At 60.4% G+C, this 56,234-nt stretch carries 54 protein-coding genes (2 of these 54 cut by a window edge); 26 read left to right on the top strand and 28 right to left on the bottom strand.

Annotated features, from left to right (window positions below; all coding sequences use genetic code 11):
- Nucleotides 1-2,377, top strand: partial view of a vitamin B12-dependent ribonucleotide reductase gene (locus tag ACMU_RS15670; RefSeq protein ID WP_035261358.1) — the 3' portion only. 1,298 nt of this gene lie to the left of the window's left edge; 2,377 of the gene's 3,675 nt are visible here — the last part of the coding sequence; the start codon falls outside the window, past its left edge; it ends in the stop codon at nt 2,375-2,377.
- 131 nt (nt 2,378-2,508) lie between these two features.
- Here ACMU_RS15670 and ACMU_RS18900 read toward each other — a convergent pair whose 3' ends face one another.
- The 3 genes from ACMU_RS18900 to ACMU_RS18905 all read right to left on the bottom strand — a co-directional run bounded on the left by ACMU_RS18900 (nt 2,509) and on the right by ACMU_RS18905 (nt 6,149).
- Nucleotides 2,509-2,853, bottom strand: a complete 345-nt coding sequence (locus ACMU_RS18900) for a hypothetical protein (protein ID WP_051588385.1) — start codon at nt 2,851-2,853, stop codon at nt 2,509-2,511.
- Between the two features lie 129 nt (nt 2,854-2,982).
- The gene (locus tag ACMU_RS15680; protein ID WP_152544646.1) at nt 2,983-5,031 is read right to left on the bottom strand and encodes a hypothetical protein; all 2,049 of its coding nucleotides are present in this window, start codon (nt 5,029-5,031) and stop codon (nt 2,983-2,985) included.
- Entirely contained in the window at nt 5,031-6,149 is a 1,119-nt protein-coding gene (locus tag ACMU_RS18905) for a phosphatase PAP2 family protein (RefSeq protein ID WP_051588386.1), read from the bottom strand. The genes ACMU_RS15680 and ACMU_RS18905 overlap by 1 nt, the downstream gene beginning before the upstream one ends.
- Before the next feature lie 152 nt (nt 6,150-6,301).
- Here ACMU_RS18905 and ACMU_RS15690 point away from each other — a divergent pair, with 152 nt between their 5' ends.
- The gene (locus ACMU_RS15690; RefSeq protein ID WP_152544647.1) at nt 6,302-7,912 is read left to right on the top strand and encodes a hypothetical protein; all 1,611 of its coding nucleotides are present in this window, start codon (nt 6,302-6,304) and stop codon (nt 7,910-7,912) included.
- Nucleotides 7,913-8,313: 401 nt separating this feature from the next.
- Here ACMU_RS15690 and ACMU_RS15695 read toward each other — a convergent pair whose 3' ends face one another.
- A complete protein-coding gene (locus ACMU_RS15695) occupies nt 8,314-8,805 on the bottom strand; it encodes an AAA family ATPase (protein ID WP_035261366.1) in 492 nt (163 codons plus the stop codon).
- 201 nt (nt 8,806-9,006) lie between these two features.
- On the opposite strand from ACMU_RS15695, the gene ACMU_RS15700 reads away from it, so the two are divergent.
- The gene (locus ACMU_RS15700; protein ID WP_035261368.1) at nt 9,007-9,477 is read left to right on the top strand and encodes a hypothetical protein; all 471 of its coding nucleotides are present in this window, start codon (nt 9,007-9,009) and stop codon (nt 9,475-9,477) included.
- A gap of 14 nt (nt 9,478-9,491) precedes the next feature.
- Here the strand turns inward: ACMU_RS15700 and ilvN are convergent, their stop codons facing one another.
- The 5 genes from ilvN to ACMU_RS15725 all read right to left on the bottom strand — a co-directional run bounded on the left by ilvN (nt 9,492) and on the right by ACMU_RS15725 (nt 14,655).
- The gene (ilvN, locus tag ACMU_RS15705) at nt 9,492-10,055 is read right to left on the bottom strand and encodes an acetolactate synthase small subunit (RefSeq protein ID WP_035261371.1); all 564 of its coding nucleotides are present in this window, start codon (nt 10,053-10,055) and stop codon (nt 9,492-9,494) included.
- Between the two features lie 13 nt (nt 10,056-10,068).
- Nucleotides 10,069-11,823, bottom strand: a complete 1,755-nt coding sequence (locus tag ACMU_RS15710) for an acetolactate synthase 3 large subunit (RefSeq protein WP_035261374.1) — start codon at nt 11,821-11,823, stop codon at nt 10,069-10,071.
- 379 nt (nt 11,824-12,202) lie between these two features.
- The gene (locus ACMU_RS18910; RefSeq protein ID WP_161635693.1) at nt 12,203-13,729 is read right to left on the bottom strand and encodes an SGNH/GDSL hydrolase family protein; all 1,527 of its coding nucleotides are present in this window, start codon (nt 13,727-13,729) and stop codon (nt 12,203-12,205) included.
- Between the two features lie 264 nt (nt 13,730-13,993).
- A complete protein-coding gene (locus ACMU_RS15720) occupies nt 13,994-14,341 on the bottom strand; it encodes an antibiotic biosynthesis monooxygenase family protein (RefSeq protein ID WP_035261377.1) in 348 nt (115 codons plus the stop codon).
- Nucleotides 14,338-14,655: an NIPSNAP family protein gene (locus ACMU_RS15725; protein ID WP_035261379.1), complete on the bottom strand. Its 318-nt coding sequence runs from the start codon at nt 14,653-14,655 to the stop codon at nt 14,338-14,340. Before ACMU_RS15725 ends, ACMU_RS15720 begins: the two co-directional genes overlap by 4 nt.
- A gap of 53 nt (nt 14,656-14,708) precedes the next feature.
- Between ACMU_RS15725 and ACMU_RS15730 the strand changes: the two genes are divergently transcribed.
- Nucleotides 14,709-15,449 (top strand): ArsR/SmtB family transcription factor, encoded by a 741-nt coding sequence (locus ACMU_RS15730; protein WP_328286662.1) that lies wholly within the window; start codon nt 14,709-14,711, stop codon nt 15,447-15,449.
- On the opposite strand, the gene ACMU_RS15735 is transcribed toward ACMU_RS15730, so the two are convergent.
- On the bottom strand, nt 15,446-16,090 hold the full coding sequence (locus ACMU_RS15735) for a response regulator (RefSeq protein ID WP_035261381.1): 645 nt from the start codon (nt 16,088-16,090) through the stop codon (nt 15,446-15,448). The genes ACMU_RS15730 and ACMU_RS15735 overlap by 4 nt on opposite strands.
- Complete coding sequence (locus ACMU_RS15740; protein WP_035261383.1) at nt 16,087-17,508, bottom strand: cache domain-containing protein; 1,422 nt, start codon at nt 17,506-17,508, stop codon at nt 16,087-16,089. The genes ACMU_RS15735 and ACMU_RS15740 overlap by 4 nt, the downstream gene beginning before the upstream one ends.
- Nucleotides 17,509-17,759: 251 nt before the next feature.
- Between ACMU_RS15740 and ACMU_RS15745 the strand changes: the two genes are divergently transcribed.
- The 3 genes from ACMU_RS15745 (at nt 17,760) to ACMU_RS15755 (ending at nt 22,246) form a co-directional block, all read left to right on the top strand.
- The gene (locus ACMU_RS15745) at nt 17,760-18,842 is read left to right on the top strand and encodes a TRAP transporter substrate-binding protein (RefSeq protein WP_035261385.1); all 1,083 of its coding nucleotides are present in this window, start codon (nt 17,760-17,762) and stop codon (nt 18,840-18,842) included.
- A gap of 105 nt (nt 18,843-18,947) precedes the next feature.
- Nucleotides 18,948-19,874 carry a TRAP transporter small permease subunit gene (locus ACMU_RS15750; protein WP_035261387.1) on the top strand — a complete coding sequence of 309 codons (927 nt, stop codon included), beginning with the start codon at nt 18,948-18,950 and terminating at the stop codon, nt 19,872-19,874.
- Between the two features lie 17 nt (nt 19,875-19,891).
- Nucleotides 19,892-22,246, top strand: a complete 2,355-nt coding sequence (locus ACMU_RS15755) for a TRAP transporter large permease (RefSeq protein ID WP_035261389.1) — start codon at nt 19,892-19,894, stop codon at nt 22,244-22,246.
- Between the two features lie 89 nt (nt 22,247-22,335).
- Here ACMU_RS15755 and ACMU_RS15760 read toward each other — a convergent pair whose 3' ends face one another.
- From ACMU_RS15760 to ACMU_RS15780, 5 genes are all read right to left on the bottom strand, one after another.
- Nucleotides 22,336-22,725, bottom strand: a complete 390-nt coding sequence (locus tag ACMU_RS15760) for a VOC family protein (RefSeq protein WP_035261390.1) — start codon at nt 22,723-22,725, stop codon at nt 22,336-22,338.
- A gap of 3 nt (nt 22,726-22,728) precedes the next feature.
- Nucleotides 22,729-23,562 (bottom strand): arginyltransferase, encoded by an 834-nt coding sequence (locus tag ACMU_RS15765; protein WP_035261392.1) that lies wholly within the window; start codon nt 23,560-23,562, stop codon nt 22,729-22,731.
- A gap of 66 nt (nt 23,563-23,628) precedes the next feature.
- The gene (locus tag ACMU_RS15770) at nt 23,629-24,072 is read right to left on the bottom strand and encodes an RDD family protein (RefSeq protein ID WP_035261395.1); all 444 of its coding nucleotides are present in this window, start codon (nt 24,070-24,072) and stop codon (nt 23,629-23,631) included.
- Between the two features lie 71 nt (nt 24,073-24,143).
- Entirely contained in the window at nt 24,144-24,542 is a 399-nt protein-coding gene (locus ACMU_RS15775; RefSeq protein WP_035261397.1) for a DUF2852 domain-containing protein, read from the bottom strand.
- Nucleotides 24,543-24,639: 97 nt separating this feature from the next.
- Nucleotides 24,640-25,119, bottom strand: a complete 480-nt coding sequence (locus ACMU_RS15780) for a YbaK/EbsC family protein (protein ID WP_035261398.1) — start codon at nt 25,117-25,119, stop codon at nt 24,640-24,642.
- 75 nt (nt 25,120-25,194) lie between these two features.
- Between ACMU_RS15780 and ACMU_RS15785 the strand changes: the two genes are divergently transcribed.
- Nucleotides 25,195-27,984, top strand: a complete 2,790-nt coding sequence (locus ACMU_RS15785; RefSeq protein ID WP_035261401.1) for a [protein-PII] uridylyltransferase family protein — start codon at nt 25,195-25,197, stop codon at nt 27,982-27,984.
- Entirely contained in the window at nt 27,977-28,228 is a 252-nt protein-coding gene (locus tag ACMU_RS15790; protein WP_035261541.1) for a hypothetical protein, read from the top strand. The genes ACMU_RS15785 and ACMU_RS15790 overlap by 8 nt, the downstream gene beginning before the upstream one ends.
- On the opposite strand, the gene eda is transcribed toward ACMU_RS15790, so the two are convergent.
- From eda to ACMU_RS15805, 3 genes are all read right to left on the bottom strand, one after another.
- Nucleotides 28,229-28,870, bottom strand: coding sequence for a bifunctional 4-hydroxy-2-oxoglutarate aldolase/2-dehydro-3-deoxy-phosphogluconate aldolase (gene eda / locus ACMU_RS15795; RefSeq protein WP_035261403.1), 642 nt, complete (start codon nt 28,868-28,870; stop codon nt 28,229-28,231).
- A gap of 73 nt (nt 28,871-28,943) precedes the next feature.
- Nucleotides 28,944-30,236 carry a serine--tRNA ligase gene (serS, locus tag ACMU_RS15800; RefSeq protein WP_035261405.1) on the bottom strand — a complete coding sequence of 431 codons (1,293 nt, stop codon included), beginning with the start codon at nt 30,234-30,236 and terminating at the stop codon, nt 28,944-28,946.
- A gap of 21 nt (nt 30,237-30,257) precedes the next feature.
- Entirely contained in the window at nt 30,258-31,697 is a 1,440-nt protein-coding gene (locus ACMU_RS15805; RefSeq protein ID WP_081805556.1) for a pentapeptide repeat-containing protein, read from the bottom strand.
- Between the two features lie 199 nt (nt 31,698-31,896).
- Here ACMU_RS15805 and yajC point away from each other — a divergent pair, with 199 nt between their 5' ends.
- The 10 genes from yajC to ACMU_RS15850 are packed head-to-tail and all read left to right on the top strand — an operon-like array spanning nt 31,897 to nt 38,722.
- A complete protein-coding gene (gene yajC, locus ACMU_RS15810; RefSeq protein WP_051588388.1) occupies nt 31,897-32,223 on the top strand; it encodes a preprotein translocase subunit YajC in 327 nt (108 codons plus the stop codon).
- A gap of 4 nt (nt 32,224-32,227) precedes the next feature.
- Nucleotides 32,228-33,889, top strand: coding sequence for a protein translocase subunit SecD (gene secD / locus ACMU_RS15815; RefSeq protein ID WP_035261409.1), 1,662 nt, complete (start codon nt 32,228-32,230; stop codon nt 33,887-33,889).
- A 10-nt stretch (nt 33,890-33,899) separates the two neighbouring features.
- Nucleotides 33,900-34,868, top strand: coding sequence for a protein translocase subunit SecF (gene secF, locus ACMU_RS15820; protein WP_035261411.1), 969 nt, complete (start codon nt 33,900-33,902; stop codon nt 34,866-34,868).
- Complete coding sequence (locus ACMU_RS15825; protein WP_035261414.1) at nt 34,861-35,613, top strand: sulfite exporter TauE/SafE family protein; 753 nt, start codon at nt 34,861-34,863, stop codon at nt 35,611-35,613. The genes secF and ACMU_RS15825 overlap by 8 nt, the downstream gene beginning before the upstream one ends.
- A gap of 9 nt (nt 35,614-35,622) precedes the next feature.
- A complete protein-coding gene (locus ACMU_RS15830) occupies nt 35,623-35,982 on the top strand; it encodes an Mth938-like domain-containing protein (protein ID WP_035261416.1) in 360 nt (119 codons plus the stop codon).
- Entirely contained in the window at nt 35,979-36,593 is a 615-nt protein-coding gene (ccmA, locus tag ACMU_RS15835) for a heme ABC exporter ATP-binding protein CcmA (RefSeq protein ID WP_035261417.1), read from the top strand. The genes ACMU_RS15830 and ccmA overlap by 4 nt, the downstream gene beginning before the upstream one ends.
- Nucleotides 36,590-37,246, top strand: coding sequence for a heme exporter protein CcmB (ccmB, locus tag ACMU_RS15840; protein WP_035261418.1), 657 nt, complete (start codon nt 36,590-36,592; stop codon nt 37,244-37,246). The genes ccmA and ccmB overlap by 4 nt, the downstream gene beginning before the upstream one ends.
- 48 nt (nt 37,247-37,294) lie before the next feature.
- Nucleotides 37,295-38,038 (top strand): heme ABC transporter permease CcmC, encoded by a 744-nt coding sequence (gene ccmC, locus ACMU_RS15845; protein ID WP_035261420.1) that lies wholly within the window; start codon nt 37,295-37,297, stop codon nt 38,036-38,038.
- The gene (gene ccmD, locus ACMU_RS19125) at nt 38,031-38,183 is read left to right on the top strand and encodes a heme exporter protein CcmD (protein WP_081805557.1); all 153 of its coding nucleotides are present in this window, start codon (nt 38,031-38,033) and stop codon (nt 38,181-38,183) included. Before ccmC ends, ccmD begins: the two co-directional genes overlap by 8 nt.
- Nucleotides 38,180-38,722 (top strand): DsbE family thiol:disulfide interchange protein, encoded by a 543-nt coding sequence (locus tag ACMU_RS15850; RefSeq protein WP_035261423.1) that lies wholly within the window; start codon nt 38,180-38,182, stop codon nt 38,720-38,722. Before ccmD ends, ACMU_RS15850 begins: the two co-directional genes overlap by 4 nt.
- Nucleotides 38,723-39,065: 343 nt before the next feature.
- On the opposite strand, the gene acnA is transcribed toward ACMU_RS15850, so the two are convergent.
- Complete coding sequence (gene acnA / locus ACMU_RS15855) at nt 39,066-41,753, bottom strand: aconitate hydratase AcnA (RefSeq protein ID WP_035261425.1); 2,688 nt, start codon at nt 41,751-41,753, stop codon at nt 39,066-39,068.
- A 188-nt stretch (nt 41,754-41,941) separates the two neighbouring features.
- On the opposite strand from acnA, the gene ACMU_RS15860 reads away from it, so the two are divergent.
- Complete coding sequence (locus tag ACMU_RS15860; RefSeq protein WP_035261428.1) at nt 41,942-42,637, top strand: DUF1223 domain-containing protein; 696 nt, start codon at nt 41,942-41,944, stop codon at nt 42,635-42,637.
- Here ACMU_RS15860 and ACMU_RS15865 read toward each other — a convergent pair.
- The 3 genes from ACMU_RS15865 to ACMU_RS15875 form a co-directional block, all read right to left on the bottom strand.
- Complete coding sequence (locus tag ACMU_RS15865) at nt 42,634-43,542, bottom strand: lysophospholipid acyltransferase family protein (protein WP_035261431.1); 909 nt, start codon at nt 43,540-43,542, stop codon at nt 42,634-42,636. The two genes, ACMU_RS15860 and ACMU_RS15865, sit on opposite strands and share 4 nt — an antisense overlap.
- A gap of 66 nt (nt 43,543-43,608) precedes the next feature.
- Nucleotides 43,609-44,643, bottom strand: coding sequence for a FliG C-terminal domain-containing protein (locus ACMU_RS15870; protein WP_035261445.1), 1,035 nt, complete (start codon nt 44,641-44,643; stop codon nt 43,609-43,611).
- 66 nt (nt 44,644-44,709) lie between these two features.
- Nucleotides 44,710-45,246, bottom strand: coding sequence for a tetratricopeptide repeat protein (locus tag ACMU_RS15875; protein WP_152544648.1), 537 nt, complete (start codon nt 45,244-45,246; stop codon nt 44,710-44,712).
- 527 nt (nt 45,247-45,773) lie between these two features.
- Here ACMU_RS15875 and ACMU_RS15880 point away from each other — a divergent pair.
- Nucleotides 45,774-46,868, top strand: a complete 1,095-nt coding sequence (locus ACMU_RS15880) for a porin (protein WP_035261447.1) — start codon at nt 45,774-45,776, stop codon at nt 46,866-46,868.
- Nucleotides 46,868-47,191, top strand: coding sequence for a hypothetical protein (locus ACMU_RS15885; protein WP_152544649.1), 324 nt, complete (start codon nt 46,868-46,870; stop codon nt 47,189-47,191). The genes ACMU_RS15880 and ACMU_RS15885 overlap by 1 nt, the downstream gene beginning before the upstream one ends.
- Before the next feature lie 38 nt (nt 47,192-47,229).
- Here the strand turns inward: ACMU_RS15885 and purB are convergent, their stop codons facing one another.
- Nucleotides 47,230-48,534, bottom strand: coding sequence for an adenylosuccinate lyase (purB, locus tag ACMU_RS15890; RefSeq protein WP_035261451.1), 1,305 nt, complete (start codon nt 48,532-48,534; stop codon nt 47,230-47,232).
- 142 nt (nt 48,535-48,676) lie between these two features.
- Nucleotides 48,677-49,882 (bottom strand): bifunctional alpha/beta hydrolase/OsmC family protein, encoded by a 1,206-nt coding sequence (locus ACMU_RS15895; protein WP_035261453.1) that lies wholly within the window; start codon nt 49,880-49,882, stop codon nt 48,677-48,679.
- Between the two features lie 128 nt (nt 49,883-50,010).
- Here ACMU_RS15895 and ACMU_RS15900 point away from each other — a divergent pair, with 128 nt between their 5' ends.
- From ACMU_RS15900 to ACMU_RS15910, 3 genes are read left to right on the top strand one after another with little or no spacing between them, the layout of a single operon-like run.
- Nucleotides 50,011-50,874, top strand: coding sequence for an endonuclease/exonuclease/phosphatase family protein (locus ACMU_RS15900; protein WP_035261455.1), 864 nt, complete (start codon nt 50,011-50,013; stop codon nt 50,872-50,874).
- Between the two features lie 20 nt (nt 50,875-50,894).
- A complete protein-coding gene (locus ACMU_RS15905) occupies nt 50,895-51,650 on the top strand; it encodes a heme-dependent oxidative N-demethylase family protein (protein WP_236626282.1) in 756 nt (251 codons plus the stop codon).
- A complete protein-coding gene (locus ACMU_RS15910) occupies nt 51,647-52,855 on the top strand; it encodes a class I SAM-dependent methyltransferase (RefSeq protein ID WP_035261457.1) in 1,209 nt (402 codons plus the stop codon). The genes ACMU_RS15905 and ACMU_RS15910 overlap by 4 nt, the downstream gene beginning before the upstream one ends.
- Before the next feature lie 53 nt (nt 52,856-52,908).
- On the opposite strand, the gene ACMU_RS15915 is transcribed toward ACMU_RS15910, so the two are convergent.
- The 3 genes from ACMU_RS15915 to ACMU_RS15925 all read right to left on the bottom strand — a co-directional run bounded on the left by ACMU_RS15915 (nt 52,909) and on the right by ACMU_RS15925 (nt 55,795).
- Entirely contained in the window at nt 52,909-53,814 is a 906-nt protein-coding gene (locus tag ACMU_RS15915) for a hypothetical protein (RefSeq protein ID WP_152544650.1), read from the bottom strand.
- A gap of 178 nt (nt 53,815-53,992) precedes the next feature.
- Nucleotides 53,993-55,399: a type I glutamate--ammonia ligase gene (gene glnA, locus ACMU_RS15920; RefSeq protein WP_035261463.1), complete on the bottom strand. Its 1,407-nt coding sequence runs from the start codon at nt 55,397-55,399 to the stop codon at nt 53,993-53,995.
- Nucleotides 55,400-55,456: 57 nt separating this feature from the next.
- Nucleotides 55,457-55,795, bottom strand: coding sequence for a P-II family nitrogen regulator (locus ACMU_RS15925; protein WP_035261464.1), 339 nt, complete (start codon nt 55,793-55,795; stop codon nt 55,457-55,459).
- Between the two features lie 178 nt (nt 55,796-55,973).
- Here ACMU_RS15925 and ACMU_RS15930 point away from each other — a divergent pair, with 178 nt between their 5' ends.
- On the top strand, nt 55,974-56,234 hold the start of the coding sequence (locus ACMU_RS15930; RefSeq protein ID WP_035261467.1) for a bifunctional ADP-dependent NAD(P)H-hydrate dehydratase/NAD(P)H-hydrate epimerase. Its footprint extends 1,320 nt past the window's final position; only the first 261 of its 1,581 coding nucleotides appear in the window; it begins with the start codon at nt 55,974-55,976; the stop codon falls past the right edge of the window.

Below are 56,234 nucleotides of genomic sequence, written 5' to 3' on the forward strand. Positions count from 1 at the left end.
CCGCGATCTGTGGGAACAGGTTGGCCACGCCGCCTGGGCCTGCGCGGATCCGGGCATCCAGTATCACGACACGGTCAACGCTTGGCATACCTGCCCGGAAGACGGCGAGATCCGCGGGTCGAACCCTTGTTCGGAATACATGTTCCTGGACGACACGGCCTGTAACCTGGCGTCGATGAACCTGCTGACCTTCTTCAAGGATGGCAAGTTCGCGGCCGAGGATTACATGCACGCCTCGCGCCTGTGGACGGTGACGCTGGAAATCAGCGTGATGATGGCGCAGTTCCCGTCGAAAGAGATTGCGCAGCTGAGCTATGATTTCCGCACGCTGGGGCTGGGCTATGCCAATATCGGCGGTCTGCTGATGAATATGGGCCTGAGCTATGACAGCGACGAGGGCCGGGCGCTGTGTGGCGCGCTGACCGCGCTGATGACCGGTGTGAGCTATGCGACCTCGGCCGAGATTGCGGGCGAGCTGGGCCCGTTCCCGGGTTATAAACGCAACGCCAAGCACATGCTGCGGGTGATGCGTAACCATCGCAACGCCGCATATGGCAAAACCGATGGCTACGAAGACCTGCAGGTGAAGCCGGTGCCGCTGGACCACAAGAACTGCCCTGACAGCGACCTGGTTGGGTTGGCCAAGTCGGCTTGGGACGAGGTGCTGAAGCTGGGTGAAAAGAACGGGTTCCGCAACGCGCAATCCACCGTGATCGCGCCCACGGGCACCATTGGTCTGGTGATGGATTGCGATACCACCGGGATCGAGCCCGACTTTGCGCTGGTGAAGTTCAAGAAGCTGGCCGGTGGCGGTTACTTCAAGATCATCAACCGGTCTGTGCCGTCTGCGCTGGAAACGCTGGGCTATGGCAGTGCGCAGATCGAAGAGATTGTCAGCTATGCGGTGGGGCACGGCACGCTGGGCAACGCCCCGCGCATCAACCACACCGCGCTGATCGGGCACGGCTTTGGCCAGAACGAGCTGGACAAGATCGAAGCCGCGCTGCCGTCAGCCTTCGACATCCGGTTCGTGTTCAACCAATGGACGCTGGGCGAGGAGTTCTGCACCGGCGCGCTGGGGATCCCGGCGGACAAGCTGAATGATCCGACCTTTGACCTGCTGGCGCATCTGGGCTTTTCCAAGGCTGATATCGAGGCCGCAAACGACCATGTCTGCGGGACGATGACGCTGGAAGGCGCGCCGCATCTGAGCCCGGCCCATTACGCCGTGTTCGACTGTGCCAACCCGTGCGGAAAGAAGGGCAAACGGTTCCTGAGCGTGAACAGCCACATCACCATGATGGCCGCCGCGCAATCGTTTATCTCGGGCGCGATCTCGAAGACGATCAACATGCCCAATGACGCGACGATCGAGGATTGCCAGAAGGCGTATGAGCTGAGCTGGTCGCTGGGTGTGAAGGCCAATGCGCTGTATCGCGACGGCTCGAAGCTGAGCCAACCTCTCGCGGCCGCGCTGGTGGAGGATGACGACGAGGCTGCCGAGATCCTGGAAACGGGGGCTCCGCAGGAAAAAGCCGCGGTGTTGGCCGAAAAAATTGTCGAGAAGATCGTGGTCAAGGAAGTCGCCCGGGGCCGTGAAAAGATGCCGTCGCGCCGCAAAGGATATGCGCAGAAGGCGGTTGTGGGGGGGCACAAAGTGTACCTGCATACCGGCGAATACGAGGACGGGTCGCTGGGCGAAATCTTCATCGACATGCACAAGGAGGGCGCGGGTTTCCGGGCGATGATGAACAACTTCGCCATCGCGGTGTCGGTGGGGCTGCAATACGGCGTGCCGCTGGAAGAGTTCGTGGATGCCTTCACCTTCACCAAGTTTGAACCCGCCGGCATGGTGCAGGGCAACGACAACATCAAGAACGCCACGTCGATCCTGGATTACATCTTCCGCGAATTGGCTGTCAGCTATCTGGACCGGACCGACCTGGCCCATGTCAAACCCGAAGGCGCGTCCTTTGACGACATCGGCCGCGGCGAGGAAGAAGGTGTGAGCAATATCAAGGAGTTGTCGGACAATGGTGCCAGCAAGTCGTTGGAAGTTCTCAAACAGATCAGCTCGACCGGGTATCTGCGCAAGCGCATGCCGCAGGAGCTGGTGGTGCTGCAGGGCGGCGGCTCGGCCGGGGCGACGGCGCTGAGCGGGACTGCGGATCCGGTGAGCGCGCTGCAAACGCTGGTGCCCGAAACCGGCGATCCAACCAGCGTTGCGGCCAGCACCATATCGATGGATGCACGTACGAAAGCGAAGATGCAGGGATACGAGGGTGAGGCATGCGGCGATTGCGGCAACTACACCTTGGTGCGCAACGGCACCTGCATGAAATGTAATACCTGCGGGGCAACGTCGGGTTGTTCCTAAGGGCTTCTGGGGCGGGTGCGCTCGCCCCTGATGCGGATCAGGCCGCAGGCAAATAAACCGGGCGGTACCAACGATGAGCCTGATCAGCTAGACTGGGGCACCTTCGGGTGCCCCATTTTCTTTGCGTAATTTCAAATGCTTGCGAAGCGCTGTACCAGATGTGCCATACGGCAGGTCAGCTCGGTCAGGTTGGCCTCGGTCGAAACGGTGTTCTGGATGCAATAGGCGTGGTTGACGGCCTCCTGCGCGTTGTCGGCAAGGCGCGAGGCATGGTCGGCGGCAGGGCCTTCATCGGCCATACCGGTCAGCGCGTGGGTTTGGATGTCGGCCAGGATCTGATCGATGTTCCGCGAAAAACTCAGCGCCGCGGAAGACCCCGGCGGCGCGGCGTTCAGGGCGGCAAGGTTCAGCCCCAAAGCGGTAAAAAGGATGTCGCGGGTTTGTTGCCAGGCAGCATCGAATGCGTGCGGTAACATGGGATGTCCTTGAGAGAATAATGTTGCCAAAAAAATCACTGTATAGTCGGAGTTCAAAAAATGCGGCGGCCATATCACGGGGGCAACATGGCCGCCTGTCTGCTCGTCAGGTTCTGCCTTGCCGGTGCCTCAACTTGCGACAACAGCAGGGGGTAGGGGCGCGCGCCGTTCCAGCCCGTCCGGGGTGCGCGAAAAATAGGCGGGGCCAACAGTGCGGCCCCCGCCAAGTTTGGGTTTGCCGTCACCGGGATTGGACGGGTCATAAGCCGCGGTAAACGGATTTGGGCCGTTCTCTGTGGCTGTGGCGGCTTGGCCCAGCACTTCGGCCGCGGACAGGTTGCGGCTGGTCGGCTGTGTCAGCCATGTCTCGGCCACAAGGCGCGTGGCCTTGGATGAGGCAAAGCTGGTGCCGCGCATCGCCACGCGGCTGCCATCCGCGGACCCGGCCGACAGGGTGCCGGCCATGGCCACGGAATCGTCGGTAGGCATCAGGGCCGTGGGGGCCTCGCGCCCATTGTCATACAGCGCATCGGCGCCGGTTGCGGAATAGGCGGCGGGTTTGCCGTCCGAGGCGCGATAACCGCCGACCACGGCGCTGTAGTTCTGGCTGGCAGCGGCGTTGATCGTGCCGCGTCGACGGGTGCCGGTGGAATTGTCGGTCAGCTGCCATCCGGTGGTCCGATCATGGCGCACCGAATCCACCGCGCGTCCTTCGTCATCGAACAGGCGGTAGGTCGGGTCATCCAGATATGAGCGCCCCGAGACATTGGCCACAGGCATCACGGACTGATCGGTTTGCACGGACAGGTTGACCTGAATCGCATGCTGACCCGGGTTTTGCAGCATCACCTTCCACCGCCCCGGCGGTACGGTGGCCAGGCTGTCATTGCGCGGGTCGGTGGGGCCGGCGGCAAAGAGGTAACCGCAGATGCTGTCGATCGGTGGCGCGCCCGGACGGCGGGGGTTCAGGCGATAGACCCGCGCGCCGACCTTGCCTTGGTCCGAGAAGGCGTCAAAATACTGACCCCGCGCCGGCAGGTGGTGCGCCGCGCTGTCCGGAGCGCCAAAGGGCACAAGGTTCACCGCAAAGACCGGCGTGGTCCCGGAGGTCAGCGGTTCGGCCCATGCCTCCAGATAGTTGTCGGACTGATCGCCCGGCATCATGCGCCAATCAACCTGCATGCTTTCGCCCGGTTGCAAAACGTGGCGCGCGGTGACGCGGTCCAGATTGTCGTTGCCGACCGGCAGGATCAGATCAAACCGCGCATCGTCGCCGCCTTGGCGGTTGGCCAGATGTTCCAACAACCATGCGAAGGGATCATAGTCATACCGCTTGGCGCCGGCCTGTCGGCCAAAGGCCATGCTGGCGACGCAGGGCAGGGGCTTCACCTGATTTGAGTGACGACGACGCAACGCGCGCAGCACCTGGTACAACCGCACGACAGCACGCAGCATGAAGGCATCCAGAAACTCGCCCCCTTCGCCAAATTGCCAGCGCGACGGCATGTTGATCGTGATTATCCCAACCTTTTGTTCAAACAGCCCCGGGTTTTGCGGGGACTGTGGCGTGCCCGCGACCGTGTCCAGCATATGCGCGCCATGCGCGTGCCGCATAGACAGGGCACGATTGCCAACCAGTCGCCCAAGATCCAGCGCACCGAGGTCGCGGTTGAACGCGTCCTCGTCCAGCGCCTGCAACGGATCATTGTTGTCGCTGTGGCGGTTCAGCATGTCGTCGATCTGTGACTGCACAAACTCGCGCCCCATCAGGCGGGGGCCGGGTTGGGTGACCTGCGCGCCCATCTCCCAATGGTAAAGAATGCGCGACCGCCCGGTGGTGCTGTGGCGAAGCGACCGGTGGCCAAGCGGCATGTCCGTGTCGATCACCGCAACGATCATGTCCAGATCAGACGTGTCGGGCAGGTTGGCGAAATGGCCGGGCAGGGGCGCAATGTCGGACAATGCGGCGTCTACGCTTTGGGCATCGGACAGCGCCTTGGCATCCTGATCTGCCAGCGCTTCGAAACGCTGCAGAAAATCTAATGTGCCGGACAAAAGCGTGCAGGGCACGTCTTCAAGGCTGCGATCCGGTTGATCGTCCCGATTTGCCCGGCGAAACCAGTGACGGTATTCGCTGAGCGTGTCGGGCGTGTCATGGAAAACGGGCGATTCGTTCATCAGTTGCCCCCGCTTGGGGCCAAGGGCCATTCGGCAACGGCATCGGCATAGAAGGCGGCGAACATGTCCACCACGTCCGCCGGAGTGCCGGTGCCTTGCGCAGTCGGTTGGTTGGCGTTCCACCACGCGCGGGTGAAATCGGTTCCGGCATCCAGCCAAACACTGCCCTGCGCATATTCGGCATCATGCACCTCGGAGCCGGTTGCCGTGGCGATCAGCGCTTTGCCGATCTGCGAACCCAGCAATGCACCGGCGGCGTTATCAACCGGAAAATGCACCCCGGCGACGATACGGTTGGCGGCAATACGGTGGGCCAGCTTTTGAACCGGGCCAAGATCCATGCCTTGCGGCGCCATCAACGCGGTCAGGACCTCGGCAAGAGCAAATGCCTCGACCGCGTGACCCGATGGGAAGCTGGAGTGATCCGGTGTCTGGATTGTCGGCTGCACGCGCGTGTCATAGTCAGACGGACGTGCAACGCGGCACAGGTGCTTGACCTGCTGTTCAACAATGGCAGCCACCGATTGCGTCAAATGCAGCAGTTCGACAGTATATTTGCGGCGCGATCCGTTCAGGTTGGCGAAGGCGGCATAGAACGAGATGATGTCGCTCATCTGAACGGTGATTTCGGCCTGACGATCGCTGCGCAGATCGGCATAGGTGCGTACAAAGGCCAATTGTTGCTGAAACAATGCCTGATCCGGGCGGGTCAGCGCCGCGATCCGGGTGTTCCCCAGCTTGACCGATGCACCATTGGTCAGCGGCTCGACCGAAAAGCGCGACATCAGAGCGCCAATCAGGACCTGGCTGCGGCGGGCCGAGGACAGGTATTTCAGGCTGTCATTGTCGTGGTTCAGGGTCACGGGCTGTGTGGTGGAGCCATCCCAATAGCCCACCGTTGCGTCATGACTGTTGATCAGCGCAAGGCTGAGAAGGCTGCTGGATGGTCCCCCAGCATGCGCGCCATGTGCCCCGCCATGTGCGCCCCCGTGCGCGCCACCGTGGGCTCCGCCATGCGCACCCCCATGCGCACCGCCGTGGGCCCCACCATGGGCACCGCCATGTGCACCACCATGCGCGCCACCATGGGCGCCGCCGATAAAGAACCCGTTTGTCATGCTGTTTCCCCTTCGCAAGAACAATTCGCTCAAAGCGTGCACGAATACTGGGCAACAACAAAACTCAGTTTCGAAAAAATTAACGATGCAATAATGCAAACGCAAAAATCGTGTATAGTTTGACCCAGGGGAAGATGGTACGGGATTAGACCGTGAGTACACGGGTTTACACGGTGAAAGTTGGTGGTCGGTTCGAGCTTGTCGCGCCGGATGGCACCGAATTGGTTGTGCCCAGCCAAAAAGTTCAAGCTCTGATTGCTATGCTTGCGGTTGACCCGCGCATGACCCGACAGCGCGCGTGGCTGCAAGACAAGTTGTGGAGCGACCGCACCGCCGAAAAAGGGGCCAACAGCCTGCGGCAGGCGCTGTACAAGGTGCGTCAGGCCTTTGGTGACGACAGCGATATCGTGTCGGCCAACCGCAGCACCGTGTCGCTGGACGCCAATCGGGTGCTGGTGGATCCGGGAACCACGGGCCTGTTCCTTGAGGGCATGGATGTCGGCGATCAGGAATTCGAACACTGGCTGAGCGCCGAACGGGTGGCCCGTATTTCGGGAAGCCCGCCGGCGGATGAAACCCACCTTGTCAGCGGCCCTGCCGTGCAACGGCTGCGTCAGAAGATCAGGCGCGGGTTGGTCGTGGAGTTTTCGAATGACCGCGGGACGATCCTTGGCCGACAAGAGCAGATGTTTGGCGACATCGTGCAGCGGTCGGTTTGCGAGATGCTGGATATCGAGCCGGTGACCCGCAGCGAGGCCGCGGAACGTGGCGGCGATCTGTTGGTGTTGGAGCTTCAGGCAACCAGCGGGCGCGGGGACCAGACCGGATTGCGGGTGGCGGTGTACCAGGGACTGGGTGGTGCCGACTTGTGGTCGGCCTCGACCGTTGCGCGTTTCCCGGAACCGGGCGCGCCTTTTGAGGCGGCCCTGCTGAACTTGTCGCATCGCACCAGCGCGGCGTTAACGGATCTTTTGTGCCGCCCAACGCCCATGCTAACCCTTGAAAACGATCCCAACTATTTCGCCGGGGCCGGGTTGCGGCGGATGTATTCGATGCTGCCGGGCAGCGTGCAAGAGGCGCGCCAGATGTTCGAAGCCGCATATGATCTGCGCCCGCGCGGTCTGTACCTTGCGATGGGCGCACAGCTGGCCGTGATCGATTTCGTCGAATCGGGCGGCAAGAACCGGGCGGACCTGTCTGCACAGGCGGACGAGCTGTGTGCCAAGGCGATGGTCGAGGAAAGCACGAACTCGATGGTTCTGTCCTCGGTCGCGCATGCGCGCATGGTTTTCGACGATGATTTGGTCACCGCCGGCGAGCTGTCGCGGATGGGCGTTCTGGCGAACCCTTCCAACCCCATGGCATGGAGCGCGCTGGCCAATGTCATGCTGAATTGCGAACGCTTCGACGAAGCTGCGCAGGCTGCAAAGACGGCGATAAGCCTTTCAAAAGAAACGTTCTTTCGGTATTGGACCGAGTTTCAGTTCGCGACAACCGCCGTGTCGCTGAACCAAAACGACCTTGCCATCCGGCACGCCGAACGGGCCCGCGCGCTGAACCCGAAATACCGGCCGGCGCTGCGGTACCTGATCGGCCTGCATGCCAGCAAAGACAGTTTTGACGAAGCGCGCCGTGCGGTGACCCGGTTGCAACGTCTGGAGGCCGACACCAGCCCGGACCGGTTCGTGAATGACGACAAGTACCCGGTGCGCATGATGCGCCGGGCTGGGTTGATCGATCCCACCCGATTCCAAGAGCTTTAACGAACTGTCCGGCAATAACGCTGCGATAACGGGGCCATGGCACCAATAGGGCATCGCGTTTTTGTCCTGCTGGGGAGAACTTCATGTTTGGCGTTTGTCGTTATTTCGCGTCGCGTTGCCTGACGGTGGTTCACACGGTTCTCCATAGCCAAAAGCACTCCCCCGATGGGACGGCTCGCGATGTTGGAACAATTGATGTTCCTGTGAGTGGTGTTTTCCCCAACGAAAGCATTTTTACACAATCCCTGAAGAAAGCAGCCCGTTCCCGGCTGGTTTTTGATTAGGATGTCAGGGAGATTATGCCCGTCGCCGTAACACCTGCCATTTCAGGTTGCACCTAGCCTGATTGGTTCCCTTCTCTAGGAGCGGCGGCGGGCAATTTATCTTTTTATAACAATCAGCTACATTTCGTTATTATATTGGATCACGTTGAACCCTTCCTTGGGTTCAGGCGGCACAAAATGTTTGGAAAACCGATGAAACTGCGCCTCGGTCGCGGCAAAGGGATGGTCACCCTGCGCGTTGCGTGCGTGCATGCGGGCGATGCAAACTTCGTCCGGCGGGGTCAGCACATGCAATTCATGGTTGGCTTCGGTCTTTTCAAGAATGCCCCGCATCCAGTTGCGGTTTTCCACCGTATTGGCGGGGAAATCCAGCACAACAGACATGTTTGAATTCAACAACGTGGCGACATGCGGCCCCATTGCCGCGCGCAGTTTGGCCGCGCAGGCCACATAGTCGGCCGGGCTGGTCATCTGGTCGCCAAACAGGGGGTCGAGCCAGTCATCTTCCGACACAAGCACGGTGTTCGGTGCGGTTGCCAGCTTGGTGGCCAAGGTGGATTTTCCAGCGGCAATTTTGCCGCAAAGCATGTGCAGGGTGGCAGTTGTCATGGGGCTTGCACCTCGGTTGGATCGTCAAACCTGTAATGGCACGTGGCCATGGGCCGGTCCATCGCGTTCACGTACGATCACATGTTTCAAGTTCCTGACAGCGGCTGACACACAGTCACGGGGCCGTTGACGGTGGTTGTGGTTTTCAGCGCGTGCCCGCACCTGTTCCCATGAAAGTTATACCGTTTAAAGGCGCAGACCATGACCGATACATCGCAAATCCAACCCGCGCAGGCGGGCAAAACCATCCTGATTGCGGGGGCGTTTGCCCTTTTGGCCTTTGATTTCTTTGGTCAGGCGCTGAGCCCGGCATTGGGTTATGCCAAACTGGCGCCGGTGGGGCTGGCAAATTCGTCCATCAAGGCCGTGTTCGGGGCCACGTGGCGGCCGGGTGGCGAGTTGTTGCACTATTTCGCCGGGTTAATTGCTTATCCGCTGGGTGCCTACATTGTTGAACTGCTGCGCCGACAGTTCCTGCCGCAGGTGCCGTGGCTGGCGACGTCGGCGGTTTACGGTGTGGTTTTGTGGGTGTTTGCCCTGTACGGCACGGCGCATCTGATCGCCGGTATGAAGCCGTTCCTTGGCTTTACCGGCATCACATGGGTCGCATTCTGGGGGCATGTTCTGTTCGGTGTGGTCGCGACCTGGGTGATCCAGATGCGCGACCGATAACCGGGCAGGGGCGCTTAGCTGGCGCCCCGCGCCACCGCCGCCACGCCGGTGCGGGCGGTTTCCACCAGGCCCAGCGGGCGCATCAGCTCGGCGAAGGCGTCGATTTTCTCGGACGTGCCGGTCATCTCGAACACGAAGCTTTCCAGCGTGCTGTCGACGACATTGGCGCGAAAGATCTCGGCCAGGCGCAGGGCTTCGATGCGTTTGTCGCCCGACCCGGTGACTTTGAACAGCGCCAGTTCGCGTTCGACCGAGCTGCCTTCAACCGTCAGGTCATGCACCTCGTGCACGGGGACGATGCGGCCCAGCTGCGCCTTGATCTGTTCGATCACGGCGGGCGTGCCGGTGGTGACCACGGTGATGCGGCTGAGATGGCCCAGATGGTCCACCTCGGCCACGGTGAGGCTTTCGATATTGTAGCCACGACCGGAGAACAGGCCGATCACTCGGGCCAGAACGCCGGCCTCGTTATCGACCAGAACGGTCAGGGTGTGGCTTTCCATGACCTCGGCATTGGGATCGCGCAGATCATAGGCGGAATGCTTGGACGTGCCTTTTTTGATACGTAGTGCAGACATTTATCAGACTTTCTTAAACCAAAACCGCGCCCGAGGACCCGATGGCGTCTTGCGTGCTGGCGTCGCCCAGCAGCATTTCGTTATGCGGTGCGCCCGAGGGGATCATGGGGAAGCAGTTTTCGTGCTTTTCCACCAGGCAATCAAAGATCACCGGGCCGTCATAGTTGATCATCTCCATGATCGCGTCGTCCAGATCGGCAGGGTTGTCGCAATAGATGCCCTTGGCGCCAAAGGCCTCGGCCAGTTTGACGAAATCGGGCAGGGCCTCGGACCACGAATGGCTGTAGCGCTCGCCATGCAGCAGTTCCTGCCACTGGCGCACCATGCCCAGGCGTTCATTGTTCAGGATGAACTGTTTCACCGGCAGGCGGAACTGGATCGCGGTGCCCATTTCCTGCATGTTCATCAGCCAGCTGGCCTCGCCCGCGATGTTGATCACAAGGCTTTCGGGATGCGCCAGCTGCACGCCGATCGAGGCCGGGAAGCCATAGCCCATGGTGCCCAGACCGCCCGAGGTCATCCAGCGGTTGGGGTCTTCGAAGCCCAGATACTGCGCCGCCCACATCTGATGCTGGCCCACCTCGGTGGTGATGTAACGGTCATGGCCTTTGGTCAGCGCCTCAAGCCGTTCCAGCGCGTATTGAGGTTTGATGATCTTGTCGGAATTGGTGTAGCCGAGGCATTTGACGCCACGCCACTCGTTGATCTGCGCCCACCATTTGGCCAAACCTTCCTTGTTCACCTTGCGCCCGCGCGATTTCCAGACGCGCAGCACGTCTTCCAGCACATGCGCAATGTCGCCGATGATCGGCATATCCACATGGATCACCTTGTTGATCGATGAGGGGTCGATATCCACATGCGCCTTGGTGGAGTTCGGGCTGAAATCGGCGGTGCGCCCGGTGATGCGGTCGTCGAACCGCGCGCCCAGATTGATCATCAGGTCGCAGCCATGCATGGCCAGGTTGGCCTCGTACAGGCCATGCATGCCCAGCATGCCCAGCCATTTGTCTCCCGACGCAGGATAGCAGCCCAGTCCCATCAGGGTGGAGGTGATTGGGAAGCCCGTGGCTTCGACCAGTTCACGCAGCAATTGGGTGGCCATGTCGCCCGAGTTGATCACGCCGCCGCCGGTATAGAACACGGGGCGCTCGGCGGTTTCCATCGCCTCGACCAACTGCGTGATCGTGTCAATGTCGCCTTTGACGCGGGGCTGATAGTGGCGCGTGTCGGCCTCGTGCGCCTCGGTATAGCTGCCGGATGCGAATTGCACGTCTTTGGGAATATCAACCAGAACCGGGCCGGGGCGGCCGGACCGGGCCACGTGGAACGCCTCGTGGATCACACCCGACAGCCGGTCGGTGTCTTTGACCAGCCAGTTATGCTTGGTGCAGGGGCGCGTGATGCCCACGGTATCGGCCTCTTGAAAGCCATCGGTGCCAATCATGAAGGTGGGCACCTGGCCGGTCAGCACCACCAGAGGGATCGAATCCAGCAACGCATCGGTCAGGCCGGTCACCGCGTTAGTGGCGCCGGGCCCCGAGGTTACAAGAACAACGCCCACCTTGCCGGTCGACCGCGCATAGCCCTCGGCGGCATGCACCGCGGCCTGTTCGTGGCGCACCAGGATGTGGCGGATGTCGTTTTGCTGAAAGATTTCGTCATAGATCGGCAGGACGGCACCGCCGGGGTAGCCAAAGACCACCTCGACCCCCTGATCCTTCAGGGCCTGAACCACCATCTTCGCGCCGGTTATCGACTTGGTCATCTCTCTCTTGCGTCCTTCACGTGTTTTCCGCGTCTGCCTTGCGATACAAAAAAGCCCCCGGAGATTTCCGAGGGCGCATGGGGTACCAATATGGTGTCCGGTTACCGGCCCATGCGCCAAAATCCCACGACGACTAGAATCTGTGTCATTACTTCGCTTCCTTCGTATCGCGGGCGACATTATGTGCCTGCAATCGGGGCGTCAACAGGGAAAGCTGTGAATAATCTGTCGCCGGGTGGTATTTTTCTTTGCGAAAGTTGCCGATTTGCCCGGATTTGGTGAAACGAAAGTCAAATTGGACCCAGCGATGGGGCCTGGGCAAACAAAAAGGCCCGCAACCCCTGCAAGGGTCGCGGGCCTGTTTTTGGTTGGCAGGGGCTTAGATCATGCCCCAAAGGTCTGCCTCGTGGATCAGGGCGTCGCTGGTGATACCGGCCAGATCGGCGCGGCTGTCCAGCAGGATGATCTCTTCGATGCTGGTCAGGTCCAGCCCCAGCGAGCTTGCCAGCGCCGCCAGGTCACCATTGCCATTCACGTCGTATTCCAGGCGTGTATTGCCATCCAGCACGAGGTACAGCGTATCGTGACCGGCGCCGCCATCGATGGTGTTCACGCCCGAGTTGTCGCCGCCGATCAGCGTGCCCTGGGTAAACAGGAACTGGTCGTCGCCGCCATCGCCGAACATCTGGTTGTTGCCCAGACCGCCGATCAGCACGTCCTGACCTTCGCCGCCGCGCAGGATATCGTCGCCATCGGCACCCGCAAGAACGTCGGCATCTGCGCCGCCTTCCAGCTCGTCATCGCCGGCGCCACCATTGATCAGATCGCGACCCGCACCGCCGTTGGCAGTGTCGTTGCCCAGACCGCCAAGCGCCACGTCGTCGCCATCATTGAGGATGATGTTGTCGTGGCCTTCCTTGGCGAGAACAAGGTCATCTTCATCCGTGCCGATGATGTTGCTGTTGGCGTCGTCGTCGATGGTGACATGCGCGGTCAGCGCCTTCGCCTCGAACGCGCCTACAACACCATGATAGGCTGTGGTGCCATGCGTGGCGTCGTAATAGGCCACCTGGTCGTCATCGAACCCTTCGATGTTCTGTGACAGGGCCTCGCCGGTATTGTCATGCACCGTGTACAGGTCCAGCGGCGCGATGAACCCGAAGGCCGAGGCGTCGTCATAGATCTCTTCCATGATGGCGTGGATATCCACCACAACCACGTTATGGCCAGCGGCCGTAAGGTCGGCGGCAATGGTTTCCAGCTCGGTGTTGTGTTTCTTGACGATCCAGTCGAACAGGCTTTTCTGACCTTCCGTCATGCCGTCACCACGCGGCATGAACTTGGGATTGGTCATCGAGTTCAGGACAATGGTGCCCACGCCGGCGTCGGCAAGGGCCTGCGCACTGGTGCGGAGCTCGTCTGTGACAAGCTTCATCACGATGAACATTTCCAAAACCGGATTTTCCGTCGACACGTTCTGGTAACGTGCGTAGTCCAGCACGCCGATGTCCAGAACCGTCATGGTGTCAGACAGGTCCACGCCGTCATTATCCGACAGGAAACGGCCCACCTGCGCGCCGAGGTTGATGTCATAGTTCAGCAGATCGATATTCGCATTCCACTTCAGCGAATCGACCACGTTGCTTTCGATCAGGAACCACAGCAAAGGGTATTTCCCATAGGCACGTGCACCCGACACAGCATAGTTGTCGAAGCTGGTGATGCCCCACAAGTCCAGGCTGTATTCGATAGACACATCGCCATTCGTATGGGATTGCTGATAGCCCAAATCGTCAGCCGGGATCGGAACCCACAGAAGCTGTCCGGTCAGGTCGTAAAGGTTACCTGTATCCGTGTTTGATGCGCCGAACGCGGCGACCCGCGATACATTCGTCAAGTCGATCATTGTCGTCTTCTCCATTTCTCATCCGACAATCACGACCCGCGTTTGGCACGCGTTGTTAAAGTGCGTCTGGCGGGGCCAGGTCGCACCGGACTGCGCGAAATTGCGGAAACAATGCCTTAGGAATTGGTACGACATTGTGACCGACCTGCGACGAACCTGCGACGAGATTGGGCAATTTGAGCAAACCGCAGGCGGTAACCTGCCACATTGCATCCTTAAGTTGCGCGCAATTGTAATCAATCGGACAAACAGGAGAGCGGGCGATCAGATATCGTGCACATCCCGGCTGTCTTCCGGCACATCACCTCGAATCGCGTGGCCGTAATCGCGCAGCACCTGCGCCACGCGCAGACGATATCCCGCCAGAACACCGCCGCGGGCGGCCGATTGTGCGGCGCGGTGTTCGGCCGTGTTGCGCCATGCGATCACGGCCTCTTCGCTTTCCCAAAAGGACAGCGACAGCAGTTTTTCCGGGGTTGTCAGGCTTTGAAAACGCTCGACAGAGATAAAGCCGGGGACCTTTTCAAGCAGTGGCTTCAGATCGGCGGCATGGCCAAGATAGGCGTCTTTCTGGCCTTCGCCGGGGGTGAGTTCGAAGATGACGGTGATCATGGTTCCTGTGTTCCGGAGATGCGTTTCAGAAAGATGCGGTCCTCGCGCTGAATGAACCGTTCTTTGCGGGCGAATGCAAAGTTTTCCTTGCCCAGCGGATCGTTGGCAAGCCGGGCGCGGTACGCCTCGTATTCCGCCAGCGAAGGGATGTTGTAGAGGCCATAGGCGGTGGTGGCCGAGCCTTCGTGCGGGCCGAAATAGCCGATAAGGTCTGCCCCGTTGCGCGGGATGCAGGCGTTCCAGTTTCGGGCGTATTCGGCGAAGGCCTCGGGTCTGGCGGGGTCGATCTGGTAGCGGATGAAGCATGTAATCATGGAAGATCTCCTTTCATCGCCGTTGTAACGCGGTCGTCGCCGGGGATGTTTCGGTGGCGACCAAAGTGTTTGTGTTTGACGGGCGTGAAGGCAAGGCGCAGGCTGACGCCATGAAAGAAGGACCGGATATTTCGCGCCTCAGTGCGCTGATCGGCGACCCGGCGCGGGCCAATATGCTGAGCGCGTTGATGGCGGGCAAGGCGTTGACGGCGGGCGAGCTGGCGTATGAGGCCGGGGTCAGCGCGGCCACCGCCTCGGGCCATTTGCGGCAGATGGCCGAGGCCGGGTTGATCGAAGGTGTCAGCCAGGGGCGGCATCGCTATTTCCGGCTGGCCGATGAGCATGTGCAGCGCGCGTTGGAGGCGTTGATGAGCCTGGCGGCCCAAAAGGGTCATCTGCGCAGCCGCACCGGCCCGCGCGATCCGGCGCTGCGGGCGGCGCGGGTGTGTTATGACCACCTGGCCGGCGCGCAGGCGGTGGAGATTTACGAGGTTCTGACCGCGCGCGGGTTGTTTGCGGCGTCGTCGCAGGGCATTGCGCTCAGCACGCCCGGACGGGCGTTTTTCGCGCAGGCGGGGTTCGATGTGGCAGCGATGGAAAGGGCCCGCCGGCCCACCTGCCGGGCCTGTCTGGACTGGTCCGAGCGCCGGTACCACCTGGCCGGCAGCCTGGGTGCGGCGCTGTTGCAGCGGGTACTGGACGAGGGCTGGGCCATCCGCGCGCCCGACAGCCGGGTGGTCACGTTCCGCGAGGGCGGGCAGGGGGCGTTGGCGGCGTTATTGCAGCTGGGCTAGACGTCGGCGCCTGTACCTTGCAGCACCCCGTGTTCCAGCGCATAGCGCGTCAGCCCGGCGGTGGAGGATATGCCCAGCTTGCGCTTGATGTTCTTGCGGTGGGTTTCAACCGTGCGCACCGAAATATCCAGCGCCAGCGCCACCTCTTTGTTCGACAGCCCCTGCGCCAGCTGCAACAGAATCGTCTGTTCGCGGTTGGTCAGCGGCTCGCGCCCATCGGCGGTGCGCGGAGCCAGCGCCGCGGTGGCGCCTGTGCACAGGTATTGGCGGCCGGCCATCACCTCGTCGATGGCCAGTTTGATCTCTTCGGTGGGGACGTCTTTCAGGACATAGCCCAAGGCGCCGTAGTTCAGCGCAGTGCCGATATATTCGGAGCTGTCATGCATCGACAGGATCAGGATGCGGGTGCCGGGGCGGCGTTCGAGGATGATTTCGGTCGCGGCAAGGCCGTTCACTTGTGGCATGTTCAGATCCAGCAGCACCACGTCGGGGGCCAGGTCATCGATCTGGTCAACCAGTTCCTGCCCGTTGGTCAGCGTCGCGATCACCGAGATATCGTCATAAGATTCCAGCAGCGCCTGAATCCCCTCGGCAACCATCGGGTGGTCGTCCACCACGATCACGCGCACCTTTTCCGTCATCCCGTTCCCCCCTTCGTCGTTTTCTGCATCGGCGGCAACATGTGGCTGAGAGGCATTTGCGCCTCGATCACCGTACCGCCACCACCGCGCGTGCTGAGCACGCGTAGCGTCCCGTTCAACTGTTCCGCACGCTCCTGCATGTTGCGCAGGCCCAGGCCGGAATTTGTCCGGTCGTTGCGCCAGTCGATCCCCTTGCCATTATCCGTGATCCGCAGCGTCGCGCCACCCCGGTGGCCAAAAACCTTGATGTCCACCTTGGTTGCGCCGGCGTGGCGTTCGATATTGGTCAGGGCTTCTTGTGCAATCCGGTAAAGCGCGATCTTGGCGTCTTTGTCCAGTCGGTTCGAGAACACAACTGTTTCCAATTGCGTGTCGATGCCCGTGCGTTGGCCAAAATCATGTGCCAAAGTCTTCAATGCAGGCGCAAGGCCCAGATCGTCCAGAACGCCGGGGCGCAGGTCGCGGCTGATGCGTCGAACCTCCTGGATGGCACCGTTCAGGGTGCCAACACCCTTGTCCACGCTTTCCGAGGCACGATCATCCCCGGCATTGAGCCGACGCTGGGCCAGTTCCAGCGCATAGCGGACGCTGACAAGGATCTGGCTGATACTGTCATGCAATTCGCGGGCGACGCGGCTGCGTTCCTCTTCCTGGGTGTCGAACACGCGCTGGGTCAGGCGTTTCAGCTTGGCATCGGCCAGCCGGCGTTCGCGGATGTTGATGAACATGCCGGACATGAAGACCATCAATAGCGCCCCCATGGTGATCCCGCCGATATAAAGGAAGGTGCGCTGCACGCGCGCCTCCACCTCGGCCTCGGCGGCGGCAACGGTTTCCAGCACGTCGTCGATAAAGATGCCAGTTCCCACGGCCCATCGCCAATCCTGCAGGCCGATTACATAGGCGACCATGCGCGCGGTTTCGGTTGTCGATGGTTTGATCCAGTCGAACGAATGATAGCCACTGCCGGTCCGGGCGATGCGGATCAGTTCGTCGGTGACCGGCACGCCGTTCAGGTCGTTCAGACCGGTCCAGTTCTTGCCGATCAGATAGGTCTGGCGCGGGCTGACAAGGTTGTTGCCGTCATAGTCGAAGACAAAGAAATACCCGTCTTGCCCGTAGAGCATCGACGACAGGATTTGCGTGACCTCCAGCTTGGCGGCCTCGTCGTCGGGGGCGGCGCGTCCATAGATGTTCACAAAGGCTGTTCGGGCGAGTGACAAATAGTTCTGCAGCTCGGCCCGCTTGGCCTCGATCAGTTGGTTTTCAAGGGTCCGGATCTCGCGCTCGGCCAATTGGCGCGACTGGTGTGCAACCAGAACGGAAATAGCCGCCGCCGCCAGGATCAGCGGCAGCGTGGCCAGCACAAACAGCTTTTGCCCATAGGTCAGGCGGAAATTGGATAAAGCACGCCACATCCTCGAATCGATACGGTGTTTTGGCGGCCATTGGTAGATTCGATTTGCCAATTATATGCCGCTGTTGGCGCCAACTACGTAGAAATACGGATGAAAATTGTCGCAATTTTTTGACGCTAAATCCGTTTCTACGCGGTAGTGGGTATTCCCCTTTACGCATGGGCCTCGCTAGGCTGGCGCCACTGCAAACGATCCGCCCGGGCGTGGCATACACGCTATGCGGGCATCTTGATTCTGGGAGGAATAAAATAATGGATCGTCGTTCTTTTCTAAAAACTTCTGCACTGGGCGGTTCGGCCGCTGCTGCAACCACTCTGGCTGCGCCGGCCTATGCCCAAGGCAAGCGCACCCTGACCATGGTTACCTCGTGGGGGCGTGGTCTGGCTGGTGTGTTTGACGCTGCACAAAAAAGTGCCGACAACATCAACGCCATCACCGACGGTTCGCTGACCGTTGAAGTGAAAGCCGCAGGCGAGCTGGTGGGTGCATTCGAGGTGTTTGACGCTGTGACCGCTGGTCAGGCCGACATGTACCACGCTGCTGACTACTACTTCATCAACCAGCATCCGGGCTTTGCCTTCTTCGCCGGTGTGCCTTTCGGCATGACCGCGACCGAGCTGAACAACTGGTACTACCACGGCAATGGTATGGCCCTGCACGACGAGCTGGGCGAGATCTTTGGCCTGAAATCGTTCCTGGCTGGTAACACCGGTACGCAGGCTGGTGGCTGGTTCCGCAAGGAAATCACTGGCCCCGAAGATTTCAACGGCCTGAAGTTCCGCATGCCCGGCCTGGGCGGCCGCGTGATCGGCAACATGGGTGCTTCGGTACAGAACCTGCCGGGCGCAGAAGTGTACCAGGCGCTGGCATCGGGCGCCATCGACGGCACCGAGTGGATCGGCCCGTGGGCGGACGAAAAGGCTGGTTTCCAGGAAATCACCAAGTTCTACTACACTGCTGGTATGCACGAGCCGGCTGCTGGTCTGACCCTGGCCACCAACCGCGAAGTGTTCGAAAGCCTGACCCCGTCGCAGCAAGCTGCGATCGAGATCTCGGCCGGTCACGCCAACGTTTGGAACCTGAGCCAGTACCTGAACAACAACGGTGCGGCGCTGGAGCGTCTGAAAGCGGGTGGCGTGAAGGTTCTGGAATTCCCCGACAGCGTTTGGGATGCCATGGCCGACGCGTCGAAAGCGGTTTACGAGGAGTTCCTGGGCGACGAGCTGTTCGCCAAGATCTACGCCGATTACCAGGCTTCGATGAAGTCGTCGTCGGGCTGGTTGACCCAGTCGATCGGCGCTTATCGCGCACAGCGCGACCGCGTTCTGGGCTAAGCCACGCGGGCTTGGATCATCAGACCCCCCGGCCAGCGTTCGGGGGGTCTTTTCCCATAATTTGGCGGGATGGGCCGCCACTCATAACAAGATGGATGTGGGGTCATGCTGGACGCAATTGTCTGGTTTTTTAAGAACATCGCACTTGCCTTTTCCAACTTTTTTTACGCGGTAACACACCCTGCGGAATGGTTGGCCTGGGTTGGTGAAATCAACGTGTCGTCGATCAGCACGGTCGAAGTGAAACAGGCGCTGATGCGCTTTATCTACTATGGCGGCTCGATCGAGTTCTTCTTTTTCGTTTTCACCGTGGTTTTGCTGGTCACAATCGCGGGTCTCATCCGGCGGCAATTCATGTGGAATTGCGTCATCGGGTTAGAGGCCGTTGCCAACTTCATTGGCCGCCTGGCTGCGTGGGCGGGCCTGTTGATGGTTCTGCAGCAGATCATGATCGTCTTCATGCAGCGGATCTTTACGGCCGCGCAAATCTCCATCGGTTTTGGATCGCCGCTGACACGTGATGTCAGCTGGTGGGCCGAGGAGTTGAAACTTTTTAACGCCATTATCGTTTGCCTCTGCGTCACCTACACCTTTGTGCAGGGCGGCCATGTGCGCGTTGATCTGGTCTATTCGGCGGTCAGCTATCGCACCAAGAAGGTGATCGACATGTTCGGCGCGCTGGTCTTCATGATGCCCGGCGCGGTTCTGACATGGATGTATGGCTGGTACTTCATGTGGCGCCACCTGGTCACGCCCAAACCGTCCGCCTCGGACAGCCTGGACAAACTGCTGACCAAATCGCGTGCTCTGCGCTGGAACGTGGAAACCATCGGCTTCTCGCCAAACGGTTTTGACGCATATTTCCTGTTCAAGATCCTGTTGGTGATCTTTGCCGCCTTGGTGTTCCTGCACTCTGTTGCTTTCTTCTATCGCTCGTTCCTGGAATTCGTCGAGGGGCCGGAAAGCGAAGGGAAGTATCTGGATCGCGACAGCCTTGGCGACGGCGAAGAAGCCTATGAAGGCACACATTGAGGTAAGGAACTAAGACAATGCTATTGGGACTTGATGGGGTCGAAATCGGCCTGCTAATCGTCTTCCTTTGCCTCTTTGGAGGCATTCTATCGGGCTTTCCCGTGGCCTTTGCCATCGGTGGTGCGGGGGTCATCTCTTTCGGGATCATCGCGGGGCTGGACAGTGCCGGATTGTTGATCCACCAGGCCATCGACACCGGGTCAGAGGCTTATGGCGCACTGATCGCCGAGGGTGTGCGGCCTGAAAAGATCAGTATCTTCCGATACCCCGACCTGCCAAGGGTCGCCGAGGCGGTGTTCCCGTCGGGTTGGGAAACGGCGCTGGACCGCAACGTGTCCTTCATCGTGAACCGGATGAACGAACGGGTGCTGGCCGGTCAGTCGATCGAAACGCTGCTGGCGGTGCTGATGTTCGTGCTGATGGGCATCACGCTGGAACGCTCGAAGATCGCCAACGACTTGCTGACCACCATGGCGCGCGTCTTTGGCCCGCTGCCGGGTGGCCTGGCCGTATCGGTTGTGGTTGTGGGCGCGTTCCTGGCGGCGTCAACCGGGATCGTGGGCGCCACCGTGGTGACGATGGGTCTGCTGAGCCTGCCGACCATGTTGCGCAACAACTACTCCAAGGAGCTGGCGACCGGTGTGATCGCTGCCTCTGGCACGTTGGGGCAGATCATCCCGCCGTCGATCGTGATCGTTCTGTTGGGTACGCTGGCCGGTGACCTGTATTCGGCCGCGCAAGAAACCCGCGCGCAAGAGGCCGGGTGTTCCGACGCGTTGACCTATCTGGGTGAGCCGGCGGTGGTGTCGGTGGGCACGCTCTTTCAGGCGGCGTTGCTGCCGGGGATCATGCTGGCGCTGCTTTATGGCCTCTATGCCTTTGGCTATGCGATGTTCAACCCGTCCAAGGCACCCGCGGTGCAAATGGACGGCAGCGGCGGCGAGGTCATCACCCGTAACGAGGCACTGACGTGGTTCGTGGGTATTCCGGGTGCGCTAATCATCGGGGTGATTGCCTTGTCCAGCGCCGGTGTTATCGGCAACCAGAACATCATCGTCGACAGTTTCTCGGACGCAGGTAAAACGGCTTCGCTGCGCACCTCGGTCCCTGAACAGTGCCAGATCTCGATGATCGAGCTGCACGGGCAGGAAGCCTGGGACACGGCGCTGGCCGAGCAGAAGGCGATTGACGATGCCGGTGGCGTTGCCGAAGCGCGGGAACTGAGCGCGGAAGAGCGTGAAGCCGTGTTTGCCGAGCGCGTGGCCGCGGCTGCGCCCATCGGTTCGGGTGTTGCGACGGCGTTCCTGCTGCTTGCTCTGATCATCACCACGGCACGCGGTGTGGCCCCGTCGGCCGATACCCGTCCGTTGCTGATCGGGGGCGCCGGTGTTGTATTGGCGGTCTTGGTGGACATCTTGTTCATCTCGCCCACGACAACGCCGGGTGGCGCGTTTATCCGGTTGGCAATCCCGCTGGCGATGACGCTGTATGGCTGTCGCTATGCGGCCGGGCTGTTGGGACGTAACGAGCTGTTGCGCGTTGTTTTCCCGCCGCTGGTTCTGATCGTGGCTGTGCTTGGGTCGATCCTTGGTGGGATCACCAACCCGACACCAGCCGCGGCGTTGGGTGCGGGCGGGGCGATCCTGCTGGCAGCGTTCCGTAAGTTGCAGGACGAGCAGAAATCGGGCCGGTTGATCATCATGGCGACCTTCTCGATCCTGGTTATGATCTTGATCGGGGTCAACTTCGACCTGCGGATGAACCAGGAGAATGTGCTGGCGCAGAACGTGGTGGCGTTTGTCTTTGCCAAGTCGGCCTATCTGTTCGCGATGTTCGGCATCTTCTATGCCTGCTGGGTGCTGTTCAAAGGCGCGGTTCTGAGCCCGATCGTGCGCGAGACGGCGAAGGTGACATCGATGGTGTTCACCATCCTGATCGGCTCGCAACTGCTGAACCTTGTGGTGATCTCGTTTGGCGGTGAACACTACATCCAGGACTTCCTGAAGAGCTATGACAACGAGTTCACGGCCTTTCTGATCGTGATGCTGGTGCTGTTCATCCTGGGCTTTGTGCTGGACTTCCTCGAGATCATCTACATCGTGATCCCGATTGTAGGGCCGGTGATCTATGGTGGGGATTTTGACCCGAAATGGGTGACAATCATGATCGCGGTGAACCTGCAGACGTCGTTCCTGACCCCGCCATTTGGCTTTGCGCTGTTTTATCTGCGCGGGGTGGCACCGCCCGAGGTGACCACCGGCCATATCTATCGCGGGGTCATACCTTTCGTGTTGATCCAGGTGGTGGGGCTGGCGATCCTGTGGCTGTTCCCGTCGATTGTGACGATCATGCCGAACCTCTTTGCGGGGTAGCGTAACGAGGTCGTTGTTAAAAGGTAAAGCCGCCCCTTGGGGCGGCTTTGCTGCTTTTGTGTCGCGCCTTTGGGGCGCTCCGGTGGGCGTCAGGTTGCTGTCGGTTCGATTAGGTCCCAGCCGTTGCCCCATGGGTCGCGCCAGACGGCGACCACGCCGTAGGGTTCGTGGCGCGGTTCTTCGTCGAATTGGACACCCGCAGCCCGCATCGCCGCGTGGTCACGGGCGAAATTGTCCGTATGCAGGAAGAAGCCGATGCGCCCGCCGGTTTGGTTTCCCAGCGCGGCCTGTTGTCGTTCGGATGTGGGTTCCGCCAGTACGATCCGCGTTTCGGTCGCGCCGGGCGGTGCGATCGTCACCCAGCGCTTTCCGGGTTGCGGCAGGTCCTGGAGCAGGTTGAAACCAAGCTTGCCGCAATAAAACGCGATCCCGGCATCGTAGCTGGGCACGAGGATCGTGAACGCGCCAATATGCGGCATTTGTCAGCTTTTGTCGGCCGCGGGCAGGCTGTCCGGAAGGGTCAGGTGCGCCACCTGTTCGGCGATAGGTTCGACGGACAGGGGGTGGATCTCTTCCTCGTGGGCATTGGGATCGCCCATCGGTTGCCAACGGCCGCCCTTGTAGATCTCGACCCCGGCGAAGTTGGCCTTGTAGCCCATCTTGGGGCTGCCCGGCACCCAGTAGCCGAGATAGACAAATTCCAACCCGGCCTCGCGCGCAATGTCGATATGGTCGAGAATGATGTAGGTGCCCAACGAGCGCTTGGTCAGGTCGGCGTCGTAGAACGAATAGACCATTGACAGCCCGTCATCCAACACGTCGGTCAGGCACACAGCCGCCAATTCGCGCCCCGCACCTTCGGGGCGGGCGTATTCGATGATGCGCGAACGGATCGGCGTTTCCTCGATCATCGCGGCAAACTCGAAAATATCCATGTCGGCCATTCCGCCCTCGGCATGGCGCGCTTCGAGGTATTTGCGGAACAGGGCGTATTGTTCCTCGGTCGCCCAGGGGCTGGAGGCGTTGCGGCGCATGTCTGCATTTCGGTTGATGCATTTGCGTTGTGAGCGGTTCGGCTGAAACGCTGAAACGCGGATACGGGCCGACAGGCAAGCGGTGCAGTCCGAACATGACGGGCGATACAACACGTTTTGCGACCGGCGAAAGCCCTGTTTGGACAAGGAATTGTTCAGCTTTTCCGACGTCTCGCCCTGCAATGCCGTGAACAATTTTCGCTCCATCCGCCCTTCGAGATAGGGGCAGGGTTGAGGAGCGGTCACGTAAAACTGTGGTGCAATAGGGAGCGTGTGGCGCATATAATCCGGTCGCTTAAACTGCGTTTCACTGAAACGCTAGCAAAGCGAACCGGAAAGGCCAAGGGATTACACGCGATAACGTGCAGCCTTGTTTAACGCGGTGGTGCCCAGGATCAGGTCATGCAGGCCTTGCGCACGTTCGGTGGTCAGTGTTGTTGCGATCGAGATGATCTGCAAAACAACGCTGCCAAACATCACGAAATGCAGGAATGTGTGCAAAGCAGCCTCGGGGAACGACAAACGCTGACCTTCGCGGTTGCGCAGTTCGATGGCCATCATCCGCATGCCAAATGTTGCAGAGCCGGCCGAGATTGTTGCCACGCGGTACACAAAACTTGTCACCGTCACGACCAGCGGCAGCAGGAAGAGGGCGATTCCAAAGGTCGAGACCAATACCAACAGCACCAGCGCAAGGATGATCACAAGGTCGATGATCCATGCAAAGAACCGCTTGGACGGGATATCGGCGTAAAACTCGGGTTGCAGTTGGGGGTCGGGCAGGGCGTTCATGGCAATCAATCTATCATAAAGGGAAGGCGCCCTGCAGGGGAAACAGGGCGCCTTGGGGGACGAGGTGAAGCTTAGGCTTCGATGGGCTCGTCATCTTTGCTCGAGGTTTCACGGGCTTTCTTGGCGCGTTCGTCCATGAAGGCGTCAAACTCGGACTTGTCCTTGGCTTCGCGCAAACGTTGCAGGAAGGATTCAAAGCTGTCCTGCTCTTCTTCCAGGCGGCGCAGCGTTTCGGACTTGTAGGCGTCAAAGGCAGTGTTGCCCGACGATTTGAAACCATAGTGGCGCGAGTGGGTGCGTTTGCTGCAACGGCTGAACATGCGTTTACTCCAGATCATGTAGGCCAGAAGGGCCAGTCCGACGGGCCAGAAGAAAATGAAACCAAGCACCATGGCCGCAATCCAGGCGCCTTTCCCGCGCTGGTCGAGCCAGGTTTCTGCTTGTGTGGGCCATGTGGCGACGGAACTCATTTTGTACTCCTTGGGTCAAAGTTGGATGTGAATGTCTTTCACATTACCCAAGATTGGTATTGAGGCCGCGCCGGTCAAGGGGGAATGTAAAACAAATTCACATTTTCTGACAGACGGTGAATTCAGCCAGTTCCGCACCGGTCAGGTTCAACAGGATCTGCGGGTCAATCGGAAAAATATGACGCGGAGTACCAGCGGCGGCCCAAACCACGTCGAAATTCAGCAGGCGCGGATCGAACCACGCGCGTATGGGGGACAGGTGTCCGATCGGGGACACGCCGCCAATGGCAAAACCGGTCTGGGTGCGGATCAGGGCTGCATCCGCCTTGCCCAGTTTGGTGCCCGCAATCGTACCGGCCCGGTCGCCATCCACGCGATTGCCGCCCGCTGTCAGGAAGAGGACGGCCTGGCCCGTATCCTCGGCCCCGAAAATGATCGACTTGGCAATTTGGTCCAGATGACAGCCCGCAGCCTCGGCCGCCTCGGCAGCGGTGCGGGCCTGACCCACCTCAAGCACCTCATCGGGCAAGCCGGCATCGCGCAGTGCTGTCTTCACGCGTTTCAAACTCTTGCTCATGGGGGGCACCATTGCGCAGGGTCGAATGGATCGCAAGCCGTTGACGCCGCTTTTCCAGCGGCGCAAAACAGGCCTATGCGTTTTGCCACCGACATCACCCGCACGCCTTTGCCCTATGACATCGCACGCGCCGACGAGGTGCGTTCTGCGTTTGGCGAACAGCCCGCCGCCATTGTGGACTTGCTGGCCGGAACCGCCGGTTGCAGCCCCTATTTGGGCGGTCTTGTTCTGCGCGAGGGCGACTGGCTGCGCAGCGTTTTGACGCAAGACGTGGATGCGGTGCAGGCCGCGCTGTTGCAGGAGGTCGCCGCCTTGCCTCAGGCCGGGTTAAGCGCTGCGTTGCGCGTGGCGAAACGGCGCGTGGCCTTGTGGGCAGGCTTGGCCGATCTGGCCGGGATCTGGCCGTTGGAGGCCGTGACGCAAGCGCTCACAGATTTCGCCGATGCGGCCTTGCAAGTGGGGCTGACCCATTTGGTGACGGCCGAAATCGCGCGTGGCAAATTGCCGGGACAAACGGTTGATGATGCTGTGACCGGGGCCGGCATGGTTGTGATGGCACTGGGCAAGATGGGGGCGGGCGAGTTGAACTATTCGTCTGATATCGACCTGATCTGCCTGTTTGACCAAGATCGCTATGACCGTGACGATTACCACGATGTGCGGGCCGCGTTTGTGCGGATCACGCGCAAACTTGCGACGTTGATGTCCGACAATACCGCCGAGGGCTATGTGTTTCGCACCGACCTGCGGCTGCGCCCGGATGCCTCGGTGACCCCGGTCTGCATCGCGATGGAAGCGGCCGAACGGTACTATGAAAGCGTTGGGCGGACATGGGAACGCGCCGCCCATATCAAAGCACGGCCTTGCGCCGGGGACATTGCCGCGGGCGAGGCTTACCTGGCTCGTCTGGCCCCCTTTGTGTGGCGCAAGCACCTGGATTTTGCCGCCATCCAGGACGCCCACGATATGCGTCTGAAAATACGCGATCACAAAGGCTTGCACGGCGAACTTGACCTGAATGGTCACAATATGAAGCTGGGGCGGGGTGGCATACGTGAGATCGAGTTCTTCACGCAGACACGCCAGTTGATCGCGGGCGGTCGCGACCCGGGGCTGCGGTCACGGCAGACCGTTGAAGGTTTGTCGCAATTGGCCGCGGCTGGCTGGATACCGGCAGAGGTCAGTGATGCGTTGATCACGCATTACCGCGCCCACCGCGAAGTGGAGCATCGCCTGCAGATGATCAACGATGCGCAAACCCATGATTTGCCAGCAAATCCTGATGGGTTCGACCGGCTGGCGCGGTTCTGTGGCCATGCCGAAACAGAGGCGTTTCAGGCGGAGTTGCACACGAAACTGGAGGCGGTGCACGATCTTTGCGAAGGGTTCTTTGCCCCTGATACGCAAGAACAATCCGCCGTCCCCCCGTGGGCCGAGGCAACAATTGACCGTTGGGCGTCTTATCCGGCGCTGCGGTCTACCCGCGCGCAGGAGCTTTTTGCCCGGCTACGGCCGGGATTGTTGGACCGGATGGAGGCGTCGGGTCGCCCCGAAGAGACATTGCGGGCCTTTGATGGATTTCTTGCCGGGCTGCCGGCCGGCGTACAGCTGTTCTCGTTGTTTAACTCCAACCCGCAGCTTATTGATCTTGTTATAGATATTGCGGCTACTGCGCCGGATCTTGCCGTGTATCTGTCGCAAAATGCAGCGGTATTTGATGCGGTAATTGGCGGCGACTTCTTTGCCCCTTGGCCGGGTGGGCCCGCTCTGCGCAATATGCTGGCTGATCATCTGGCCGGGATCGAAGACTATGAAAGTCAGCTGGACGCCGCGCGCCGCTGGACCAAGGAATGGCATTTCCGCACCGGCGTACATTTGTTGCGTGCGCTGATCGGCACGGACGAGGCCGCGGCGCAATATGCCGACCTGGCACAGGCCGTTGTGGCGGCGTTGTGGCCGGTGGTGATTGAAAACTTCGCGCGCCGCCACGGACCGCCGCCGGGTCGCGGGGGGATCGTTCTGGGTATGGGTTCGCTGGGTGCGGGGCGGCTGGGACCGCGATCGGATTTGGACCTGATCGTGTTGTATGACGCGGAAGGTGTTGAAAGCTCGGTCGGCGAAAAACCTTTGGTAACAAGGGTGTATTATGCGCGCCTCACGAAGGCGATGATCACGGCACTGACGGTGCCGATGGCCGAAGGAAAGTTGTACGAGGTGGATATGCGCCTGCGCCCGTCGGGCAATCAGGGGCCGGTGGCAACGTCGTGGCAGGCGTTCCAAACCTATCAACGCGCCGAGGCGTGGACCTGGGAGCATTTGGCCCTGACCCGCGCCCGGGCGGTGGCTGGAACACCCAGCCTTGCCGTGGATTTCGAGGGGTTCCGACGCGGCCTTTTGCAGGACAATGCGGACCTGCCCAAAATTGCCCACGCTGTCACCGATATGCGGCGCCGTCTTGCCGAAGCCAAACCGGCCAGGTCCGCGTGGGAGGCCAAGCTGGGCCCGGGTCGTGCGCAGGATATCGAACTGGTGGCGCAAGCCGCAGCCTTGTCAGCCGGAGCGCCGAGTATACGGAATCAGGCGCAGATTCAGGCCGGGCGCCGGTCGGGTCTGTTTACGGACAGCGAGGCGAATGCGCTGCGTATTGCCTATGATCTTTTCCGGCGGATGGAAATTGCTGGCAAATTGTTGACCGATGCGCCCTTGGCGCCGGATGTGCTCAGCACACGCGGGCTGGCCTTTGTGCTGCGCGCAGTGGGCGAACGGGATGCCGCGGCATTGAACCGAACCATTGCCGAACGGCAAAGCGATGCGGCAAAGGCCATCGATGCGGCACTGGGCCGCGCGGGAGGCAACCATGACTGATCCGGATCCGCGTGGCCTGATCGCCGAGGCTTATGCCATCGACGACATCACCGAAGCGCAATGCCGCACTATCTTTTTGAACTGGGCGGTGACCGCAGGGGATACAGGCGCATCGGCAATTCAGGCGCTATTGGATCGCCACACGACGCCAGACCACCCCATGTCCCGCATATTGCGCGAGGCAGCGCAGACCGGCGTGGTGCCGCGCCGCCGCGGTGGTCGCGCGGCACGGCTGGATGGTTAGTTAGCGGGGCAGGGCGGCAGCCTCGGCCGCCAATTTGGTGATACCGTCCCAATCCCCGGCTTTGACCAGGTTGGCCGGGGCAACCCAGCTGCCGCCGACGCACAGTGTGTTGGGCAGCGACAGGTAATCGGTTGCGTTGGACAGGCTGACGCCCCCCGTTGGGCAGAAGCGGATTTGCGGAAGAGGCGAGGCCAGCGATTTCAGCAGCTTTGCACCGCCTGCCGCCTCGGCCGGAAAAAACTTCTGCACGGTATAGCCGCGCTCCAACAGCGCCATCGCTTCGGTCGCCGAGGCTGCACCTGGCAACGTGGGCAGGTCGTTGGCTTCGCAGGCATCCATCAGACGCGGGGTAGAGCCCGGCGACACACCGAATGTCGCGCCAGCTGCCTTGGCTTTTTCCACGTCGTCCGAGGTCAAAAGGGTACCTGCGCCGACAACACCACCATCCACCTTAGCCATCTCGGCGATCACCTCCAGCGCAGCGTCGGTGCGCAGGGTCACTTCCAGAACTGGCAGGCCACCCTTTACCAGGGCTTCGGCCAGTGGCCGCGCGGTTGCGGGGTCTTCAACCACCAACACCGGGATGACCGGTGCCAGGTCACAGACGGCTTTGGTTTTGACGGATGCTTCGGCGGGGGTCATGACACGTTCTCCGGCTAAGTTCGTTAGCGCTCACATACACGCAGAACCCACCGCCGTACAGGGGCAAATGGCCTCAGGCCAGCACCCCCTCGGCGGTGATCTGCGCCTTGCCACCCAGATAGGGGTGCAGAACCTCGGGCAGGGTAACCGAGCCATCGGCCTGCTGCCCGTTTTCCAGCACCGCGATCAGGCAGCGCCCCACCGCCAGGCCCGAGCCGTTCAGCGTGTGCACAAATTCCGGCTTGCCCCCTTCGGCCGGGCGGAACCGGGCGTTCATGCGGCGGGCCTGAAAATCGCCGGTGGTGGAAACCGAGCTGATCTCGCGATAGGTGTCCTGGCCGGGCAGCCAGGCCTCGATGTCATAGGTGCGCCGCGCGCCGAACCCCATATCGCCGGTGCACAGCACCACGGTGCGATAAGGCACGCCCAGCCGCTCCAACAGATCCTCGGCACAGCGCAGCATGCGCTTTTGTTCGTCATCCGAGGCATCGGGATGGGTGATCGACACCATCTCGACCTTCTCGAACTGGTGCTGGCGCAGCATGCCGGAAGTGTCGCGGCCGGCGCTGCCGGCCTCGGACCGGAAACACAGGGTGTGGGCGGTCAGCCGGATCGGCAGCGCGGCTTCGTCCAGCACGTCACCGGCCACCGAATAGGTCAGCGGCACCTCAGACGTCGGCACCAGCCACGCGCCCTCGGTTGTCTGGTAGCTGTCCTCGCCAAATTTCGGCAGCTTGTCGGTGCCGTACATCGCCTCGTCGCGCACCAGCACGGGTGAGTTCGTCTCGGTCAGCCCGTTTTCGGTCACATGGGTGTCCAGCATGAACTGCGCCAACGCCCGGTGCACCCGCGCCACGGCGCCTTGCAGCAGAACGAAGCGGCTGCCGGAAATCTTGGCCGCCGTCTCAAAATCCATGCCTGGAATAACCCCGGCAATCTCGAAATGCTCCTTGGGGGCAAAGTCGAATTCGCGCGGGGTGCCCCAGCGGGTGACCTCGACATTGTCGTCCTCGTCGGCGCCATCGGGCACGTCGTCATAAGGCAGGTTCGGGATCTCGGCCAACAGCGCGGTCAGGCGCGTATCCTCGGCCTGCGCCTCGTCCTTCAGACGCGCAACCTCGGCCTTTTTGTCGGCCACCAGCGCGCGCAGGCGCTGAAACTCATCCTCATCCCCGCGGGCTTTGGCGGCGCCCACCTCTTTGGAGGCCTTGTTCTGTTCGGCCTGCGCGGCCTCGGCGGCAGTGATCTTTTCGCGCCGCGCCGCGTCGATGGCCAGCACCGCGCCCGAGACCCCATCCCCCCCACGACGCGAAAGCGCCGCGTCAAAGGCAGCAGGGTTCTCGCGGATGGCTTTGATGTCATGCATGGGGTCAGGTCCGTTGGTGATTCACTCGTTCGGAGGCTTTAGCGTAAATGTCGTGCGATCGAAACCGATCTTGTCCTGCCAGGCGCGCCAGGCTTTCTGGAATTCGTCGAGCTTAAGTGCCTCTTTGGGCCAAAGCTCGGGCCAATCTTGATCATTTGGGCCCTTTCCACCCGGCAAAGTGACTGTACCGTCGCAAAAAACTTTACGATCAGACAGATCGTCAATCTGGTTGATTGACAGAATTTGCCCCGCCAATGCAGCACCTACCAAGTCAATAGACCTTAGTTCCGTTTCCTGGATCTGCGCGCCATAGAGGTTGGCACCCCGCAAATCGGCAAAAGCGATTTCGGCATGCCGCAGTTCCACTTCATTAAGGCAGGCGCTTCTTAGGTCAGCCCCATGAAGGGATACGCCACTAAAGTCTGCACGACTCAAATCCACGCCTATCATGTTCGCATCTCTTAGAGACGCGTTGTTTACTTTGGCAAAATAGAAATCGGCACCCTGCATTTGCGCAGTGTTGAGGGTTGCCTTTTGCATCTTCGCCCGTCCGAAGTTTGCTCCATTCATCTTCGCCGCGGTGAGGTCTGCCTCCCGCATCTCGGCCTTGCTGAAATCTGCTGCCTGCATCTCCGCCCAGCGGAGGTCCGCCCCCTGCATCTCCGCCCAGCGGAGGTCCGCCCCCTGCAACTGGGTCAACCGTAAGTTGGCCCCGGCGAAATCCCGTTTCGACAGGTTCAAACCCCGAAAATCGGCGTATTCGAAATTCAGGTGGAATTCGGCGTTTGTTTCGATGGCCCGCAGGTTTGGGCCGCGCCGGTCGATGATGTCGAAGGCCATCAACAAGTCATCGCGCAGGGTTCGTGCATCGCCCTCAAGCTTGCCATCCGCGTCAAACGACACCTCGGCCGCCACCTGTGCCCGCGCGTTTTCGCGGATATAGGCGCAGAGGATTTGCATGATCTGGATATGGTCATCGGGGCTGTTCTTGCTGATCCGTTCCAACGCCAGCAACCCGCCGATGCGCACCTCGATATTTGGTTGCGTGGTGATTTTATCGCCGTCGCGCACATCCCGCATAGCGCCAAGATTCTCAACCGCCTTGTTGATCTGGTCGGTGATGTGGCCCTGTTCGGCGACATCCGTTTGTCGCTGGGTGTAGATTGTTCGGAGGATAGTAAAAGGAAAGACAACGACAGCGGCAAGCGAAGCGGTCAACGCTGTGATGCCAAAGAAATAGAGGCTCGGGTTTAGGGGCGGATTTTCAGATGCAATGTTCGCGAAGTGTCCAGGAATACCCACGATCATCCAGATCAGAGTTCCCACAAGCGTGATCAAAACCACGGCGTAAACCATAAGGGCCAATACGCCCAACAGGCTGCCTAGCCAAGTGGCTTTAGAAAAATCGGGATCAGGTCGGAATCCCAGCCAAGTCGTTAGCGTATGTTTTGTATCGGCCATCGCCCCGCACCCCCGCAACTCTTACGCGATCAACTTAGCCAAAACGGCACCTATTGGTAGCCCCCGATTGACCCGGCGAAATGGCACCCCATATCGGGTGGAAGTCGCCTTGCCATCCTTGGGGCGCGCCTCTACTGTGCGCGCCAATTCAGGCGGGGTGCAAGGCCCCCCACGGGGACAAAAACGAGAGGGGACACTCATGTTCGCAACACCCGCATATGCACAGGCCGCCGGTGGTGGTGCCGGGGCCATTGGCCAGTTTCTGCCACTGATCCTGATCTTTGCCATCATGTATTTCCTGCTGATCCGTCCGCAGCAGAAAAAGGTGAAAGAGCATCGCGCCATGGTCGAGGCGCTGCGTCGCGGTGACCAGGTGGTCACGCAAGGCGGGCTGATCGGCAAGGTGACCAAGGTCAAGGATGAGAACGAGGTTGAGGTTGAGCTGGCTGAGGGTGTGAAGGTGCGCGTTGTGCAATCGACCATCGCGCAGGTCCTGTCAAAAACCGAGCCTGCCGAGAAAGCTTGATTTCATGCTGAATATCCCTCTTTGGCGGCGGCTGTTGATTGCCGCGGTTCTGTTGTTCGGGCTGCTGTTTGCCATGCCCAACCTGTTCTATGAGCGGGTCGAGGCGCATAACGACGCCGTTACAGCCATTGAGGTGTTTGGCGACTCGCCCGAGCGGGCCGCGGCGCGCGATGGCTGGCCCGGCTGGCTGCCATCGTCGCTGGTCAATCTGGGGCTGGACCTGCGGGGCGGGGCGCATCTGCTGGCCGAGGTGCATCTGAGCGATGTGTACGGCACCCGCATCGACACGATGTGGACCGATGTGCGCGACGCGCTGCGCGAAGAGCGCGCCACCGTTGGCACGATCCGCCGCCAGGACGGGCCCGACGACGAGCTGCGGGTGCGGATCTCGCAGCCTGAGGGCATGTCGACGGCATTACAGGCAGTCCGCGGCCTGGCCCAACCCATCGTGTCGCTGACCGGGGTGGGGGCCAACGATATCGAGGTGCGCGCCGATGGTGACGTGCTGATCGTGACATTGTCGGAGGCCGAGCGCATCGCCACCGACGACCGCACAATGCAGCAATCGCTGGAGATCATTCGCCGCCGCGTCGACGAGGCCGGCACGCGCGAGCCCACCATTCAGCGCCAGGGGGCCGACCGCATTCTGATCCAGGTGCCGGGCATTGGCTCAGCCCAGGAGTTGAAAGACATTATCGGCACCACGGCGCAGCTGACGTTTAACCACGTGGTGGGCCGCACGTCGAACCCGAACGAGGCACCGGGTGCACGCAACGTGCTTTACCCTGCGCTGGACGAGCCCGACACCTATTACATCGTCAACAAATCGGCTGTGGTCACCGGTGAGGATCTGGTAGATGCACAGCCCGCTTTTGATCAAAACGGTCTGCCGGTGGTGACCTTCCGATTCAACACCTCGGGCGCGCGTAAATTTGGCGATTACACGGCCGAGAATATCGGCAACCCCTTCGCCATCGTGCTGGATGAGGAGGTGGTTTCGGCCCCGGTGATCCGCGACGCGATCCGGGGCGGATCGGGGCAGATTTCCGGGCAGTTCACCATCGAATCCACCACGCAGCTGGCGATTTTGCTGCGGGCGGGTGCGTTGCCGGCGGAGCTGACCTTCCTTGAGGAACGCACCATCGGCCCCGAGCTGGGCGCAGACAGTATCGAGGCCGGGCGCATTGCCACCATGGTCGCCTTTGCGGCGGTTCTGGTGTTCATGGGGCTGAGCTATGGGCTGTTTGGGCTCTTTGCCAATGTGGCGCTGGTGCTAAACGTGGCGCTGATCTTTGCGGTGCTGTCGACCATCGGGGCGACGCTGACCCTGCCGGGGATCGCGGGGATCGTGCTGACCATCGGGATGGCGGTGGACGCCAATGTGCTGGTGTTTGAGCGCATCCGCGAAGAACTGAAGACGGCCAAAGGGCCGGCGCGCGCCATCGAGCTGGGCTATGAAAAAGCGCTGAGCGCGATTATCGACGCCAATATCACCACGCTGATTGCGGCGGTGATCTTGTTCTTGATGGGCTCGGGCCCGGTGCGCGGGTTCGCGGTGACGCTGGGCGTTGGCATCCTGACCTCGATCTTCACGGCGATCTTTGTGACGCGTCTGTTCGTGGTCATCTGGATGGAACGCCGCCGACCCAAGACAATTACGGTGTAAGGAGGGACCTATGCGCCTGAAACTTGTTCCCGAAAACACCAAATGGGATTTCTTCCGCTTTGCACGCGCCACATTCGGCGCGTCGATTGCGGCGGTGATCGCCTCGATTGCCGTCTTTGCGCTGATCGGGCTGAATTTTGGCATCGATTTCCGGGGCGGCACCACGATCCGCACCGAAAGCAGCACACCGGTCGACGTGGCCGCCTATCGCGCCGCGCTGGCGCCGCTGAACCTGGGGGATGTGACCATTACCGAGGTGTTCGATGTCAACTTTGACGAAGATCAGCATGTCAGCCAGATCCGCATTCAGGCGCAGGACGACCAAGAGTCGATCTCGGCCGGAACGGTCGCGTCGGTCGAGGCTGCCTTGCAAGCTTTGGACCCTGCGATCACCTTCCCGTCGGTTGAATCCGTTGGGCCAAAGGTGTCGGGCGAGCTGGTGATGACAGCGATTTACGCGGTTCTGGCGGCCATCGGGGCGGTGCTGGTCTATATCTGGCTGCGGTTCGAATGGCAGTTTGCCCTGGGGGCTGTGGCCGCGCTGGTGCATGATGTGCTGATCACGATCGGCATCTTCTCGGTCCTGCAGATCAAGTTTGATCTGGCCATTATCGCGGCCCTGCTGACGATCGTCGGCTATTCGCTGAACGACACTGTGGTGGTCTTTGACCGGGTGCGCGAGAACCTGCGGCGGTACAAGAAACTGGCCCTGGGCGAGGTGCTGAACCTGTCGATCAACGAAACCCTCAGCCGGACGGTCATGACCTCGGTCACCACGCTGATCGCGCTGATTTCGCTGATCGTGCTGGGCGGCGACGTGATCCGCGGCTTTGTCTTTGCAATGATCCTGGGCGTGGTGATCGGCACCTATTCGTCGGTCTTCGTGGCTTCGAACATCCTGCTGATGCTGGGGGTCAAACGCGACTGGACGAAACAGGATCCGTCCGCCGGCACGCAGTTCGGCAACGCCGATGCCTGAGGGGCTGGCACTGGCCCTTGCGACGCAGGGGCTGGTGCTGATCATGGCTGTCAAGTTTCTGGCCGGGCTGACCTACGGTTTCGCCGGTTTCGGCGCGGCCCTCATCTTTATCCCGCTGAGCTCGCTTTTTGTGCCACCACAGGTTGCTGTGGGGGTGATGGCCGTGTCGTCTGTGGGATCCCTGTTCACCGTATTCCGCCCCGCCTGGGCCGAGGCCGACAGGACCCGCGTCATGTGGATGCTGATCCCGGCCTTCGTTACGTTGACGCCCGGTGTTTGGCTGCTGGGAACGCTTGATGTGACAGCGTTGCGGTGGATCATCTCGGCGGTGATCGGGGTCAGCCTTGTGGCGATGATCACCGGGTATCGTCGGGCTGTTGCGCCTTCGAATGCGATGTTGGCCGGGATTGGCGGCGGCGCCGGGTTGGTGGGGGGATTGACCGGGCTTACTGGCCCGGTGGTGATCCTGTTCAACCTTTCAGGACGCGAAGATGCGCGGATCATGCGGGCAAACACGCTGTGCTTCCTGACGCTGTTGGGTACGTTGATGATCCCGCAACTCACGCTGCAAGGTCTTTTCACAGCGCAGGTGCTGTGGCTGGGGCTGATCATGTTGCCGGTCTACATAGTGGCCACGTGGCTGGGACGGCGTCTTTTTGATCCGCGCCGCCAAGGCCTTTATCGCGGGCTTGGATATGCCGTGATTGCGGGTGCGGTGCTTGTTGGCTTGCCGCTTTGGGATTAGAGATAGCTCATGCAGATGAAAGAACTGGAATTCAGCGACGCACTGCCAATTGACGGCTATGGCCCCGGCTTCTTCCGCATTGGTGGCGAAGTGATCGAAGGGGGCGTTCTGGTGCATGCCGGCGGGGCCTTGAAATGGGACGGGATGGACGATGCCGCGCCCTTGATGGCCCTGGTTGGCACCATCGACGTGCTGTTCCTGGGCACCGGGGCCGAGATTGCGCACCCCCCCACGGCTCTGCGTAAGGCGCTGGAAGAGGCCGGGATCGGTGTCGAAGCGATGGCCAGCCCTGCCGCTGCGCGCACCTACAATGTATTGCTGTCCGAAGGCCGACGAATTGCCGCAGCCCTGTTGCCGGTTGGTGCATGAGCCTGCGCGCCGTTGACCTGACCTGCACCCGCGGCGGCATCGAGGTGTTGCAAGGGGTGAACCTGTCGGTGGAGGCGGGCCGGGCGCTGTTCCTGCGCGGGCCAAACGGCAGCGGTAAAACCACGTTGTTGCGGACACTTGCCGGGCTGCAACCGCCGCGCGCCGGCCGGGTTGAGGCCGCGCCCGAAAGCCTGACCTATGCCGCCCATGCGGATGGGGTGAAGGCGACCCTGAGCGTCGAGGAGAACCTGCGGTTCTGGGCGCAGGTGAACGGCACCGGCGGGATCGAGGCGGCGCTGCAGGCGTTTGATCTTGACGCCCTGCGCCATCGCCCGGCGGGCGGGTTGTCGGCGGGACAGAAACGGCGGCTTGGACTGGCGCGGCTGATAACGGCAGGGCGGCCGGTCTGGTTGCTGGACGAACCCACGGTATCGTTGGACCGCAACGCGGTTGCGCTGTTCGAAGCAACCCTGCGCCGCCATTGCGAAAGCCGGGGCAGCGCGGTGATCGCCACCCATATCGACATTGACATTCCGGCCGACATTCTGGACCTGGCGCCATTCCGCGCTCGGCCCAGGGCCGATGCAGCGTTTGACGAGGCCTTTCTGTGATTGCCGTTCTGCTGCGCGATTTGAAGCTGGCCATCCGCGCGGGCGGTGGGTTTGGGCTGGGTCTGGCGTTCTTTCTGATTGTCGTCGTGCTGGTCCCGCTGGCGGTTGGGCCAGAAACCGCAACACTTTCGCTGATTGCGCCGGGTATCCTGTGGATCGGGGCGTTGCTGGCCTGCCTGTTGTCGCTGGACCGCATTTTTGCGCTGGATTTCGAGGATGGCTCGCTGGACCTGATGGCCACGTCGCCCCTGCCTTTGGAAGGCGTGGTGGTGATGAAGGCGCTGGCCCATTGGATTACGACGGGCCTGCCGCTGACGCTGGCCGCGCCGGTGCTGGCGATTTTGCTGAACCTGCCGACGCAGGCTTTTGGTTGGCTCATGATCTCGTTGGTCCTCGGCACCCCGGCGCTGAGCATGATCGGCGCCTTTGGTGCGGCGCTGACGGTGGGGTTGAAACGCGGTGGGCTGTTGCTGAGTTTGCTTGTGCTGCCGCTCTATGTCCCAACCCTTATCTTCGGGACCGAGCTGATCCGCCGCGGGGCAGGGGACATGGCCACGACCACCCCGCTGATTCTGCTGGCGGTCATCACGTTGGGCACCTTGGCCGTGCTGCCATTTGCCGCCGCCGCGGCGTTAAGGATCAACTTGCGCTGACCTGATCACAGGCTTTTTATGGCAGCGCACGACCAAAGGACCTAAACCATGGCCATGAATTCGATCTGGCAATACGCAAACCCCAAACGGTTCATGACCGTCAGCGGTTACGCCTTGCCCCCATTGGCGGTGGCCTCGGCGGCGTTTCTGATCGCCGGGCTCTATTGGGGTTTCTTCCTGACGCCAGAGGATTTCAAGCAAGGCACATCGGTAAAGATCATGTTCGTACATGTGCCGTCGGTCATCATGGCGACGGGAACGTGGTTCATGATGCTGATCGCCTCGTTGATCTGGTACGTGCGGCGCCACCACGTGTCGGCCCTTGCAGCCAAGGCGGCGGCGCCCATTGGCATGACCTTTACCCTGATGGGCCTTGCAACGGGCGCAATCTGGGGGCAGCCAACCTGGGGCACGTGGTGGGAATGGGATCCGCAGCTGACCTCGTTCCTGATCCTGTTCCTGTTTTACCTGGGCTACATGGCCTTGTGGGAGGCGATCGAAGAGCCCGACACAGCCGCCGATCTGACGGCGGTTCTATGTGTCGTGGGGTCCATCTTTGCGCTGCTCAGCCGCTATGCGGTGCTGTTCTGGAGCCAGGGCATCCATCAGGCGGCGTCCTTCTCGTTGGACAAGGAAGAAAACGTGGACAATGCTTATGCGCTGCCTCTGCTGATCTGTTTCATTGGGTTCATGTTGCTCTTTATCACCCTGCTTCTGCTGCGCACCCGGGCCGAAATTCGCCTGCGCCGGGTGGCAGCATTGGAAGCCCGCGAAAGGATGTCGGATGCCTGATCTGGGTTTTTACGCGACGGCTGTTCTGTCGGCCTATGGAATCAGTCTTGTGTCGTTGGCGGCAATCATCTTGGCCTCGATCCGTCGCGGGGCCATGGCCCGGCGTCGTTTGGCCGAGGCTGAGGCGCGCGAGGCCGCCAAATGAGCAAACGCAAGCTGTCACCGCTGGTCTTTCTGCCACCTTTGGTCTTCTTTGGATTGGCTGCGCTGTTCCTGATCGGGATGCAGCGCGACAACCCTGATGCCTTACCCTCGACACGTGTGGGCGGGGCCGCCCCTGTGCTTGAAGGCGCGGCGTTGGGCAGCAACCCGCAGTTGACCGACGCGCTGTTGGCCGAACCGGGGGTCAAACTGGTGAACTTCTGGGCCAGCTGGTGCGCGCCCTGCCGGTTGGAGCATCCGATCCTCGAGGCATTGGCGGACGAGGGTGTGACGATCTATGGCATCAATTACAAAGACGATCCCGGCAACGCCCAAGGCTTTCTGGATGAGCTTGGCAACCCTTATACCGCGATCATGACCGATGAAGGCCGCACCGCGATCAAATGGGGGGTCTATGGCGTGCCGGAAACATTCGTGGTGGATGGCAACGGTCAGGTCACGTTGCGCTTTGCCGGGCCGATCACCCAAGAGATATTGGCCCATACAATACGCCCGGCGCTGCAAGCAGCCGCCGGGCAATAATCGTTACGCTGGTACACTCTTATCCAGCGCCGTGCAGGAGAAGGATATAGGCAGACACTGCCATTATCTCCAGCATCGGCGTGGCTGTTAACACACGCAAAATGCTCATTACTTTCCCCCGTAGTCCCAGTGCCAATTGTTATCTCATGCCGTCTGCAATCCATACAAGCCGCTGCGAGCGAACCTGTCTATTTAGATAGGTCTGCACCCGAATCTGGGTCGAAATGGGGAAACAGTCGGCGGAAGTCCCGAAAAGTGTTTCGGATTTTATGAGAATCAACGGAAACGTGCAGATTCGCCCCGCTTTGGCCGCCCAGTAAAGGGCGACCAGTTTTTGCAGCGGTCAGCCCTCTTTGGCCAGATTGCGGAGCACATAGTGCAGAACGCCGCCGTTTTCGATGTATTCGATCTCGACCGCCGTATCGATCCGGCATTTCAGCGTGATATCCTTTACCGTACCATCGGCCATGGTGATGGTGCAGGGCACCTCGGCCAGCGGGGTAACCGTGTCGAGCCCAGAGATCGAGACGGTTTCGTCGCCCGTCAGACCCAGCGTTTTGCGCGTGTCGCCGCCGGTGAACTCCAGCGGGATCACGCCCATGCCCACAAGGTTTGAGCGGTGAATACGCTCAAAGCTTTCGGCGATCACCGCCTTCACACCCAACAGTGCCGTGCCTTTGGCCGCCCAGTCGCGGCTGGAGCCGGCGCCGTATTGCTCGCCCCCGAACACCACCAGCGGGGTGCCGTTGGCCTGATGCGCCATCGCGGCGTCATAGATCGAGCTCTGCGCGCCGTCCGGGCCTTTGGTGTATCCCCCCTCGACCCCGTCCAGCATCTCGTTCTTGATGCGGATATTGGCGAAGGTGCCGCGCATCATCACCTCGTGATTGCCGCGGCGCGAGCCATAGCTGTTAAACTCGCGCGGGGCCACCTGATGGTCGGTCAGATAGCGGCCGGCCGGGGTGGTTTCCTTGAATGACCCGGCGGGGCTGATGTGGTCGGTGGTGATCATGTCACCCAGCACCGCCAGAACCCGCGCACCGTCAATGTTCTCGATGGGATTGGTATCCATGGTCATGCCCTGGAAATAGGGCGGGTTGCGCACATAGGTCGACGTTGCAGGCCAGTCATAGGTCAGGCTGTCGGTGGTCTCGACGCTGCGCCACTTATCGTCGCCCTTGAAGACATCGGCATATTTCGACTGAAACGCGTCACGGGTCACCGTGGCCTCGACCAGTTCGGCAATCTCGGCCTGATCGGGCCAGATGTCTTTCAGGTACACGTCTTGGCCGTCGGGCGTCTGGGCGATGGGGTCATTAGCCAGATCGATATCCATCGTACCGGCCAGCGCATAGGCCACCACCAAGGGGGGCGAGGCCAGGTAATTGGCGCGCACATCGGGGCTGATCCGGCCCTCGAAATTGCGGTTGCCCGACAGCACCGAGGTGGCGACCAGATCACCCTCGGCAATTGCCTCGGACAGTTCTTTCTGGATAGGGCCCGAGTTGCCGATGCAGGTGGTGCAGCCATAGCCGACAAGGTTGAACCCGATGGCGTCCAGATCGTCCTGCAGTCCCGCGGCCTCCAGATAGGCGGATACGACCTGGCTGCCGGGGGCCAGCGAGGTTTTGACCCATGGCTTGCGGTTCAGGCCCAGCTGCGCCGCCTTGCGCGCCACCAGACCGGCGCCGATCATCACGTAAGGGTTTGACGTGTTGGTGCACGAGGTGATCGAGGCGATCACGACGTCACCCGAAGAAAGCGTGTAATCCTCGCCCTTTACCGGCACTTCCTTATCCATCGGGCGCTTGAACGTCTCGGCCATTTCACGCTGAAACGCGGTTTTGGCATCGGTCAGCGCCACGTAATCCTGCGGCCGTTTCGGGCCCGAAATCGCGGGCACAATCGTGCCCATATCCAGATGCAGCGTGTCGGTATAGATCGGCGCGTAATCGTCGCCGCGCCAGAACCCGTTTTCCTTGGCATAAGCCTCGACAAGGGCGATGCGGTCCTCATCCCGGCCGGTATTGCGCAGATAGCGCAGGGTTTCGCCGTCAATGGGGAAGAAGCCGCAGGTCGCGCCGTATTCGGGCGCCATATTGGCGATGGTGGCGCGGTCGGCCAGCGGCAGACGGTTCAGGCCCGCGCCGTAAAACTCCACAAACTTGCCGACAACGCCCTTGGCGCGCAGCATCTCGACCACTTTCAGAACCAGATCGGTGCCGGTTGTACCCTCGACCATCGCGCCGGTCAGTTCAAAGCCGATCACCTCGGGGATCAGCATCGAGATGGGTTGGCCCAGCATCGCGGCCTCGGCTTCGATCCCGCCAACGCCCCAGCCCAGAACCGCGGCGCCGTTGACCATTGTGGTGTGGCTGTCGGTGCCCACCAGCGTGTCGGGATAGGCGACCATTTCGCCGTTCTGATCCATGTCGGTCCAGACCGTCTGTGACAGGTATTCCAGGTTCACCTGATGGCAGATGCCGGTGCCAGGCGGCACCACGCGAAAATTGTTGAACGCCGACTGGCCCCATTTCAGGAAGGTATAGCGCTCCAGGTTGCGCTCATATTCGCGATCCACGTTCATCTGGAACGCGCGCGGGTTGCCGAACGCGTCAATCATCACCGAATGGTCGATGACCAGATCCACCGGGTTCAGCGGGTTGATCTTTTCGGGATCGCCCCCCAGCGCCACAATCCCGTCGCGCATCGCGGCAAGGTCCACTACCGCTGGCACGCCGGTGAAATCCTGCATCAAGACGCGGGCCGGGCGATAGGCGATCTCGCGCGGGTTCTTGCCGCCCTTTGACGCCCATTCGGCGAAGGCCTTGATGTCTTCGAGGTCAACGGTCTTTCCGTCCTCAAACCGCAGCATATTTTCCAACACCACCTTCAGGGCCGCTGGAAGGCGTGAGAAATCGCCCAGCCCGGCTTCGGTCGCGGCGGTGATCGAGTAATAGGCAACACTGGCACCCCCAGCGGTCAGGGTTCGGCGGGTTTGCGCACTGTCGTGGCCAACGGTAATGGGCATATCGGGCTTCCTTTAAGGTGGCGTCCACCTATGATTTGCCCATTGCAGCCCGCCAATCAAGGGCAGGGCTCTTTCCAAAACGGGTTCACTGTCCATTCAATGTTTCGAGACACTCGCAAAACGTTGATTGGCTGGCGAGCGGCCAGTGGTCTAGGTAAAGTACAACCGAAACGTATTGAGGATTGTTGATGTCGCGTCTGACAAACGCCATTGCCGCATTGGGGCTGAGCCTTGCCGGTGCAATTGCTGCCCAGGCAGAGCAGGTTATTGTGGTGGAGCTGTTCACTTCGCAGGGCTGTTCCTCATGCCCACCTGCGGACGAGTTGATGGTGGAACTGGCCGGTCGCAATGACGTGGTCGCTCTGGCGCTGCATGTCGACTATTGGGACTATATCGGTTGGAAGGACGAGTTTGCCGATCCGGCCTATACCCAGCGGCAAAAGCTCTATGCGCGTGCTGCGGGCAGCCGGTCAATCTATACCCCGCAATTCGTGGTGCAGGGGGTCGACCACGTGGTTGGCTATCGCCCCATGGATTTGGCGCAGGTGATCACGCAGCACTATATGCAACAGCAGAAAAGTGAGATTGCCCTGACGGTGGATGTGCAGGATGGCGTGGTGTCCGTTGATCCGTCGGGCGCCGTTCCCGAAGGGGCTGTATTGCAGATCGTGACCTATAAGCCAGAAGAATCCGTGTCGATCCGACGTGGCGAAAATGCAGGCCGTACAATCACTTATGCCAATATCGTGACGTCCTGGTCGCTTGTTGACAGCTGGGTGGGTGACGCGGTTTCTGTCCCATTGACGCCTGCGCCGGGTGATCAGGTCGTCGCAATCATGCAAAGCGCACAGATGGGCCGCATTCTGGCAGCAGCGCGCCCTTAGGAACTGAGGCGCCGTTCGGGTTTCCAGCGGCGATGGATCCAGAACCACTGATCCATATTTTCGCGCACACGCGCCTCAAGGCTGTCATTGAGGGCCTGAGTCATCTCGCGCGCATTGGTGTGTGGGATGGGTGCTTCGGCCACAATGTCAAAGTTCAACCCATCCGGCCGCCGGATACCGTAGATGGGCATGATCAGCGCGTCATACTTGAGCGCCATCTCGGCCGCAGACAGGGCTGTGGGCGCAGGTTTGCCAAAGAAGTCCAACAGTTCGCCATGTTCCATGTGCTGATCGATCAGAATGCCAATCTTGTTGCCGGCCTTCAGGTGTTTCAGCATCCGCGCATAGCCGCTGCGCCCCCGTGGGAACATCGGCGCGCCGATCTGTGACATGCGCGCTATATACCTGTCATTAAAATATTTGTTTTTCAGTGGATTGTAGAGTGAACCTAACTCAATTCCGCGCCCCTTGAGGGCGGCGCGGATGACATTGAAATTGCCAAAATGCGCCGTGACCAACACAACGGGGCGGCCCGCAGCGTGGGCTTCTTCCAAGGCGTCGACACCTTCGCCCTGCAGCGGATCATTTGCATAGCGTTGCAGGAATTCGTCGGTCGAGAACAGCTCCATCACCAGACGCCCGATATTGTCAGGCACGCTGCGGGTCAGCTTTTTAACCTCGTCCTCGGGCAAATTTGGGCAAACATAAGCAAGGTTGTCGCGGATGCGCTTGTCATATCCGGCCAAAGGCGCAACGACCCGCGCCATGAAGCCGCCCATCAACCTGACACGCAGACCGTATGGAAGCCGCATGAGCAGCCATGTGAGGCCTCGAACCACCCCGTCGACCATCCGGTCGCCCAGCACCGAGCCCGTATCGGTGCGCTGTTTCGGTTGTGCCGCCATCTGCCGTCCATTTCACATCCGCCGCGTTCGGCGGTTGGCAACAGATAGACCTACGTGGCCGCAATCTCAACCGGCTGCATTGCGCGGCGACAACGAGATCTCGCCATCGGCGTCCAACTGCCGCAGGGCAAGCACAATATCGGTTTGCGCAGCCTCGAGTTCCTCTGCGGTGACCTCACCACGGTCCTGGATGGCTTCGCGCAGTTGGTCGGCGATGCGGCGTGAAATGTTGGACAGGATGTATTCGGTTGCCGGGTGATCCGGCGCCCCGGCGAAGGCCGTTGTCAAAACCTCGGGCGCGATACTGCGGGTCAAGACCGGCGCATCCGTGGCGCGCAGTTGCGTTGCCACGTGATCAATGGTGAAAATGGCCTTGCGAACACGGTCGGCAAAGTCGCTGTCATCGGCCTGCAGCCCGTTCAGAACCTTGTCACGCGTGCTGGCCCCGGACAGGTTCAGAATGGCGCCAAACCGCGTATCCGCCCCATCGCTGAAGGCGGGGGCGGGTTTGGCGCGAATTTGCTCCAATATCGTTTCGCCAATCCCATCCACCGTATCCGGATCGACATGCGCGGTTTGTGAGACAGACACTGCAATGGATCGCGCCACGTCGCCGGGCAACAACCCCAGGATCTTGGCGGCGTCAGCCGTGGGCAGTTTGGACAGCAAGACTGCCGCCACAAGCGGGCTTTCACCGCTGAGCACATCAACCATCATGTCATGCGGGACATTGGCCAGTTCTTCCCACAAATCGGGCGCGTCACCGTGCCCCTGGCGCAATCGGCTGGCAAGGTCTTCGCTGATATGGCCATCCAGCATTGTCAGCGCCGCCTCGATCCCGCCAGGAAAGGTTAGGCCAACCTGTTCCATCGCCTCGAGGAACTCGCCAACCACCACGCGCAGGGTCGGGGCATCAATGTACCGCATCGCGCCCAGTTCGGAGGTCAGGGCCGATTGCAGGTCAGCCGGCAAGTCAGCGATTGGAAGATTTACCCCTTCGCTCAACAAAAGGCGCACGATGATGGCGGCCTTACGGCGTTTGCTGAGGTGGGGAATAACGGGAGGCTGCGGGGCAGGGGTGGCAGAGAGTGCGGTCGTCAAATTGGTCCCTCCTGAGACATGGTTTCAACCTGCCTCAGGAAGGGTTAACAGTCGCCTAGCGCGGGCTCAGTAATTATACGTCACGCCGGTCTTGATGGCGTCAGCCAACGCGATTTCGGCCCATGTATCCGCGCCGCCACGGGCACGAATCTCGGACAATTGAATGCGCGCTGCGGGCATGTTGCCGGCTTTGGCCAGGCCTTGACCCATATAGGACCGCGCCAAGAGGTTGTCTGGGTTTTTGGTCAGCGCGGCCGAGTAATACTGCATGGCCAGTTCAGTGTTGCCCAACTTGCGGTTCACAAAGCCCCGATAGGTCAGCACGCGATCGTCCTGTTGGTTCGACATGGCGTCCATTGCGCGTTTGGCCGCATCATACTGACCGGCATAGGCAAACTCGCGCACGGCTTGGTACAGAACATCGTCGCCAAGGCTGCTTTCCTTGGCATCCACACAGGTCTTGGTGGTCTCGTCATAGATCTGGCCGTCGGTGCATTCGGTGGTCGTTTCGGTGGTTTTGGGCGGCTTGAAATCGTCACTGCCAACCGCCAGAGCAAATGTCGGAGCGGTCAATGCAAGTGCAAGAAACGTGGAACGGATCATCTTGGGTACCTCTGAGTAAACGGGTTAGGCGAACCATGGGTGGCTTGCTGCAGTGTAAACGCATCATGCAACGTTTTATTCCCTGACCCGTAATTTTTTACCTGTGCGGATTTAAAAGCCCCCCTGTGCAAGCCCCCCAGTTGAAAGCATGGGGTGATCTTCCTCTAGGCAGGACGCTAATTGTTTCAAGTTTGCTTCGGTTTTGCGTCACCCTCATGTGATAGCAGAAGGTCACCAACGTGGGATTTGCGCCGAATGTCACGTGGTGGTGATTTTTTGCACGGCAAATCGTGCTTGGTCATTCGGTATCGGATCGGCCCGTCAAGTTCAGGAAAAAACAACTTAAAAACAGAAGTTTAGGTGCGCTTCGCCATTGCCGCACTGCAGCGAATATGCACCTGGTTTCACGTTTTCTCGACATGCTTTGAGCGATTGCCCAAATGCAGATCCCCTCACGTTTTGTTCAGGTGTGTCCAGCCCGATGATGCGGCATCGAGTGGCCACGTACTTCAAAACGGATCACGAAAATGACCAAAAAATCTATCGTCAGCCTTAGCGCGCTGGCGGCGGCACTGTCCGCAACGATGGTCGCTCCCGCGTTTGCCGAGGGCACATCGATCAAGTCCAAAACAGGCAAGTCCGAGGTCGTATTCTACGGCCAGATCAACCGCGGTATCCTGTTCGCCGACAACGGCACCGAAGACGAAGTGTTCTTTGTCGACAACGACAACAGCTCGACCCGTTTCGGGTTCGAGGCCAAACACTCGGCCGGAGCATTGTCTTTCGGTGCCAAGCTGGAGCTGCAGGTTGAATCGAACTCGACCGGTGGCGGTATCGACTTCGGCAACACCAATGGCAGCTTGGGCATCTCGGAACGTGTTGCCGACCTGTATGTCAGCGGCGCATTCGGTAAAATCTTCCTGGGTCAGGGCAGCTCGGCCTCGGACGGCTCTTCCGAGGCTGACCTCTCGGGCACCGGCGTTGTGGCCTATTCCGGTATCGGCGATCTGGCCGGCACGCTGAGCTTCAACAACTCGGGCGGTTTTGGCGTCACTGTTGGCGACGTGTTCTCGAACTTTGACGGTTTGGGCCGCAATGACCGCCTGCGCTACGAGTCCCCCTCGTTTGGCGGCTTCACCTTCGGCGCGTCGATTGCGTCTGATGACGCGTTTGACATCGCTGCAAACTGGGCTGGCGAGTTCGACGGCTTCGAAGTTGCCGCCGCGGCCAGCTATGTCGACCCGGGCGATGCTTCGGGCGTCGACGAGCAGTACAGCGCCTCGGCCTCGATCCTGCTGGATAACGGTCTGAACTTTACCGTTGCCGGGGGCGAGCAAGAGCTTGCTGCCGGTGGTCCGAACCCGACCTTTGGCTATGTCAAAGCCGGTTATCAGGCGGACATCTTCTCGGTCGGGAAAACCGCGTTCTCGGTTGACTACTACGAAGGTGACGACGTTGGTTTCGCCGGTACGGAATCGACCTCGTACGGTATCGCTGCTGTTCAGAAATTCGACGATCTGGGGCTGGAGGCATACGCTGCTTTCCGCAACTACGAGTTCGACAGCGCAGCGAATGACGATGATCTGACAGCAGTTCTGCTTGGTGCACGGCTGAAATTCTGATGTCAGTACGTACCTTTCCCAAGGTGCGTGGTGCGGTAAGGGGTTTGCCCCTTGCCGCGCTTGCACTGCTTGCCGCCTGCGACGGATATGAGCCCAAGGCCTTTGTGGTGAATTCCGAGATCGATCCCAATGCACCGGGGTTCTTTTCCGGCTCTCAAGGCGCTGTAACGGTGTTTGACAGCACATCCGCCGGAACCGGAACCGGTCTTGCATTGGGTGCCGCAAACGGAGGCGTCACCGAAGAGCGGATCTTGCTGCCAGACGGACGCATCAAGATCAGACGCATCATTGTCGAAGAAGAAATTGTAAAGCCCGGCGCATAAAGCACCGGGCTTTGCTCATGTCACAGTGGGGCGTTCGACTACGCGCCGAACACCCGCGCAAAGATCGCGTCGACATTCTTGGTATGATAGCCAAGGTCGAATTTTTCGTTGATCTCCTCTTCGGACAACGCGGCGCGAACCTCGTCATCGGCCAGAAGCTCCTCGCGGAAATCGGTGCGGTGATCCCAGACCTTCATCGCGTTGCGCTGCACAAGCCGATAGGCATCCTCGCGGCTGACACCAGCCTGGGTCAGCGCCAGCAGCACCCGCTGGCTCATCACAAGACCGGGGAATTTGTTCATGTTTTCCAACATGTTTTCGGGATAGACCAGCAGCTTGTCGATTACGCCGGTAAGGCGGGCAAGGGCGAAATCCAGCGTGATGGTGGTGTCGGGACCGATATTACGTTCCACCGACGAATGGCTGATGTCGCGTTCGTGCCAAAGCGCGACGTTTTCCATCGCCGGAACCACGGCCATGCGCACCAATCGCGCGAGGCCGGTCAGGTTTTCGGTCAGCACCGGGTTTTTCTTATGCGGCATGGCTGAGGAGCCTTTTTGGCCCATCGAGAAAAACTCTGCCGCTTCCAATACTTCGGTGCGCTGCATATGGCGTATCTCGACCGCGATGTTTTCGACCGAACTGGCGACCACACCGAGGGCCGCGAAAAACGCGGCATGGCGGTCGCGGGGGATCACCTGTGTGGAGATCGGTTCGGGTTTCAGGCCCAGTTGCGCGCACACATGCTCTTCGACCTTGGGGTCGATATTGGCGAACGTGCCAACAGCACCCGAAATCGCCCCGGTTGCAACCTCGTCGCGTGCCACGCGCAGACGGGCCAGGTTACGATCCATCTCGGCGTAGAAGCGCGCAAAGGTCAGCCCCATGGTGGTGGGCTCGGCATGAATGCCGTGGCTGCGGCCGATGCGGATCGTGTCCTTATGCTCCAGCGCGCGGCGTTTCAGGGCGGCCAGCAGGCCTTCCATATCGGTGATCAGGATGTCGGCGGCACGCACCAATTGCACGTTAAAGCAGGTGTCCAGAACGTCCGAACTTGTCATGCCCTGATGAACGAAGCGCGCCTCGTCATTGCCGATGATCTCGGCCAGGTGGGTCAGGAAAGCGATAACGTCATGCTTGGTGACGGCTTCGATCTCGTCAATGCGGGCGACGTCGAACTCAACGTCCTTTGCTTTCCAGACAGCTTGGGCATTTTCCTTGGGGATCACGCCCAGTTCTGCCTGTGCGTCGCAGGCATGGGCCTCGATCTCGTACCAGATGCGGAACTTGGTTTCGGGGCTCCAGATGGCCACCATTTCTGGGCGGGAGTAACGAGGGATCATGCAGCAGACCTTGGGGTTTTTGAGAATACGCGCGCTTTCTAGCGGGGCCGGACCCAAAAGGAAAGCCGCCCCGGGGGGCGGCTTGCGGCTTTGACGCTCGGGGGCGGGGCCCCGAGCGGTGGGGGCGCGTCGATGGATGGGGTTACCCCACCAGCCGGGTTTCGACCTGCGAGGATTTCTCCAACGTTTGGTGGACCGGGCAACGGTCGGCGATTTCCATCAGGCGGGCGCGTTGGGTTTCGTCCAGCGGACCGGCCAGGCAGATTTCACGAACGAAGCGGTCGATCTTGTTTGACCCGTGCTCGGCATCCTGCGCGTGCACCTTGTCGTGGTTCACGTCGACGCGCACATTGGTCAGGGGCCAACCTTTGCGGCGGGCATACATGCGGATTGTCATTGATGTGCACGTGCCAAGCCCGGCCGCGAGGAACCCATAGGGCGACATGCCCTTGTTGGTGCCGCCATAGGCCAGGGGCTCGTCCGCCAGAAGGTGGTGATATGGGCCGTTTTGCACGTCCTGCAGGAAGCCCGCGGCGTCAGCCTCGGTCACGCGCACGATGCCTTCGGGCGCCCCGGGGGGCGGCGAAGGCGGCGAGAGGTCGAGATACCGTCCGGCCCAGGCCGCGATCACATTGGCAGCGTATTCTGCATCCTCGGGGCGGCTGACCAGATGGTCTGCATCGTCAAGCGTGACAAAGCTTTTGGGATGACGGGCCGCCGCGAAGATCTGCGTGGCGTTTTCGATCCCGACAATGGTGTCGCGCGGGGCGTGCAGAACCAGCAGCGCGGCTTTCAGCCCGGCAATGTCGCCATCGAGATTCGCGGCCGAGACGTCTTCGAGAAATCCTTTGCCAATGCGCAGCGGTTTTCCGGCCAGCGTTACATTCAGCGTACCATCTGGTTGCAATTGCGGATCAGAAAAATTGTGGGTGACATGTTCGGGGTCATAGGGGGCGCCGATCGTTACAACAGCCCCGACACCCTCAATCCGCCGCGCGGCTGCCAGCACCGCCGCACCGCCCAGAGAATGGCCGATCAAGAGGCCCGGCGCCATGCCACGGCTGGTCAGAAAGGCGGCTGCGGCCTCCAGGTCCTGAACGTTGCTGGTAAAAGTCGTGTTCTCGAACTCGCCACCCGAATGGCCCAGCCCGGTAAAATCGAACCGCAGAACGGCGATGCCCATTGCGGACAAACGTTGTGCGATCCGGCGCGCGGCCTGAATATCTTTGCCGCAGGTAAAGCAATGGGCAAACAGCGCCGTTGCGATATGGGGGGCGGTGGGCATGTCCAGCCGTGCGGCCAGTTTCTCGCCTGAATGCCCGGGGAAAGTTACTTTTTGCGTGCTCATGCCCGTTGTCCTGCAATCATTCTTGTCCGATGGTGAGCATTCGAACCCCGCGTCGCAAGGTGCAGGGCCCCGAGTTAACGCGTTGGTGATGTGGCGCGACGGTTTCGTGCAGAGGCAGGCAAAGCAGGATGTGGCAACTAATCGTGCGGACAGGGTTGATCCTTGTCTTGATGGCAATTGGCGGAGGGTTCCTTGGCGCGGTTCACCCTGTGGGGGACTCGCTTGCTGCCTTTCGGATGCCGTTATGTGTGACCGCGGGGGTGCTGCTTCTGCTGACATGCCGCAGGGTCTGGATCCTGCGCATAGGCGTGCCGCTGAGCGTTGCGTGCGCTTGGTCTGCTTTGCCTTATTTCGCCGGCGCAAGCCTTATGGGGCAGCCGGTTTTGCGAATTTACCAGAAGAACATGCTGTGGAACGCCCAAGACCGCAGCGCGTTGTTCGCAGATTTTGTGTCCAGCGGTGCCGATGTGTTGACATTACAAGAGGTTAACGCGCGAAACCTCGCGTCGCTAGAGGTGCTGAAAGATCGGTTTCCGCATCAGCTGCACTGCGATTTTCGATTTGTCGGTGGTACGATGGTGATGTCGCGTTTGCCCATTGTGCAAACATTGCCGTGCAGTGACGGCATGTCCGCCGCGCAGGTGCAAACACCGGCCGGGCCGGTTTGGGTAATCGCCCTGCATGTCAGTTGGCCCTATCCGCATCCGCAACAAGCTCACGTATTGCGTTTGATGTCCGCTGTTGCACAGGTCGAAGGGCCGGTTGTGGTGGCAGGTGACTTTAACATGGCCCCATGGGGGCGTCAGATTGGGCGGTTATTTCAACAACTGAATGTCAGCCGCATAACCCCCGCACGCGGAACCTATGCGTTGTTCGGGTTTGTTCCGTTGCCGTTGGATCATGTCCACAGCACATTGTCGGGTGAATTGGTCTCGGTCAGGCCGAAAATGGGGGCAGATCATCGCGGTCTGCTGGTGGACATCGGACAATGACCGAAAACACGCCCAATTGGTTGAACACGCAGTTGCCCGAGCTTCCATGGGCTGCAAAGTTGCCGGGAACGCGGCTGGTGGCCGATCGGGATTGGCTGAGGGTTTCTGACAGTTTCGCGGCGCAGTTGGCAGAAAAAGAGCGTCTGTTGCAGGATGTTCCAGAGCGTGTCACTGCCATGACTTCTGCGGCCCGGGCTGCATGCGGCGAACTGTTGGATACCGTTCTGCGCACGCTTGAATACGCCGACGACTATACCGTCTCGCTGCCGACCGTTTCGCGCCCCGATGGCGGGGTAGTTCAGATTAATCGGGATGCGCCGATGGAAACGTTGGCCCGGCTTTGCCAAGAGGATTTCTGCATTCTTCAACGTGGTCCGGATCAAGATCAATACCATCTCGTCGCGGCATCGCTTTGCTTTCCCGCCGGATGGCGACTGGAAGAGAAATTGGGGCAACCTCTGCAAACAATCCACGCGCCGGTGTCATCCTATACCGGCGACGTTGCACGCCGTGTTGGGCGGCTGTTTGACGGTGTGCAAGACGGTAAAATGATGGAGCGGGCAAACCTGTTGCCCTATGCAGATCCGTCCCTGTTCCATCCGGAAAAAATAGCGGGGGACGCACGCTTCCTACGCTGCGAGCGTCAGGTGATCCGGCGGCTCCCGCAATCGGGTGCGGTGGTGTTTTCCATTCATACCTATCTTGTTCGTCAAGACGATCTGAGCCAAGACATGCAAACACGACTTGCGGATTATCTGAGGGACAAGCGAGAATGAACAAGGTGCAGGATCAGTACGAGGCCTACCCTTACCCGGCGCGCGACCCCAGGGACGAGGCACAGCGGTTGATCACCGGATCGCCATCGCATCCGTTAGAGCTGGATCACTTCTTATTCGCTGGAAAACGGGACTGGTCCAAGCCGTTGCGGATTCTATCTGCGGGCGGCGGCACGGGCGATGGGCTGATTCAATTGACCACGCTTTTGCAAGCTGCCGGGCGCCCGTATCAGGCCACCTATGTCGACCTGTCCACGGCCGCCCGCGAGATCGCCGAGGCGCGTGCCGCAGTCCGTAAGCTGGACAATATCACCTTTGTAACGGGCAGCCTGTTGGATGCGCCGTCGTTAGGACAATTTGACTATATTGACTGCTGTGGTGTGTTGCACCACTTGCCCGAACCGCAAGCTGGATTTGATGCGTTGTCGGCCGCGTTGGCGCCTGACGGAGGCATGGGGTTGATGGTTTACGCGCCTTATGGGCGCAGCGGCGTGTATCCGTTGCAGCAAGGGTTTGCGGCGCTTTGGCCCGATGACACCCCGTCTGATCGCTTGCGCGCGGCGAAAGAGGTTATGTCGGCATTGCCCAATGGCCATCCGTTTAAGTGCAACCCGCATCTGGTGGACCATCTGCAAAGCGATGCAGGGTTCTATGATCTTCTTTTGCACAGCCAGGACCGGTCCTATTCGGTGACCGAGCTTGACCAAACTTTGCAGGCGGCGGGTCTGAGACTGATCAATTTCACGCAACCGGCGCTTTACGATTTGGCGCGACTGGTGCCGGGCCCGCAAGCAGAGGGATTGTCACAGGTGGATCGCTGGTCAATCGCTGAGAAACTGCGCGGTACAATCAAAACCCATGTGGCCTATGTGACCCTTGCCAACGGACCAGCCACACAGGCACGACCCAGTGATCGGTCGCTGGTGCCGCATCTGAAAGGTGTTCCGGCAAGCAAGCTGGCAGCGCGGGTGACACAGGCCGGTTCCGTACCGATCACGCTTGGGGCCGATAAGGTGGTTGAACCATTGGACCGGGCCGCCGCGCCGCTGATTGCGGCCATAGACGGGCGTCGGTCACTGGCCAGCATTGCGCAGGCCACCGGCGTTGACCCGATCCGGTTTGGCGCGCTTTGGGCCAAGATCGATCACGCTCTTGGCGATTGGGGCCTGTTGCTTTATGCGCGGCCGATGGTTGAACGCAAATAACCCCGCCGCGCCCAAGATGGAACGCGACGGGGCCGACAGAGAAGTCGTAGATATCAGGCCAGGAAGGCCAGCGCCTGTATCAATTCGGGGTTCTGCGTGATGCCAAAGCCAACACCGGTCAGGGCCGTGGCGCGTGCGCTGAGGTTTAGGTCCTCGCCGCGAACCAGGTTATAGACCAGCATGACGAAGCCAATGGGGAAGGACATCAGCAGCACGACGGTGGTCATCAGGTAGACCACCAACTGCTGACCCGCCCCGATCCGTTCAATCGGTGCTTCGCGCGAAGGTTCGCTGCCTTCGATCAGGTCGCCGGCAAAGATGCGGCGACGTGCGCGGCGCAGATCTTCTTCGCCGCGTTCGGGATCGATCATGGCCTGGATCATGTCCTGCGTTTCCAGCGGGGCGGGATCCATGCGAACAACGTTCATCATCTCGGCATCCAGACGCTCATGCGTGTCGGCCACCTCAAGGTGACTGGCCGCAAAGGCTTCGTTTGTTGCCGGCAGTTTGAATTCGTCCGATGCAAACAACGTGTCGCTTGCGTGCCAATGCACAAGGCTTGCTTCTTCGGCATTCAACAGGTGACGCGTCGCGGCATAGCACAGGTCGGTTTTTGCCGCCTGGTTCAGCGAACCGCCGGGGCCATCTTCAACCGTAACCGTCATTACGTCCTGTACGTCTTCCAGCAGAGCCTCGACCAGTTCTTTGCTGTAGCGCGAACGCGGGGGCCGCGACGCGCGTTCTGCGCGTGCGATTTGTTGTTGTGACACACCAACGCGCACGACAACGTCTTCAAGCAGGAAAACAGCGCAGGTATCCGGGGCCAGAGCTGTCTGCTCGAACTCCACATCCATTTCGCCAAACACGTCCTGCAACTCGTTAATCAGATCAACATAGTCGACATCCAGCAGGTCATCATACATGACCGTTGCTTGGATCGCTTTTTTAGGATCTGACATTATCTCTCTCCGTCGTTCGGATTTCACCCGATAAGTGAACAATCCTTTACGATTCTGGCGGGATATAGGTCAGGAATAAGGTAATTTTGCGCGGTTTGGCCGGAGTTTTGCCTTAATCCGGACGAAAAAGGGCGCCAACGGGGCGCCCTTTTAAGAGTTTTATGACAATCGCCTACAATCAGACGCTGTAGTACAGTTTGAATTCCATGGGGTGCGGGGTGTGCTCGTAGGCATAGACCTCTTCCCATTTCAGTTCCGCATAGCCTTCCAGCTGATCTTTGGTGAACACGTCACCGGCCAGCAGGAACTCGTTGTCTTCTTCCAGCGCTTCCAGAGCTTCGCGCAGCGAGGCGCAAACGGTCGGGATACCGGCCAGCTCTTCGGGCGGCAGATCGTACAGGTCTTTGTCCGAAGCCTCGCCCGGATCGATCTTGTTTTTGATGCCGTCCAGACCAGCCATCAGCAGTGCTGCAAAGCACAGGTAGGGGTTGGCCGAGGGATCGGGGAAGCGGGCCTCGACACGCTTGGCTTTCGGCGATTCCGCCCACGGGATACGCACACAGCCCGACCGGTTGCGGGCCGAGTAGGCGCGCAGAACCGGAGCTTCAAAACCCGGGATCAGGCGCTTGTAGCTGTTGGTCGATGGGTTGGTGAAAGCGTTCAGCGCTTTGGCGTGCTTCAGGATGCCACCGATGAACCACAGGGCTTCGTCAGACAGATCAGCATACTTGTCGCCAGCGAACAGAGGCTTGCCGTCTTTCCAGATCGACATGTTCACGTGCATACCAGTGCCGTTGTCGCCCGCGATGGGCTTGGGCATGAAGGTTGCCGATTTGCCATAAGCGTGGGCCACGTTGTGGATCACGTATTTGTACTTCTGCAGCTCGTCGGCCTGTTTGGTCAGGCTGTCGAAGATCAGGCCCAGCTCGTGCTGACAGCTGGCCACCTCGTGGTGGTGCTTGTCAACTTTCATGCCGATGCGCTTCATGGTCGACAGCATTTCCGAACGCAGGTCTTGCGCATCGTCAACGGGGTTGACCGGGAAGTAACCACCCTTGACGCCCGGACGATGGCCCATGTTGCCCATCTCGTATTCGGTGTCGGTGTTCCACGAGGCGTCCTGTGCGTCGACGGCGTAGGAAACCTTGTTCATCTCAACCGAGAAACGAACGTCGTCGAACAGGAAGAATTCAGCTTCCGGACCCATATAGGCCGTGTCGCCGATGCCCGATGCTTTCAGGTAGGCTTCGGCCTTTTCTGCGGTGCCACGCGGGTCACGCGCATAGGCTTCGCCGGTGTCCGGTTCGCAAACCGAACAGTGGATGCAAAGCGTTTTTTCCGCATAGAACGGATCGATATAGGCGCTTTCGGTGTCGGGCATCAGTTTCATGTCCGACTCGTCGATCGATTTCCAACCGGCGATGGACGAACCGTCAAACATGAAGCCTTCTTCCAGGAAGTCTTCGTCGACCTGATCGGCCATCACGGTCACGTGCTGCAGCTTGCCGCGCGGGTCGGTGAAACGGATATCGACATATTCGATACCCTCATCGGCGATGGTCTTGAGAACCGTCTCTTTGCTCATACTACGTATGTTCCCTCTGCTTGAATGTTTCGACTGCCCGCACCGGGCAGGGATGAATTACAGCGCGTCTTCGCCGGCTTCGCCGGTCCGAATACGGATGGCTTGCTCGACGGGTGACACGAAGATTTTGCCGTCGCCGATCTTGTCGGTCTTGGCGGCGTTGATGATGGCCTCGACAGCGGCGTCAACCTGGTCATCGGCCAGAACCACTTCGATTTTCACTTTGGGCAGGAAGTCCACCACATACTCCGCGCCGCGATACAGCTCGGTGTGGCCTTTCTGGCGGCCAAATCCCTTCACCTCGATGACACTAAGGCCTTGTACGCCGATCTCTTGCAGCGCTTCCTTAACTTCATCCAGCTTGAAGGGTTTGATGATTGCCTCGATCTTCTTCACGGGTCTCAACTCCCTTGGGTTACTCGGTTTTGAATGGTTTCAGACCACTTTCCCCGGCCATGAACAATCAGCTAGGATAAGAGGGCGGGCAGGCCTGATCGGATTCTCAGGGGTGTGATTAAAATTTGTGCAACTTGCTGTCAATCGGGGCAGTTAGCAAACTTTTGAGGCAGGGCCTATGACCGAATTGTTAACTTCTGCACAAATGCGCGCCATTGAGCGGGCCGCCATCGACTCCGGTAAGGTCACAGGGCTGGAACTGATGGAACGCGCCGGGGCAGGGGTGGTTGAGGCAGTGTTCGAAGAATGGCCCGAGTTGCAGAAAGCGCCGCACCGCGCCGTTGTGCTCTGTGGCCCCGGCAATAACGGTGGCGACGGTTTCGTGGTGGCGCGGTTGCTGAAGGAATGGGGCTGGCAGGTGAGGGTCTACCTTTATGGC

The organism is Actibacterium mucosum KCTC 23349 (assembly GCF_000647975.1).
Lineage (GTDB): Bacteria > Pseudomonadota > Alphaproteobacteria > Rhodobacterales > Rhodobacteraceae > Actibacterium > Actibacterium mucosum.

Excerpts from the sequence above, each read along its gene's own strand:
- ACMU_RS18900 (WP_051588385.1), bottom strand. The coding sequence starts at position 2,853 with ATGTTACCGCACGCATTCGATGCTGCCTGGCAACAAACCCGCGACATC.
- ACMU_RS15680 (WP_152544646.1), bottom strand. The coding sequence starts at position 5,031 with ATGAACGAATCGCCCGTTTTCCATGACACGCCCGACACGCTCAGCGAA.
- ACMU_RS18905 (WP_051588386.1), bottom strand. The coding sequence starts at position 6,149 with ATGACAAACGGGTTCTTTATCGGCGGCGCCCATGGTGGCGCGCATGGT.
- ACMU_RS15695 (WP_035261366.1), bottom strand. The coding sequence starts at position 8,805 with ATGACAACTGCCACCCTGCACATGCTTTGCGGCAAAATTGCCGCTGGA.
- ACMU_RS15700 (WP_035261368.1), top strand. The coding sequence starts at position 9,007 with ATGACCGATACATCGCAAATCCAACCCGCGCAGGCGGGCAAAACCATC.
- ilvN (WP_035261371.1), bottom strand. The coding sequence starts at position 10,055 with ATGTCTGCACTACGTATCAAAAAAGGCACGTCCAAGCATTCCGCCTAT.
- ACMU_RS15710 (WP_035261374.1), bottom strand. The coding sequence starts at position 11,823 with ATGACCAAGTCGATAACCGGCGCGAAGATGGTGGTTCAGGCCCTGAAG.
- ACMU_RS18910 (WP_161635693.1), bottom strand. The coding sequence starts at position 13,729 with ATGATCGACTTGACGAATGTATCGCGGGTCGCCGCGTTCGGCGCATCA.
- ACMU_RS15720 (WP_035261377.1), bottom strand. The coding sequence starts at position 14,341 with ATGATCACCGTCATCTTCGAACTCACCCCCGGCGAAGGCCAGAAAGAC.
- ACMU_RS15725 (WP_035261379.1), bottom strand. The coding sequence starts at position 14,655 with ATGATTACATGCTTCATCCGCTACCAGATCGACCCCGCCAGACCCGAG.
- ACMU_RS15735 (WP_035261381.1), bottom strand. The coding sequence starts at position 16,090 with ATGACGGAAAAGGTGCGCGTGATCGTGGTGGACGACCACCCGATGGTT.
- ACMU_RS15740 (WP_035261383.1), bottom strand. The coding sequence starts at position 17,508 with ATGTGGCGTGCTTTATCCAATTTCCGCCTGACCTATGGGCAAAAGCTG.
- ACMU_RS15745 (WP_035261385.1), top strand. The coding sequence starts at position 17,760 with ATGGATCGTCGTTCTTTTCTAAAAACTTCTGCACTGGGCGGTTCGGCC.
- ACMU_RS15750 (WP_035261387.1), top strand. The coding sequence starts at position 18,948 with ATGCTGGACGCAATTGTCTGGTTTTTTAAGAACATCGCACTTGCCTTT.
- ACMU_RS15755 (WP_035261389.1), top strand. The coding sequence starts at position 19,892 with ATGCTATTGGGACTTGATGGGGTCGAAATCGGCCTGCTAATCGTCTTC.
- ACMU_RS15760 (WP_035261390.1), bottom strand. The coding sequence starts at position 22,725 with ATGCCGCATATTGGCGCGTTCACGATCCTCGTGCCCAGCTACGATGCC.
- ACMU_RS15765 (WP_035261392.1), bottom strand. The coding sequence starts at position 23,562 with ATGCGCCACACGCTCCCTATTGCACCACAGTTTTACGTGACCGCTCCT.
- ACMU_RS15770 (WP_035261395.1), bottom strand. The coding sequence starts at position 24,072 with ATGAACGCCCTGCCCGACCCCCAACTGCAACCCGAGTTTTACGCCGAT.
- ACMU_RS15775 (WP_035261397.1), bottom strand. The coding sequence starts at position 24,542 with ATGAGTTCCGTCGCCACATGGCCCACACAAGCAGAAACCTGGCTCGAC.
- ACMU_RS15780 (WP_035261398.1), bottom strand. The coding sequence starts at position 25,119 with ATGAGCAAGAGTTTGAAACGCGTGAAGACAGCACTGCGCGATGCCGGC.
- ACMU_RS15785 (WP_035261401.1), top strand. The coding sequence starts at position 25,195 with ATGCGTTTTGCCACCGACATCACCCGCACGCCTTTGCCCTATGACATC.
- ACMU_RS15790 (WP_035261541.1), top strand. The coding sequence starts at position 27,977 with ATGACTGATCCGGATCCGCGTGGCCTGATCGCCGAGGCTTATGCCATC.
- eda (WP_035261403.1), bottom strand. The coding sequence starts at position 28,870 with ATGACCCCCGCCGAAGCATCCGTCAAAACCAAAGCCGTCTGTGACCTG.
- serS (WP_035261405.1), bottom strand. The coding sequence starts at position 30,236 with ATGCATGACATCAAAGCCATCCGCGAGAACCCTGCTGCCTTTGACGCG.
- ACMU_RS15805 (WP_081805556.1), bottom strand. The coding sequence starts at position 31,697 with ATGGCCGATACAAAACATACGCTAACGACTTGGCTGGGATTCCGACCT.
- yajC (WP_051588388.1), top strand. The coding sequence starts at position 31,897 with ATGTTCGCAACACCCGCATATGCACAGGCCGCCGGTGGTGGTGCCGGG.
- secD (WP_035261409.1), top strand. The coding sequence starts at position 32,228 with ATGCTGAATATCCCTCTTTGGCGGCGGCTGTTGATTGCCGCGGTTCTG.
- secF (WP_035261411.1), top strand. The coding sequence starts at position 33,900 with ATGCGCCTGAAACTTGTTCCCGAAAACACCAAATGGGATTTCTTCCGC.
- ACMU_RS15825 (WP_035261414.1), top strand. The coding sequence starts at position 34,861 with ATGCCTGAGGGGCTGGCACTGGCCCTTGCGACGCAGGGGCTGGTGCTG.
- ACMU_RS15830 (WP_035261416.1), top strand. The coding sequence starts at position 35,623 with ATGCAGATGAAAGAACTGGAATTCAGCGACGCACTGCCAATTGACGGC.
- ccmA (WP_035261417.1), top strand. The coding sequence starts at position 35,979 with ATGAGCCTGCGCGCCGTTGACCTGACCTGCACCCGCGGCGGCATCGAG.
- ccmC (WP_035261420.1), top strand. The coding sequence starts at position 37,295 with ATGGCCATGAATTCGATCTGGCAATACGCAAACCCCAAACGGTTCATG.
- ccmD (WP_081805557.1), top strand. The coding sequence starts at position 38,031 with ATGCCTGATCTGGGTTTTTACGCGACGGCTGTTCTGTCGGCCTATGGA.
- ACMU_RS15850 (WP_035261423.1), top strand. The coding sequence starts at position 38,180 with ATGAGCAAACGCAAGCTGTCACCGCTGGTCTTTCTGCCACCTTTGGTC.
- acnA (WP_035261425.1), bottom strand. The coding sequence starts at position 41,753 with ATGCCCATTACCGTTGGCCACGACAGTGCGCAAACCCGCCGAACCCTG.
- ACMU_RS15860 (WP_035261428.1), top strand. The coding sequence starts at position 41,942 with ATGTCGCGTCTGACAAACGCCATTGCCGCATTGGGGCTGAGCCTTGCC.
- ACMU_RS15865 (WP_035261431.1), bottom strand. The coding sequence starts at position 43,542 with ATGGCGGCACAACCGAAACAGCGCACCGATACGGGCTCGGTGCTGGGC.
- ACMU_RS15875 (WP_152544648.1), bottom strand. The coding sequence starts at position 45,246 with ATGATCCGTTCCACGTTTCTTGCACTTGCATTGACCGCTCCGACATTT.
- ACMU_RS15880 (WP_035261447.1), top strand. The coding sequence starts at position 45,774 with ATGACCAAAAAATCTATCGTCAGCCTTAGCGCGCTGGCGGCGGCACTG.
- ACMU_RS15885 (WP_152544649.1), top strand. The coding sequence starts at position 46,868 with ATGTCAGTACGTACCTTTCCCAAGGTGCGTGGTGCGGTAAGGGGTTTG.
- purB (WP_035261451.1), bottom strand. The coding sequence starts at position 48,534 with ATGATCCCTCGTTACTCCCGCCCAGAAATGGTGGCCATCTGGAGCCCC.
- ACMU_RS15895 (WP_035261453.1), bottom strand. The coding sequence starts at position 49,882 with ATGAGCACGCAAAAAGTAACTTTCCCCGGGCATTCAGGCGAGAAACTG.
- ACMU_RS15900 (WP_035261455.1), top strand. The coding sequence starts at position 50,011 with ATGTGGCAACTAATCGTGCGGACAGGGTTGATCCTTGTCTTGATGGCA.
- ACMU_RS15910 (WP_035261457.1), top strand. The coding sequence starts at position 51,647 with ATGAACAAGGTGCAGGATCAGTACGAGGCCTACCCTTACCCGGCGCGC.
- ACMU_RS15915 (WP_152544650.1), bottom strand. The coding sequence starts at position 53,814 with ATGTCAGATCCTAAAAAAGCGATCCAAGCAACGGTCATGTATGATGAC.
- glnA (WP_035261463.1), bottom strand. The coding sequence starts at position 55,399 with ATGAGCAAAGAGACGGTTCTCAAGACCATCGCCGATGAGGGTATCGAA.